46 protein-coding genes and 1 tRNA gene (1 of these 47 running past the window's edge) are annotated in these 57,671 nt (G+C 36.4%); 35 read left to right on the forward strand and 12 right to left on the reverse strand.

What is annotated here, in order from left to right:
- Positions 1-1,433 precede the first annotated feature (1,433 nt).
- The 4 genes from BW946_RS16550 to BW946_RS16565 form a co-directional block, all read right to left on the reverse strand.
- Positions 1,434-4,955, reverse strand: coding sequence for a PAS domain S-box protein (locus BW946_RS16550; protein WP_076597220.1), 3,522 nt, complete (start codon positions 4,953-4,955; stop codon positions 1,434-1,436).
- A gap of 2 nt (positions 4,956-4,957) precedes the next feature.
- Positions 4,958-6,103: an FIST signal transduction protein gene (locus BW946_RS16555; RefSeq protein ID WP_076597221.1), complete on the reverse strand. Its 1,146-nt coding sequence runs from the start codon at positions 6,101-6,103 to the stop codon at positions 4,958-4,960.
- A 761-nt stretch (positions 6,104-6,864) separates the two neighbouring features.
- Positions 6,865-11,487 (reverse strand): FG-GAP-like repeat-containing protein, encoded by a 4,623-nt coding sequence (locus BW946_RS16560; RefSeq protein WP_076597222.1) that lies wholly within the window; start codon positions 11,485-11,487, stop codon positions 6,865-6,867.
- Positions 11,488-12,016: 529 nt separating this feature from the next.
- Positions 12,017-12,090 (reverse strand) — tRNA-Arg (locus BW946_RS16565).
- Between the two features lie 59 nt (positions 12,091-12,149).
- On the opposite strand from BW946_RS16565, the gene BW946_RS16570 reads away from it, so the two are divergent.
- The 3 genes from BW946_RS16570 to BW946_RS16580 are packed head-to-tail and all read left to right on the forward strand — an operon-like array spanning position 12,150 to position 15,928.
- On the forward strand, positions 12,150-13,196 hold the full coding sequence (locus BW946_RS16570) for an ABC transporter substrate-binding protein (protein ID WP_076597223.1): 1,047 nt from the start codon (positions 12,150-12,152) through the stop codon (positions 13,194-13,196).
- Positions 13,197-13,239: 43 nt separating this feature from the next.
- Entirely contained in the window at positions 13,240-13,884 is a 645-nt protein-coding gene (mtgA, locus tag BW946_RS16575; RefSeq protein WP_034699571.1) for a monofunctional biosynthetic peptidoglycan transglycosylase, read from the forward strand.
- A gap of 13 nt (positions 13,885-13,897) precedes the next feature.
- Entirely contained in the window at positions 13,898-15,928 is a 2,031-nt protein-coding gene (locus BW946_RS16580) for a recombinase (RefSeq protein WP_076597224.1), read from the forward strand.
- A 72-nt stretch (positions 15,929-16,000) separates the two neighbouring features.
- On the opposite strand, the gene BW946_RS21470 is transcribed toward BW946_RS16580, so the two are convergent.
- From BW946_RS21470 to BW946_RS16600, 4 genes are all read right to left on the reverse strand, one after another.
- The gene (locus tag BW946_RS21470; RefSeq protein ID WP_170872094.1) at positions 16,001-16,168 is read right to left on the reverse strand and encodes a hypothetical protein; all 168 of its coding nucleotides are present in this window, start codon (positions 16,166-16,168) and stop codon (positions 16,001-16,003) included.
- A gap of 107 nt (positions 16,169-16,275) precedes the next feature.
- The gene (locus BW946_RS16590; protein WP_076597226.1) at positions 16,276-16,569 is read right to left on the reverse strand and encodes a hypothetical protein; all 294 of its coding nucleotides are present in this window, start codon (positions 16,567-16,569) and stop codon (positions 16,276-16,278) included.
- A gap of 165 nt (positions 16,570-16,734) precedes the next feature.
- Positions 16,735-17,814, reverse strand: coding sequence for a DNA replication/repair protein RecF (recF, locus tag BW946_RS16595; protein ID WP_076597227.1), 1,080 nt, complete (start codon positions 17,812-17,814; stop codon positions 16,735-16,737).
- A gap of 3 nt (positions 17,815-17,817) precedes the next feature.
- Positions 17,818-18,573: a UbiA prenyltransferase family protein gene (locus tag BW946_RS16600; RefSeq protein ID WP_076597228.1), complete on the reverse strand. Its 756-nt coding sequence runs from the start codon at positions 18,571-18,573 to the stop codon at positions 17,818-17,820.
- A gap of 18 nt (positions 18,574-18,591) precedes the next feature.
- On the opposite strand from BW946_RS16600, the gene BW946_RS16605 reads away from it, so the two are divergent.
- From BW946_RS16605 to BW946_RS16650, 10 genes are all read left to right on the forward strand, one after another.
- Positions 18,592-24,498 (forward strand): alpha-2-macroglobulin family protein, encoded by a 5,907-nt coding sequence (locus tag BW946_RS16605; RefSeq protein ID WP_076597229.1) that lies wholly within the window; start codon positions 18,592-18,594, stop codon positions 24,496-24,498.
- Positions 24,499-24,652: 154 nt separating this feature from the next.
- Positions 24,653-25,141 (forward strand): serine protease inhibitor ecotin, encoded by a 489-nt coding sequence (gene eco / locus BW946_RS16610; RefSeq protein WP_076597230.1) that lies wholly within the window; start codon positions 24,653-24,655, stop codon positions 25,139-25,141.
- A 753-nt stretch (positions 25,142-25,894) separates the two neighbouring features.
- On the forward strand, positions 25,895-27,313 hold the full coding sequence (locus BW946_RS16615) for a TolC family protein (protein ID WP_076597231.1): 1,419 nt from the start codon (positions 25,895-25,897) through the stop codon (positions 27,311-27,313).
- Between the two features lie 11 nt (positions 27,314-27,324).
- Entirely contained in the window at positions 27,325-28,281 is a 957-nt protein-coding gene (locus tag BW946_RS16620; protein ID WP_076597300.1) for an HlyD family secretion protein, read from the forward strand.
- A 66-nt stretch (positions 28,282-28,347) separates the two neighbouring features.
- The gene (locus BW946_RS16625; protein WP_076597232.1) at positions 28,348-29,556 is read left to right on the forward strand and encodes an ABC transporter permease; all 1,209 of its coding nucleotides are present in this window, start codon (positions 28,348-28,350) and stop codon (positions 29,554-29,556) included.
- Between the two features lie 164 nt (positions 29,557-29,720).
- A complete protein-coding gene (locus BW946_RS16630) occupies positions 29,721-30,176 on the forward strand; it encodes a DUF1569 domain-containing protein (protein ID WP_076597233.1) in 456 nt (151 codons plus the stop codon).
- A gap of 12 nt (positions 30,177-30,188) precedes the next feature.
- Positions 30,189-30,659, forward strand: coding sequence for a hypothetical protein (locus BW946_RS16635; RefSeq protein ID WP_076597234.1), 471 nt, complete (start codon positions 30,189-30,191; stop codon positions 30,657-30,659).
- A 47-nt stretch (positions 30,660-30,706) separates the two neighbouring features.
- Positions 30,707-31,078: a VOC family protein gene (locus BW946_RS16640; protein WP_076597235.1), complete on the forward strand. Its 372-nt coding sequence runs from the start codon at positions 30,707-30,709 to the stop codon at positions 31,076-31,078.
- Between the two features lie 16 nt (positions 31,079-31,094).
- Positions 31,095-31,643, forward strand: coding sequence for an SRPBCC family protein (locus tag BW946_RS16645; RefSeq protein ID WP_228402628.1), 549 nt, complete (start codon positions 31,095-31,097; stop codon positions 31,641-31,643).
- A gap of 35 nt (positions 31,644-31,678) precedes the next feature.
- A complete protein-coding gene (locus BW946_RS16650) occupies positions 31,679-32,128 on the forward strand; it encodes a VOC family protein (protein ID WP_076597237.1) in 450 nt (149 codons plus the stop codon).
- 74 nt (positions 32,129-32,202) lie between these two features.
- Here BW946_RS16650 and BW946_RS16655 read toward each other — a convergent pair whose 3' ends face one another.
- On the reverse strand, positions 32,203-32,610 hold the full coding sequence (locus BW946_RS16655; protein ID WP_076597238.1) for a T9SS type A sorting domain-containing protein: 408 nt from the start codon (positions 32,608-32,610) through the stop codon (positions 32,203-32,205).
- On the opposite strand from BW946_RS16655, the gene BW946_RS21820 reads away from it, so the two are divergent.
- The 16 genes from BW946_RS21820 (at position 32,594) to BW946_RS16740 (ending at position 45,787) form a co-directional block, all read left to right on the forward strand.
- Positions 32,594-32,716, forward strand: coding sequence for a hypothetical protein (locus tag BW946_RS21820; protein WP_262484572.1), 123 nt, complete (start codon positions 32,594-32,596; stop codon positions 32,714-32,716). The genes BW946_RS16655 and BW946_RS21820 overlap by 17 nt on opposite strands.
- Positions 32,717-33,359: 643 nt before the next feature.
- The gene (locus BW946_RS16665; RefSeq protein WP_076597240.1) at positions 33,360-33,686 is read left to right on the forward strand and encodes a hypothetical protein; all 327 of its coding nucleotides are present in this window, start codon (positions 33,360-33,362) and stop codon (positions 33,684-33,686) included.
- A gap of 18 nt (positions 33,687-33,704) precedes the next feature.
- A complete protein-coding gene (locus BW946_RS16670; RefSeq protein WP_083688899.1) occupies positions 33,705-34,337 on the forward strand; it encodes a hypothetical protein in 633 nt (210 codons plus the stop codon).
- A 21-nt stretch (positions 34,338-34,358) separates the two neighbouring features.
- On the forward strand, positions 34,359-35,135 hold the full coding sequence (locus BW946_RS16675; protein WP_076597241.1) for a sensor histidine kinase: 777 nt from the start codon (positions 34,359-34,361) through the stop codon (positions 35,133-35,135).
- Between the two features lie 11 nt (positions 35,136-35,146).
- A complete protein-coding gene (locus BW946_RS16680) occupies positions 35,147-35,836 on the forward strand; it encodes a response regulator transcription factor (RefSeq protein ID WP_076597242.1) in 690 nt (229 codons plus the stop codon).
- A 141-nt stretch (positions 35,837-35,977) separates the two neighbouring features.
- Positions 35,978-36,370 carry a DUF1398 domain-containing protein gene (locus BW946_RS16685; protein ID WP_076597243.1) on the forward strand — a complete coding sequence of 131 codons (393 nt, stop codon included), beginning with the start codon at positions 35,978-35,980 and terminating at the stop codon, positions 36,368-36,370.
- A gap of 132 nt (positions 36,371-36,502) precedes the next feature.
- On the forward strand, positions 36,503-37,180 hold the full coding sequence (locus tag BW946_RS16690; protein WP_076597244.1) for a DUF2490 domain-containing protein: 678 nt from the start codon (positions 36,503-36,505) through the stop codon (positions 37,178-37,180).
- 68 nt (positions 37,181-37,248) lie between these two features.
- Entirely contained in the window at positions 37,249-38,253 is a 1,005-nt protein-coding gene (locus BW946_RS16695) for a bestrophin family protein (RefSeq protein ID WP_076597245.1), read from the forward strand.
- A 147-nt stretch (positions 38,254-38,400) separates the two neighbouring features.
- A complete protein-coding gene (locus BW946_RS16700) occupies positions 38,401-40,014 on the forward strand; it encodes a Na+/H+ antiporter (protein WP_076597246.1) in 1,614 nt (537 codons plus the stop codon).
- A 324-nt stretch (positions 40,015-40,338) separates the two neighbouring features.
- Positions 40,339-40,764 carry an SRPBCC family protein gene (locus tag BW946_RS16705; protein ID WP_076597247.1) on the forward strand — a complete coding sequence of 142 codons (426 nt, stop codon included), beginning with the start codon at positions 40,339-40,341 and terminating at the stop codon, positions 40,762-40,764.
- 3 nt (positions 40,765-40,767) lie between these two features.
- Entirely contained in the window at positions 40,768-41,274 is a 507-nt protein-coding gene (locus BW946_RS16710; protein WP_076597248.1) for a GNAT family N-acetyltransferase, read from the forward strand.
- Positions 41,275-41,457: 183 nt separating this feature from the next.
- The gene (locus BW946_RS16720) at positions 41,458-42,480 is read left to right on the forward strand and encodes a glutaminyl-peptide cyclotransferase (protein WP_076597249.1); all 1,023 of its coding nucleotides are present in this window, start codon (positions 41,458-41,460) and stop codon (positions 42,478-42,480) included.
- Positions 42,481-42,582: 102 nt separating this feature from the next.
- Entirely contained in the window at positions 42,583-43,608 is a 1,026-nt protein-coding gene (locus tag BW946_RS16725) for a glutaminyl-peptide cyclotransferase (protein WP_076597250.1), read from the forward strand.
- A 144-nt stretch (positions 43,609-43,752) separates the two neighbouring features.
- Entirely contained in the window at positions 43,753-44,703 is a 951-nt protein-coding gene (locus tag BW946_RS16730; RefSeq protein ID WP_076597251.1) for a hypothetical protein, read from the forward strand.
- Between the two features lie 26 nt (positions 44,704-44,729).
- Positions 44,730-45,344, forward strand: a complete 615-nt coding sequence (locus BW946_RS16735) for a deoxynucleoside kinase (RefSeq protein ID WP_002977952.1) — start codon at positions 44,730-44,732, stop codon at positions 45,342-45,344.
- Positions 45,345-45,436: 92 nt separating this feature from the next.
- A complete protein-coding gene (locus BW946_RS16740; RefSeq protein WP_076597252.1) occupies positions 45,437-45,787 on the forward strand; it encodes an arsenate reductase family protein in 351 nt (116 codons plus the stop codon).
- A 62-nt stretch (positions 45,788-45,849) separates the two neighbouring features.
- Here the strand turns inward: BW946_RS16740 and BW946_RS16745 are convergent, their stop codons facing one another.
- Entirely contained in the window at positions 45,850-46,329 is a 480-nt protein-coding gene (locus tag BW946_RS16745) for a hypothetical protein (RefSeq protein ID WP_076597253.1), read from the reverse strand.
- 93 nt (positions 46,330-46,422) lie between these two features.
- Here BW946_RS16745 and BW946_RS16750 point away from each other — a divergent pair, with 93 nt between their 5' ends.
- Entirely contained in the window at positions 46,423-48,450 is a 2,028-nt protein-coding gene (locus BW946_RS16750) for a M43 family zinc metalloprotease (protein ID WP_076597254.1), read from the forward strand.
- A 231-nt stretch (positions 48,451-48,681) separates the two neighbouring features.
- On the opposite strand, the gene BW946_RS16755 is transcribed toward BW946_RS16750, so the two are convergent.
- Together BW946_RS16755 and BW946_RS16760 are read right to left on the reverse strand one after the other, a co-directional pair.
- Positions 48,682-48,987: a DUF493 family protein gene (locus BW946_RS16755; protein ID WP_047433612.1), complete on the reverse strand. Its 306-nt coding sequence runs from the start codon at positions 48,985-48,987 to the stop codon at positions 48,682-48,684.
- A gap of 40 nt (positions 48,988-49,027) precedes the next feature.
- On the reverse strand, positions 49,028-49,699 hold the full coding sequence (locus tag BW946_RS16760; protein WP_076597255.1) for a DUF4197 family protein: 672 nt from the start codon (positions 49,697-49,699) through the stop codon (positions 49,028-49,030).
- A 365-nt stretch (positions 49,700-50,064) separates the two neighbouring features.
- On the opposite strand from BW946_RS16760, the gene BW946_RS16765 reads away from it, so the two are divergent.
- From BW946_RS16765 to bglX, 5 genes are all read left to right on the forward strand, one after another.
- Complete coding sequence (locus tag BW946_RS16765) at positions 50,065-52,887, forward strand: SusC/RagA family TonB-linked outer membrane protein (RefSeq protein ID WP_076597256.1); 2,823 nt, start codon at positions 50,065-50,067, stop codon at positions 52,885-52,887.
- A gap of 11 nt (positions 52,888-52,898) precedes the next feature.
- Positions 52,899-54,323 (forward strand): RagB/SusD family nutrient uptake outer membrane protein, encoded by a 1,425-nt coding sequence (locus tag BW946_RS16770; RefSeq protein ID WP_076597257.1) that lies wholly within the window; start codon positions 52,899-52,901, stop codon positions 54,321-54,323.
- Between the two features lie 76 nt (positions 54,324-54,399).
- The gene (locus tag BW946_RS16775; RefSeq protein WP_076597258.1) at positions 54,400-55,791 is read left to right on the forward strand and encodes a glucoamylase family protein; all 1,392 of its coding nucleotides are present in this window, start codon (positions 54,400-54,402) and stop codon (positions 55,789-55,791) included.
- Positions 55,792-55,831: 40 nt separating this feature from the next.
- Positions 55,832-56,548 carry a carboxylesterase family protein gene (locus tag BW946_RS16780; RefSeq protein ID WP_076597259.1) on the forward strand — a complete coding sequence of 239 codons (717 nt, stop codon included), beginning with the start codon at positions 55,832-55,834 and terminating at the stop codon, positions 56,546-56,548.
- Between the two features lie 65 nt (positions 56,549-56,613).
- A protein-coding gene (gene bglX, locus BW946_RS16785; RefSeq protein ID WP_076597260.1) for a beta-glucosidase BglX crosses the window boundary here: on the forward strand, positions 56,614-57,671 show its 5' end (the start). 1,270 nt of this gene lie beyond the right edge of the window; only the first 1,058 of its 2,328 coding nucleotides appear in the window; its start codon is at positions 56,614-56,616; its stop codon lies off the right edge, out of view.

Below are 57,671 nucleotides of genomic sequence, written 5' to 3' on the forward strand. Positions count from 1 at the left end.
GTTCTCAACCAATTTATGCTTATTTTTGAAGAAAGGCTCAGATTATAAAATCCAAGCCCTGACTTTTTAACTTACACACTTTGTGGGATAGTGTCATTGCTAATTTTCTCGGATCTTTTTTTCCAAATAAGTTTAAACAACTTCTAAGTAAAAGATTTAGTATTTAAACTGTTTTTTGTTTTTATGAATATCAATATTTCCAGAAACGATTTGCTAAGCATTGTAATTAAACACAATTGACAACTGTTTTTAAAAAAACTGACATTCCTCTACAAACATACTATATTATGATGTTTCACCTCGATTTGTGGTTTGTATTACAGTAGATTTAATGAAACTGATTTTATTATGCAATATTTCTGTATTTATTAATGATTTTATTTGATTATTAATAAAAAATAGGATTATCGAGCTTCATATCTGTGAAAAATTACTAATAGAGGCGACCAAAGTAGCACATATTAATTAAATACTAACTTCTTGCCAATGTTTTGAACATGTAAACAAGTGAGAGCATTTTAATATTTTTGGTTAGCGAACGAGACAATTAATAGCAAGCATATTTTTGTAGAGATTCTCTAATCCTTTTGTTCGCTTCATTGGTTTCCCATTCTGAGTTGGCAGCTGCTTTAGTTTTGTTGACTTTCATAGGCCTCTTCTTGATCTTATCATTATTTTGAAGGAAAAAACATTTTACCTATTTCTGTGTTTGGTATTATATAAAAGAGAAGAGATTTAAACATGTTTATTTGCTATACTATGATTTTGCTTTTATCACTATTAATCATATAAATTCTGATCAATATATTCCAAAAGTGCCGAATTTTATTTTACAAAAAATTGATATTCCGGGTTTTGACAAATTATTAAACAATGAATTGCTTGAAAAACTAAAACAAATCGTTATCGGATAAGAATTAAAAACATTTATATCAAACGTAAACAGAAAGATTGCAGTTTAAGTTTAAAACTTCGGTTCGTAAAAGAAATTGAGACTGGGTAACCTATCATTAGCATTTGCTGCAAGAAATATGATATACAATACTCCTGGCTAAGAATTTTAAACAGTTTAAGATTGGCATACATCTCAAATCCTCCTGTTTTTGAAACTATTTTCAGCAAAGTATTCTGGTCTTTGTCCACCAGAATCAAGATAGGATTTTTCACTTTTCACATTACAGCGATCTTTTTATTGAGAACTTTTACATCCACAATTGAATTTACGAGTCATTTTTTCAGTTTTGTTTTGATGTCATTCTTTAATTCAGAACCGTTTTTCCAACCGCAGGCGTTGTTTCCAATCTTGAAATTTCGATATTGCCGGACTTGTCACCTCAATATCTTTATTAGTATTTTTTATTTAAAATACTGAAAATAAATATTTTAAATAAAAAAGCCAGATTCATAGATTAATTCCGTATTTTACAAATTCCTCAGTCCAGTTCGAGTTTCAATTGCTGAACAGCAGTTTCCAAAGTTTTCCTTATTTCCATAAAATGATGATAAAGGACAGGCAGCTCTTCTGTCATTTCCTTCGCATCGATCTCAAGCTTTTTAACGCTTTCGTCTAAAGAATAGATTCCGACACCTTGTATGCCCGGCTTGATTTTGTGGACGAGCCTTGCAATCTCTGCATTATCTTTGTTAATGAATGCGTTTTCAATCAACGGCATTGTTTCTTCGGTCTGCGTGATGAATATGGAAATCATTTTTTTTACGAAATCATTGTCTCCGCGGCTTAGTGCCTGAATATTTTTAAGATCATATACTATTTCGCTCATATCGGATGAATTAATGTTGGTTGTTTTTTCGCTTCTTGTATATTGGTAGATTATCTCGAGAAGATCTTCTTCATTGAAAGGTTTGGTGACATAGGCGTTCATTCCTGCTGAAATGCAGTTGTCAATTTCAGTTTTAAAAGCATTTGCGGTGAGGGCAATGATAGGGGTTGTACATCCCAGTTCATTCCTCAGGATCTTGGTGGTCTCTATTCCATCCAGCTCCGGCATCTGAATATCCATCAGTATAATATCAAATTCCTGCTTCGAAAGGATTTCTAATGCCATCCTTCCGTTGTCTGCCTTGGTAACCCGGCATCCGAAGTAGGTAAGCGATCGTTCTGCAACCAGCTGATTAAGCTCATTGTCTTCCACCAGAAGAACGCTGGTTTCTTTTACAGAAATATCCTCTGCCTGTTTGATATTTTTTGAAGGGCAATTTTCTTTACCTTTATCGAGATTTAAGAGTATCGTGATCTCTGTTCCTACATTTTTTTCGCTTTTGATCTGTATTTCTCCCTTCATAAGGCCAATCAGCTGCTTTGTAATTGCCATACCAAGCCCGGTACCTCCGTATTTTCTTGAGACCGAGCTGTCTTCCTGATTGAATTTTTTAAAAATATGCTTTATATAATCTTCAGTCATTCCGATCCCTGTGTCGGTAATACAGATAGAAACGTGCTGATAATTTTTAAAATCTTTGAGCACTTTACACGTTATGGTTATTTTTCCTTTATTCGTAAACTTCAGCGAATTACCAACTATATTGAATAAGATCTGCTCGATCTTCAAAGAGTCTCCCTTCAGTTCAGAAGAAAGATTTTCCGGGAATTGAGTCTCCAGTTTTATCTTTTTCTGCTTAGCTTTCGGGCTTAAGATTGTGATCACTTTCTTAATACTTTCTGCAAGAGAGAAGCTATGGTTGTCCAGGGTCATCTCACCGGATTCTATTTTGGAAATGTCCAGAATATTGTTGATAATGGAAAGAAGATGCTCCGAGGCATTATAGCTGTTGTCTACAAACTGCCTCTGAGTGTTGGTAAGTTCAAGTCTTTTCAGCTCCCGTAAAAAACCGATGATGGCATTCAGGGGTGTTCTGATCTCGTGGCTCATATTGGCCAGAAAAACTTCTTTTGCCTTTGAAGCTTCAAGCGCATTGGCCTTTTCCTGCATCAGGTCTTCTTCCAGTTTTTTCTGGTCTGTGATATCGAGATGGATTCCTATAGACCCGAGCTGATTGCCGTTGTCATCATAATTAGGTGCGCCGCTGATCGCCCACCATCTGATTTCACCTCGCTTGTTTTTTACAGGCATCTGATACACACTTGAAACCCCTTTTTTGCGCAATTGGATTTGCTCTTTGACAAACTCAAAATTATGGTCACCATGTAAAAATAAAAGCATAGGATTTTTGCCGATTAACTCATCTGCATCGTAGCCGGATACATTGCAAAAGCTCTGATTGGCATAACGAATGGTCTCGTTGTTGTCTACTTCCAGCAGCCCCAGATTCATATTGGCAATAATATTCCGGTATTTTTCCTCCTGTCTTTTCAAATGATCCTCCGCTTTTTTTCTTTCGGAAATGTCTTTTAGAAAATAACAATAATGTTTGTCACTATTCTGCACCACTTCAATAACTGACATTTCCACTGTTAGTTGTTCTCCGTTAGCTTTAATCACATTGCGCTCCAGTTGTTTGTTGAGCATAGATCTGAAAGGTATGTTTTCCGTTTTGGGAATAATCTTGTCATTGATCTGCTGACCTTCCATCTCTTTTTCGGTCCATCCGAAAGTTGATGCTGCACTTCTGTTCCAGAATGTAATCTTGCCTTTCTGGTCGGTGATAATAATAGCATTCATGGCGGAATCCATGATCATTCTGTGGCGTTCCTCACTTTGTTTCAGAAGATTTTGGGTGATGACACGTTCTGTTATATCATTATATTTCCAGAGATGCCCTTTGTAATGGTCATTAATAAAGATGGGGATATAATCTCTTTCGAGAAACCTGCCGTCTTTTGTTTCCAAAAGTTCATTGGTAACCAGCTCTCTCTTCTTAAGGATTTCATTAATTCTCTGCACAAAGTATGCTTCGTTTTTAAAGAGAGCTTTAGACTGCTCCGCAGAGTTAGTGCAGTCTGCGCCAATCATATCATCTGAAGAAACCGGGATATTGAACATCCTGCAGAACAGATTATTGGTGAAAACGATTTTTCTTTTTTCATCTTCCATTAATATTCCGAACTGTAGATTAGCCAGTAGTTTCTTCAAGATCTGCACAGTTTTCGATAGATCCCTTTCAAGAAAAATACGTTCTCTCACGTTCACAAGAACCTGTGTGAAGATGGTAAGAAGATTCTTTTCGGTATCGGATACCTGGTGATGATTCTTAACGAAATCAAAACCTACAAAGCCCAGACATTCATTTTGCAGCATTGCAGGAATGACCAGCAGGCTTTTGATATCCTGCTCCAGTAAAATGCCCTTAAGATCGCTTTCCGGCAATTCCTGAACATTGGGATAGTAGATGGTTTCTCCTTTTTTATTAATTTCCACCCATTCACTGATCATTTCCAAAGGCATATCCTGGAGATTTTCTATTTGCGGACTTACCCCTTCATTACAGTATTCAAAAATATTTGAGCAGGTACCTTTTGAAAAGTCGTATTTGAAAATATATGCCCTGTCTGCCTTTACAAATTCAGACATTTCCTGGAGGGACTTCTGAATGCTTTCCGACACTTTTTCGATCGGGATATTAATATATTCTGAAGAAATATCCATGAGAAGATGCTGGAAATCAAGCTGCTTATTAAGCTGTTCCTGTAGGAAAATTCTTTTTTTCAATAACTCTTTAACGTAAGATGACAATTCAGTAAGATCTTCAGAATCCTGATTTTCAACGGAGGGATCAAGAATTTTTATAAACTCATAAAGGCTGGAGATCGATTTCTGTTTGAGCTCGTTCTCATTTTTAAGATCCTGGTAGAGATCCAGGTATTCCTCCTCGCTTTGTTTGAATGCATGATTCATCAGTTCTTTATCCCTTTCAAAAGATTTATAAGACTGATTGACTGCGCGAATGAAATTTTTGAATTGCGGATGAGACTTACACTCTTCTGTAAGATGTTTGTTGATCTGTCTGTTGAGCAGATTGTGAAACTCGGGTTCCATAATTATTCTGTTTCATTTAATGTAGTAATGGTAATGGTCTGGTTGTGAAGTACACAGTCATCAAACGGCTTCAATGGAGAAATTTCTCCATAGGAATAAAAACCTGAGATCATTGTCTGCGGACCAAAGATGTCTCTCACTATTTCCACCTCCTCGCTGATGCGTTCGCCCAGAACCAGTTTCCTTCCCACACAACTGATGATGACAGCCATTTTGGGGCTGTGATTACGATTTATTTCAAGACATTCTTTTGCGGCGGCACTGGCAGCATCGGTTAATCTGTCCATATTAGCCTTCATAAATCTTACTTTGCCTCCTTCAGGTAGATCACCGGCGAAAATCATCATATTGTTTTTTTCATTGATGGACAGGATTGTTCTTACCACGTGAGTGTCATCTTCTGAAGACCTTATAGACAAAGGGAAGAGCAGGGCAGAGCCAGGCAGTTCTTCGGCATATTTTCCAAGATATTTTTTGTAAAGGTCCAGTGCATTTTTATGGTCTATCTCATACAGAATATTATTATATGATTGGGTAACGGTTCTTTCCAATCCAAAACTTTCCCAGCCTCCACAGGAAGAGTGGGATAATTCCAGATGATCACCGTAAAAGCCAATTGCCACTATTTTATTGGGCTTTGGTGTCTGGTTGAGACCTACGGATGTTTTTTCAAAACGATCTCCGTCTCCTGCCAATCCACCTGACACCAATACATGGGGTGGACGTATCTTGTTGATGCCTTCTACGAGCTGACTTCCATTGACCTTGCTTCCGTCGGACAGTACAAAGACCCATTTCAGATCTTCTTTGTCAAGGTTTTGCATCAATGCGCAGCCTGCGTCAAAACTGTTTTGGAAATCTTCAATATCGATCTGTGTACTTTTGATCTGTGATCTTGAAAAACCAATAGCGGTCAATGCAATCGTGTTATCATGTACTTCATTGGAAAATATTTCTCCGGAAGAAGAGGACAGCGCAATATCGGCATTGGGGAATTTCTTCTTTAAAAGCAAAAAGAAATCACTCTTCTCAATAATGGCCCTGGCACCATATCCAAGGATCAACTGAGCCTTATGATAGTCAAGGTTTTCATCATTCCTTTCAGTAATCCATTCTCCGTCTGAAAAAAGTAATTTGGCGACTTTCATAGTTATTATTTGTTTTTTTTTTAGTTTTTTAATTTTTTGGTTTCAGCATTGTTCATCAGGTTATAGATCGTTAATTTGCCTATATTAAGAATCTTTGCAGTCTTGATGACATCATTGTTATTTTTGATTAGAAAATGAAGAATAATTTCTGTTGTGTATTCCTTGAGTGTTTTTTGCTGATCAAGTAAGACTTCAGACTCCTTATCGGGGCTGTAAAAACATCATCATCAACTAAGAATATTTTGGTCATTGTGGTGTGTTAAAAATATACTCTTAAAAATAATAGTTTTTCTTCATATAATGACATTTTTTATTTTATTAAATATCAATAATGGTTTATTTTAGAATGTTTTTGAATTTTATGACCTTCCGATGTGTAATTCATTAAATCACAGTAGCGCAAGATCTTTTATGAATCAGTACTCTTTTCAAGAAATAAATATATTTTTCCGTATAATTTGCTTTATTCTGTCTGTCAAAAATGCAGGCGATTAAAAAGGAAAGGCTGTGTTTGCAGGAAGGAACTTAATTATTGAAATATTTTGATTGGCACTGTAAATCTATTAGGAAAATTACTACCCGGATAAATTTAATCTTCCTACCGGTGATGATCTACCTGAGAGGTAAAAAAACCATCCGAAATTTCGAATGGTTTGGTATTGAAGGGTTAAACTATTTTGGCCTAACTTTTTCGATGGTTTATATTTTCAACTCCCGTTCCTTTATGGTCCGATTTGATTAGGAAAACGAAAGAATCTGAATTATCTTTTAAATTTGACCAGCATTTTCCTTGTGTAGGATTTATTTTCCGAGTCGGTAACCTTCAGCAGATAATAGCCTTTAATTTCCAATGGAAGATCAATTCTCACTTCTTCTGACGGGCTGAAATTCTTTTCTAAAACGCGGACACCATTAAGATCGAAAACATCAGCCTTTACGATCTGTTTTCTTGTATATTCTGATCCTTTTCGGTGTTCCAGTCTTATAAAGGCGACATCATTTACCGGATTCGGATACAGCTGGACAACCGTAAGTTCTTCTTCTCTTGCTTTGGACTGGATTGTATTGGTTACGGTGTTGGTTCTCATTGTTTTTTCATCATCAAAGGCAATAACAGCGCTGTTAATAATTTTTGTTTCTTCAGCCAGGCCTTTTTTAGGAAGAACAGAGAATGTTACATATCCTTGGGATGCTTTTGAATCTTTTTCAGTAGGAGGCAGGAATACGTTTTCCCATTTGAAAGTAACCTTATTGCCAACAATTTCCGTCGAAATATTATCGTGGCTTGTAGAGACTATTTTGAAGGTATTCATATCGAGTTCCTGCGGCATTGTGTCAACAATCGATACATTTTGGGCAGCAAAATTCCCTACATTTTCAAATCTTATAGTATAGGTAAGCATTTGATCAGGCAGAATATAACCTTCTTCGCCGTAACCTTTAGGATAAACCAAAATATCGTTGGGGTCTATTGCGCCGTACACATTGTATTTTTGGATCAATGTATTGTCTTCCAGATTGCAGTCTGTGGAAGCATTTACAATTTCACCTTTGAATTCAAGTTCATCATTAATCAAAACTGATGCACCTGTACCTGTCATAAAGCTTATCACCTTGTTATTGAAAGGATTCAGCGCTCCCAAAGCCCAGGAATATCTTGTATAATTTTTAGCATTTACTACAAATGTTTCCTGTTGTGTAATAGGAGAGGAAGGACTCGAGATGCTTACTGTTGAAGGAACTACAAAATTCAGCACGCTGGAAGCAGAAACATTCCGAGACTGGTTGCTCACAACTATTTTAAATTGATTATTGGTATAACCTTTTCTGATGGCAGTTCCTCCCATATTGATTTTCAAATCTGTATTATTGCAGGCAGACGTTGCAGGAATGTATATTTGCTGTGAAGCCTGATAATTGGTCAGGTCAAATAGTTTAGACCCTGCATTCAGTCCGTTTTCTGCTAAGATCTGTAACTCTACATTATTTTGAGTGGTATAAAAGCTGAACGTTCCTGCATCATTCGAATATACTTTGGCGTTTGTGGGCACCACTTTTATGGCAGCTCTTGAGACAGTTGGCTCAGTGTCTTGTTTTACCCCGTCATTGTTGCTGTCAAAATATACGATCCCTTTTACTTTTAGCTGTTGAGGTTCAATGATTTCTAGGATCTGATTGACCGAAACATTATTTATTTTCTGGATAATTCCGCTTGCCCATTTCACCGTGATGCTATTAATTGCTGTGGCATTTCCTAAACCAAAATGCTGCGTATAACTGCTTTGTCCTCCAAAACCACTTTGGCTGTTCACCTCTCTCATCTGCGTTTTGGTTCCGGTTTCAACAAATATTTTTGTTCCGATGGCAGAGCCGTTGCTCTCAGTGGCTTTTAAATTAATTTCAATCCATTTATTGGTATTTCCGTTGTTGACAAAAATATGATTTTTCTGATTGGAATGCGTTGCCACTGCCAGGTCTAAATCTCCGTCATGATCATAATCGCTCCAGGCATGACCAAAAGAAAGCCCGAAGTTGTAGGTAATAGCTTCATCTCTGTTTTCGGTAAAATTTCCGTTTCCATCGTTAAAATAAAGAAACTTTCTGATCTTATCATTGGTGACAAATAGATCCAGATCTCCGTCATTGTCAATATCTGCAAAGCTGCATCCGTGAGAACTACCTCCCTGATTAACAACAGAATTGGTCACTTTCTGAAAATTTCCGTTTCCTAAATTTTTATACAGGAAATTGGTAGTTGTATTGGAATTGGTAACAAATAAATCTAAATCGCCGTCATTATCAATATCTCCCCAGCAGCTTCCCACGGATTTTCCCCCTTCCTGGTTGATGATATTGTTTTTCTTGGAAAAAGTACCGTTCCCATCGTTATGGAATAAAGAATTTTTACTGCCAATACCATTAGGCACAAACAGATCCATTAATCCATCCTGATCGTAATCTGCCCAGGTTGGTCCAAGAGAAGAGTTAGCTTCCAGTGGAATAGCATCTGTAGCTTCTTTTACAAAACTTCCCGTGTTGTTATTTCGGTGCAGTTCGTTGTATTTTGTTGGGAAATAATTACACATAAATACATCCGCTTTGTTATCATTATCATAATCCGCAAAGGCACCGCCGTGGTAATAAGAAACATCCTGGGTGAAAGATTTGGTATTGTCTGCTACCAAAGTTCCGTTATCATTTCTGTAGAATTTATTAGGGTTTCTTGTATTATTAAGAACCAGAAGGTCTTCATCCCCATCATTGTCCACATCTGCCCATGTACTGCTCATCGATACGCCATCCTCAGGTAAAGTCTGTCCGGCGGTAAAACCTCCTGTTTTATTATTCATAAAGATCAAATTAGGTGCGGTAAGTCCCATATCTGTCACATAAAGATCGTCGTATCCGTCATTATTGATGTCTACCCAGCTGATCGTCCAGGAGTTGGTTGTAAAATAATCAAATAATGGATTATCCAACCGGGAAAATATAAGCTTGGAGGTATTGGAGGTCTGTACAGAGACTGAATTGGCTATAGTAGATTGCTGCGTCTCTCCATTCACCTTTCCGGTAATAACGGTTTCTACGGTCGTATTAAGGGTAGTCCCTACCAATTCCCCATTATTGGCTCCCACGGTGGCCACCACTTTTGTTTCAACCTTATATGTGGAATTGGGTTGGAGGGTCGGCAAATTATTGTATGTTACCGTTGTTTTGTCATTGAGTTCTGTAACAGTCCCCTGTGTTTGGGATTGATTGGGATTGATCAATTTGGATTCGACCACTTTCAGCCCTTCCTGTACGATAACCTCAACTGAGGGTGTGGTTACTTCTCCGCTGGTTTTGATTTGAGAGATCACGGTCGCCTGTTCGGCAGGGATCAGTGTGTCATCACTAACAATGCTTGTCTGGGTGAAAGAATGTCCCAGTGAGCTTCCCGTATAACACATCCAGTTATCATTGAAATTGCTGTTCATCACGGCAATATCATTATTGCTTTGAACGATTAAATACGGTCTTTCCGATCCGGAAGGTGTTCCTGTCCCGTTATAAAATGCTTTCCATTCAGTTAGACTTATAGAGCAGTCGGCATACTTTTCAGGTGCAATGGTAAATGTTTTGCTGAATTTTGTTCCATTTGTTAAAGCATCTTTTACAGTTACGGTAGCGCCTGCCTTTGAGAACAAATACAGATGAGAAAAGGAACCATTGTACTTTGAACCCGTCAGCGGGTTGGTGACATTGATTTCATTTCCCGGAGGCGCAATATACGTTAGGAAGTTTTTCCCTGCTGTTGTTCCGCTTTCGGAAGAGACCATCGTTGCCATATCGGAGGTACCGGGAGAACCAGTTTCAAACCAGTTTCCTTCAAAAACAGACACTTTTTTCCCTGCTGAGCAGCTAATTCTGAAAACGGTGGGATAAGAAACATTCCCATTGGATTTTCCCACCCAGTCTCCCGCGGCCAATCGGTTAAGGGAGAAGGTTTTCACGGAGACCCAATTCCCGTTCACATAACGATCCAGATTTACCGTATTGGCGTTGTCCCAACTGACGATCCTGATTTCCTGCTCACCCGCCGCCTGGTAGGGAACAGTGAAATACATCAGCTCTCCGGAAGAACTTCCATTGGAGGTAGGAACATAGCCGCCACCGTCCCGTTCATTTCCGAATAAGGCACCATACTGCATGGTTACGGGCTTGTTAGCAATCAGCATATAGGTTTCTCCGGATATCATTGCATCCCTTCCTTCCGCAGAGTTATAAATTAAATCCTGGCCTACGTTTATCGTTTTGGAAAAGACCTTCACTGCATTTTCTGCATTGACATCGGTAAATCCCGTATTGGTTTTGGGCTGGGTAGAAATTTTATAAAAATCGATAACCGTATTATTTTGATACGCAAATACATTGATGTCTCTGTTAGAAGATGATATCATTGGAGCATATACAATAAATTTCTGTCCTATAGAACTCTTATCCACGCTCGGAATCCAGTCATGCTGCCAGTCACTGTTCGTGCTTTGGGAGGCATATACCAGTTTATTGGATTTTACGATAAAATAATCTCCGTCCCATTTTAAAACACCACCGGAAGCATACCGGGCATCATCATTGATACCGTTGTCCTTGATGTAGAGAACATAACTCTGTCCTGCTTTTAAGATCCCTGACTTGGAATCATCCGTATCTCCGTCCGCACCATCATCAATAATATTAAATTCAGTATCATCGTAGATGGCGGTCACAATCAGGCAGACATTTCTCTGCACTGCGTCATTATTCGGAGGAACGTAGATCTGAAAATAAGTGGAAGGTTCCCCTGTTGCGTAAAGATCATTTATCCCTAAAAAAAGAATAAATAAAAAGAATAAATTTTTCATAGCTGATAATTATTTAACATATTAAACGATAATCAACAGATATGCTTGAATTTTTAAAATACTGTATATCAAGTATTTATATGTGCGTGTTTCAAGGAAGAAAATTCCAAAATATAGACTTTTTTCATTTTTTGGAAAATCTATCTGAAATGCTATGTATAATCTATTTACTATTATAGATGTCATTACAAATGCTGATTCAGATTTGATCCGGACAAATTAAACGAACTCTTTAAAACGGAAATTTTTAAACTGGAATACAATCCAATTATCAAAGAGCTTATGAAAGAAATATTTTTAGATAACTATAAACAGTTCACTTGCGATATAGAATTTAAGAGAAAGTCAATTTCAAAAGAGATCAATTTACTTAATGAAAAGGTTGCTTTCCCCCAAAAGTAGAATTTGACGGAAAAAGTTTTCAAACACCTAAAATGAATATTGTTGCTCAATGTATCTGCCAGTATAACAACGGATTAGGAAATAAAAAACCGACATCGAAGAGTAAAATCTTCAAATGTCGGTCTTGTGACCTCGACAGGATTCAAACCTGTAACCTTCTGAGCCGTAATCAGATGCGCTATTCAGTTGCGCCACGAGGCCTTTTGTTATCTTCTTGATTAACGGTTGCAAATATACCACTTTTTTCCGTTCTTTGAAACATGAAACAGAAAATTTTACTTTTATTCACGGTCTTCTCGCTAATTGCCTGTAAAAGAGAATCAAAAATTTCGTCCTCAGACTGGACAAATATCTCAAACCGCACCCAATTTAAGGAACATGATGGTATCCTGGAACTGAAATCGGGGAATTTTACTTATAACTTTAAGCAAAATCAAACACCTTTCAAGAAAATAATCCTGTTGAATGCAAGTATGGCCGGCTATATTTCGGAGCTTGGAGCAGAAAATTTAATTATAGGAGTTTCCAGTCCGGAGTATATTTATTCAGAAAAAATTCAGAATCTGATTAAAGAAGGAAAAATTCAGAATGTAGGAAGCGAACAGAAATATGATGTGGAAAAAATTATCTCTATGAAACCGGATGCTATTTTTACCAATCATATTGCAAGTTTTGACAATACTTATGAGCTTTTAAAGAATAATGGTATTCAGGTGATATTTCTGGATGAATACATGGAACAGAAACCTTTGGAAAAAACAGCTTATATCAAAATTTTCGGAGAACTTTTAGGAAAAGAAAAAGAAGCAGAAGCTAAATATCAGGAAGTTGAAAAAAGTTACAGCGATCTGAAACAGCTTGCGTCAAAAGCAAAAGAAAAACCTGTTGTACTTGCCAATGAAATGTATGGAGATGTTTGGTATCTTCCGGGAGGAAATACTTCCGTGGCTCATTATATTTCGGATGCCAACGCCAATTATATCATGAAGGATAATAAAGATGAAAAAGCATTGACAATGAGCTTTGAGGAAGTTTATGCCAAAGCAGGAGGGGTTCAGTACTGGGTAAATGCAGGAAGTCATGCTTCGAAAAAAGAAATGCTGGGCATGAATCCTTTCTATGGGAAGCTGGATGTTTTCAATAAAGGGAAAATGTATACCATTGCGGGAAAAGAAAAACTGAAAGCCAATGATTTCTTCGAAAGCGGCGTAGTAAGAGCAGATTTGATCCTTAAAGATTACATTAAGATCTTCCATCCGGAACTTTTACCGGATTATCAGCTTACTTATATGAAAGAATTGCAGTAACTCGTACTATTTGCTTATTTTTGTCTTTCCTTTTTATCAAGTTATGTGGAAAAAAATTAAACAGCTTATCTTCATCATTCTTGTTTTGAATGTAGTTTTCATTATCTGGGGTAGATTCTTTAATCCGCCCATTACACTTACCCAGATAGGAGGGCTTTTTGAATATGGAAAACTGCATAGAGATTATATTTCCTATGATGAAATGGGAAGTAATGTGAAAAAGGCCGTAATAGCCTCGGAAGACCAGAAATTTTTTGATCATGACGGTTTCGATTATACAGCCATCGAAAAAGCCATGAAATATAATGAGAAAGGCAAAAAAATAAGAGGAGGAAGCACCATTTCCCAGCAAACAGCAAAGAATGTATTTCTATGGCAGGGCAGAAGCTGGGTGAGAAAGGGGCTTGAAGCTGTGTATACTTTCATCATCGAGAAAGTATGGACTAAGGATATTATCCTGGAGAGATACCTGAATTCCATAGAAATGGGGCAGGGAGTATTTGGTGTAGAGGCTGCTGCTCAATATTATTTTGGAAAATCATCCAAAGATTTAAGTACCTCAGATGCAGCCTGGATTGCTGCTGTATTGCCTAATCCAAAGAAGTATGATCCTAAAAACCCATCTCCATATCTAAGAAAGAAACATAATTGGATTATGAGACAGATGAGGAATGTGAGTTTGAAATAGTATCTTTGTCCTAATGAAATTCTTTAATTCCAGCACAAATTTTGAGTCAGTTCTTAAAAAATATTTTTCTTTTAAGAACGAAACTCTTTCTTTAGAACCCTTTGCGGAGTTTCTGGAGACTGTAAAAGAGGCGGACTTCACAGATGTGCTCAATTTCTTCAGAAGCAATCCTAATTTTGCGGACAACTTTAAGTATTATATCCATAATATTTTTAGAGAAAGACCTTTCAACCTTTCCCTGACGGAAGCGAATATTCTTTCAGAAAATGCCTTTTTCCCGGAACTTAAGAAAAGAATACTGAACAAGGTTCTTCCACCCGTTGAAAACGAAAACACGGTGTGGTACATGATCGATAACGTCAGTATGAGACCGAAAAAGGATTTGAAATACCTGCATAATCTTCCTGAAAATGAGATCAATGAATTTTTAAACATGTTGGGAGCTTCGGATTTTATTATCCGCCCTAACGTTAAAAAGGAACTTATTTTCTCAATGAACATCCTTTCCTGGAGGGTAACAGGAATGGCGATGGAAGTGGAAGTAGTAAGAATGGCACCTCAATACAGAAATTTAGACAATCCGTTTCTTGCTCTTCAGAATGAGCTGGAAACATTAGCGGATGATCTGGTAAAAGACCCTGAATTACAGCTGCATTCAAAAGACAGCAGATTTAAGCAGATCAAAATCTATGCAGAGCAATGCCAGGAGTTTGTAAGTATTGCTTTTAAAAATTCAGCCAAATATGGTATTTCAGGAAAGATTAATCAATCCCTGTTAAAAATTCGTCAGCAGACGGAAAGAATATATGAAATTGCTCAGTTATTGGTTATTGATACAGATGAAGATGTTCAGATAAAGTCTAAACAGTTGATTTTTAATATTCTGAATTATAAGTCTCACAAAAATAATATCTCAGACCTGATTAATGACAGCACGCGGCTGATTTCTCACCTTATTACCAATCACACTGCAGAAACTGGTACTCATTATATTACCTCTACCCGTAAGGAATATATGACCATGTTCTACAAAGCGAGTGGCGGTGGGATTATTGTAGGAGCACTTTGTGTTTTGAAAATGCTTTACGGATATATTCCCGGAAGTGATTTTTCACATGCCTTTTTGTATTCCATGAATTATGCAATGGGATTTGTGATGATTTATCTGATGGGCTTTACCCTTGCTACAAAACAGCCTGCAATGACAGCTGCCACGATGACAAAAGTATTATCCGAAGAAGGCAATGCCCAAAGAAACAACACGGAATTTGCCCATTTGGTCTCCAAATTATTCAGAAGTCAGTTTATTGCCTTTGTAGGGAATGTGTTGCTCGCTTTTCCGGTGGCTCTTGCCATTATTTACGGATTGGATGTGTTTTTCTCACAAAATCTTGCTGTAGAACGTTCTGATAAATTGTTAAAAGATCTTGATCCTTTTAAATCAAAAGCTATTCTTCACGCAAGTATTGCCGGATTCTACCTTTTTATTTCCGGGATCATTTCCGGGAATATCGGGAATAACTCTGTGTTTTATCAGATTCCGGAAAGAATTGCCAAAAACCTTTCCATCAGAAGCTTTTTCGGAAAAAAATTCGCAAAAGGACTTTCGAAATATTATGCTAAAAACTGGCCGGGAATCATTTCTAATTTCTGGTTTGGGGTTTTCCTTGGAGCAACTGCTCCGGTCGGAATGTTCTTCGGGCTGGATCTGGATATCAGGCACATTACCTTCGCAGCCGGTAACTTTGCCTTAGGGCTGTATGGAAAAGATTTTTCTGTAGATTCTTATACATTCTGGATGTCTTTTGTAACAGTATTTCTGATTGGTTTCTTCAACTTCCTGGTAAGTTTCAGTTTGTCAATGTTCCTGGCATTCAGGTCAAGAAAGATGAACTTTGGCCAGGTAAGTGAAATCTATAAAGAGATTTTCAGATATTTTACGAAACATCCGCTGAAATTCTTCCTTCCATTACAATCCGGACTGGATAAAAAAGCAGATGATCTCATGAGCAGTACGATTTCCAATAAATCAGAAGAAGATTAATGGTATTTAAATGGTATTTAAAATAAAAAATGCTACCCTCAGGTAGCATTTTTCTATCGTTATAAGTTACTTTTAAAGACAAATAGGAAGTAACGGACATTTTGTAGGTAAAGTTGTCCAGTAAACACATTCGTTCTCGTTAGCACAGCTTACGGCACAGCAGATTTCTCCGATACCACCTCCTTGTATTGTTCTTAAAGTTTTTCTTGTTAGTTTTTTTGATGCAATTGATTTTTTCATGGTAATAATATTTAATATTAAATCTTCACTAAAATACATAATATATTGCATGGAACAAAATAATTTCAATTTTAGTGAATTATTTTAACCATTCAACTGTTTTAATATTATAAAATCTGAAGGTCTTTAAATTTATCCGCTCCGAATTTATCCTGAAATTTCTTGAGATAGAAGCTCTTTCGCATCTTAAAATCATGTTTCAATAAAGGAGAATCAATTTTGATTACGATACATTCATTTTCTATATTGACACTTCTGATTTCTTTGAAAAGACTTTCATCAAGATATTCTTCAAGGAAGTCTTTGATGTCAAAAGCCACAAGTTTATCTTCAAAACCATAAATTCTGGCAAAAGATTTTACCAGCTCAGAGGATTGATATTCACGTTTTTTCTTCTTCATAGTCGTAGTGCGGGTTTCATAGTCGTGATTCGGTTTTTTGAGTTACGTGACTCGGGATATGTTTCGAATGATAAGTTAAGATAAAAAAATCTATAATTTGGAGAATCAGATTTAAATATTTTATGATTTTTAATTATAAATTTTGGTTTCAGAACCTTTTGATGGTTAAACCTCAAAAATTATACTCTCTTCATTGATTTTCTTTACCACATTTTCTGTACGTTCTCTATGAGTATCTGTGATAAAAATCTGTCCGAAACTTTCTTTATTAACCAGCTCAATCAATTGTGAAACCCTTGTATCATCAAGCTTATCAAAGATATCATCAAGCAACAGGATAGGAGTCTTTTTGGTGAGCTCTTTTACAAGACTCATCTGAGCCAGCTTTAAAGAGATCAGGAAAGATTTCTGCTGTCCCTGAGAACCGATTTTCTTGATTAATACATGATCCATTTCAAAAAGAAGATCATCTTTATGAATTCCTTTCGAAGTATAAGTAAGCATACGGTCTTTTTCAAGACTTTCCTTTAAAAGATTTTCAAAAGAATCCTCCAGCAGATGTGATTCGTAAATAACAGATACTGTTTCTTTTCCACCGGAAATAATCTGATAGAAATTCTGAACAATAGGATTGAGCTGTTCTACAAAATCTTTTCTTTTCTTAAATATTTTTGTTCCAAATCTGGTGATCGGGTCATCATAGATTTCCAGAGAATCTTTATCCCATGTTCTGTTTTTGGCAAAATATTTCAGTAAGGCATTTCGCTGCTGGATGGTTTTCTGATAATGAATAAGATCAAAAAGATATTCTGAATCCGTTTGAGAAATCATAGCATCCAGAAACTTACGCCTGCTTTCCCCGGAATCCGAAATAAGATTGGAATCATAGGGAGAAATCATAACACTTGGCAAATATCCGATATGATCTGCAAGCCTGTCATAGCTTTTATCATTCTTTTTGATGACCTTTTTAGCTTCTTTAGGCTGAGTGATTCTGATGATATCTTCATTGTCTTCATTCTGAATTTCAGCATCAATGGTAAAAAAGTCTTCCTCTTGTTTAATATTGTTGAGGTCAGTATTTCCTAAAAAGCTTTTTCCTACGGATAAATAATGCAGGGCATCCAGAATATTGGTCTTTCCCATACCGTTATTTCCCACAAAACAGTTGATTTGCGGGGAAAATTCAAATTTTTTCTCAGAGTGGTTTTTGAAATTGTAGAGGGAAAGCTTCTTGATAATCATTCGTCAAAAATACTCCATTATTACTAAAAATAAAAAAGGAAGTGCGGAACAAGTTTCCACTCCGAATGAGAAATAAGCATCATCTCTTTTATTATCAGAGAAATAGATGAGAATATAAGTTATAATGCTTGCCATAAAAAATGCGAAGGCATACTGAAATTCAAGATAGAAGATCCCAATGATAGTACTGATGAAAACAAGGGTGTAGGCAATGTATTTGGTGTTATCAATACCTATCAGCATAGGAAAGGTTTTTACCGTATCACTATTCATATCCCGGATATCAAAGGGAAGTACTAGAGCCGTAATAAAGAAAAAACTGATCAGAAAAATAGGTATACTGAATTCAGGAAGGGTAAGCCAGCAGTTGACCAATGCCCACACCAATCCTACGTAGAAAACTTTCAGTAAAGGGATTTTCCGGATATAAACATCAAGAAAAAAGCTATTATAAAGTAGTCCCAGCACAACAATAATAAACCATTTTAAAAGTCTTATTTCATTATGATTATGAATGATTAAAAAAGCGCAGACAATTCCTGCAATGGCATTCATGATCACTATTTTGAAAAAGTGTTTGGTGTATTGGTATTTAGTATACAGATAACCACTGAAATAAGTAATGAAAATTAGTGCAAAGGTAGGGAAACGGAATGTGTTTTGCTCTTTCATGAAAAATACTGCAAAAAGAGTTCCCATAAGGGAGACATAAAGCTGACTGTCTATGACGGTTTTTTTCAGTATTTTTAAAATGTTCATTTATCAAAATTAATATATATGAAAAGATTTTCCAAGATTTTTCTGCTTTTGCTTATAATGTTGAGCTTTTCAACGGTGTCCGCACAGAAATATTACGATACCCAATGGAAAAAAGTAGCTGAAAACAGTACAAAAGGAGCCTACAAATCTAATCTTCCCATTATTTTAGACATACAAAAACAAGCCATGAAAGAAAATAATGCCTTCGAGCTGATCCGTTCTCTGAAAGCGGAATTCAGTATTGTGAACCAGACAGTGGACGATGATCAGAATGATGATGCTTCCCGGTTTTTCAAAAAACTTAAAAATGCAGAAGGGAAAATAAACGGAGAGGGAAAACTTATATTTAAAGTTCTGCTTAATGGTTTTTTCATGGATTATTACAACCAGAATGCATGGAAAATAAACGGAAGAACCAATATCAACTCGCAGGACGTTTCACAGATTGAAACCTGGAGTAAGCTGGATTTTAAAAATTATCTGACTAAAAACTATCAGGAACTTGATCAGGAGAAGCCTGAAATGAAAAAGATTTCCCTGGAAAAGTATAAGAATATCTTTTCAGAAGCTGGAGATATCGCTTATTTCCCGACATTATCAGATTGGTATGGCGTAAAGAAAATAGGATTTTTATCTGAAAACAATATTTTCACCAAAAATGAACTGGCTGCCAACCGTACAACAATTAATGCAATTTATGATGAACTGATCGGGCAGAATACAGGAAATTCCAGGCTGTATTTCATGAGAGAAAAGATCACGGAAAACTGTAGCTTCAATCATTGTAAGGATAAACTTCAGCAGCTTCAGATTCTTTTGAAATCTAATGTAGAAGGAGATTATAAAGTAATGATCATGGGAGATGTCATGGATGAGCTTACTAATCAGAAGAAGTCTAAAGAAGCTCTTGCATTGGCTGCACAAGCTAAAAGTGAATATCCAAAATCTCTTTTTCTGGAGAATATTAAAAGCAAAGAAGTCCAGATTGTCAATCCTTATCTGAATTTAAAATATGAATCTCAGACTCAGAATAATCTGCCCATTCATTTTGTTGCACAATATAAGAATGTATCAGAATTTACCCTGAATATTTATGAAGTAAAAGATGATTTTACGTCACTGCTTCAATACGTTCAGAACTCTTATTCCAATACTTTCGGAAATCTAAAAAAGAATCTGGTAAGAAAGGAAAAATTTCAGCTTCCGGATCCCAAAGATTATCAGAGCCATACAAGTTCTCTGGAAGTGAAGCCACTTCCTTCAGGAGTATATGTGGCAGAATTTACCGTTGCAGGAGCAGATATGAAAGATACTGACTCCAGACAGAATTTTTACTTTCTGGTTTCCGGGAACAGAATAATTTATCAGTCCAAAACAGACAGAAAGCCTCTTTCTGACGAACTGAAATTGGTTAATAGTGAGAATGGTAAGCCTTTAGCCAATGAAGGTCTTCGATTTTATGAATTTGTTTCCAATAAAACTCTAACTAAAATTGAGGGAACAACCAGTGCCAGCGGAGTATTTAAGCTTCCTGCTACAGACAGCAAAGAATATTACAGAACTTTCCTGATCCAACAGCCTAAAACAAATGATTTCCAGATCATGCAGGTGTATGGAAACAGAGGCTATGCTGATGATTATAATCCAAATAAACAAACGCGTTCAACCGCTCAGATTTTTGTAGACAGAGGAATTTACCGTCCCGGGCAGACTGTTTATTTCAAAGTGATCAATACCAGAATCAACAAGGAGGTGGAAGCTGTTCTTTCAGGATTAAAACAAAAAATCACTTTATTGAATACCAATAGTGAAGAGGTTTCTTCACAGGAATTTACTACCAATGAATTTGGTTCTTATCATGGAAGTTTTATTCTTCCAAAAGGAAAACTGAACGGAAACTTTTATCTGAGAATAGAAGGAGAAAGCACAGGATATAAAAATTTCAGGGTAGAAGAATACAAAAGACCAAAGTTTGAAGTAACCTTTGACCCTGTTAAAGAGGAGTACAAATACGGTCAGACTATAGAACTGAAAGGAAAAGCTGTCATGTTCTCCGGTGTTCCGCTGAGCAATAGCACAGTGAATTATGAAATCAAAAAACAGAATATCAGATGGAGGTATTTCAGCTGGTATCCGCAGAATGATGATAATGAAAATTCAATTCTTGGCGAAGCAAAAACCAACGAGAAAGGAGAATTTACAATTCGTTTAGAACTTAAAAAAGATGAAAAGCTGGAAGGAATACAGATTGATAATTATGCCATCAATGCCTCTGTGACAGACATCAATGGAGAAACGCAGTCCGCAGATACCCAATTAAAAGTAGCGTCAGTTTCTCATTACATTCAGGCAGAAAATATCACTAATATTTTTACTGACGAAAACGTGAAATTGAAGGTGGAAACCAAAAATTATAATGATCAGAATCTTAAGAAACCTTATCAGGTTAAACTATCCAAACTGAAGGCTCCGGAAAGAATTTTCAGAGATAATTTCAAATCTGATGTTCAGAACCTTCCGAAATATTCAAAAGAAGAATTCATCAGCAAATTCCCACATGATCTTTTTGATAAAAATGACGAAATTAAAAACTGGAAAACTGAGAAAGTATTAGTTGAAAGACAACAGCAGCCATCCGCTGACAATGCTCAGCTTTCAACGAATCTTGATTTAGGAAAACTGGAAACAGGAGATTATGAACTTGAACTTTTCAATAGGGAAGGAAAAGATACCATCAAAACTTCACAGTATTTCAGTGTTTGGGATAAAACAGCTTTAAAACCCACTCAGAAAACATTTCTTACAGTGATCGCTCCAAAAGAAGAATTATCAAGAGGAGAAAAAGCAAAAGTTTATGTTTACTCAGCAGTTCCTGATGCATTGGTGAATGTTTTTGTTCAGGACGGCTCCGGAAAAACGATTTCAGAAGTTCGTCAGATGAAAAACGGAATATTAGAATATACGGCTGAAATTCCTAAAGATAAAAGTGTTTCAGAGCTGAATCTTCAGTTTCAGCTGGTAGCATTTAATGATGTCAATACAGAATCTGTTTCTTTAAAAATAAAAGACACAGAAAAACCTTTAAAAATTGAAACCGTAACCTTCAGAGATAAGTTGGAGCCGAATGCTAAAGAAAAATGGACGGTAAAAGTAACCGGAAATGATAAGGAAAAGATCAATGCTGAGGTATTGGCGAATATGTACGATATGTCTTTAGATCAGTTTGCTACCAATAGCTATAGCTGGACAAAATTATACACTCCATTTGTAATTATTACCTCTTATGGAATCAGAAATTACCTGCAGCAGCAAAACTATCAGAAGAGATTGAGATATTTCGAAGACAGATATATAAATGTTCCTCAGTTTAACTGGTTTGATAGTGATTTTAATCACTATGTACTAAAAGGAAAAGCTTCAGGAGCAATGGTTAGCAATGCAGTAATGCCGGCTCCTTCTGCGGTTGCAAAAGAAGCTGCAATTGAAGAAGTAGTCGTTACTGGATACACAAAGAAATCTAATAAGCACTATGATCAAGCCTCAGCTGCAAGAGTAAGAGCACAGGACGCGAATGGAGGTGAAGGTTCGGATGGAAAGGACCTTGAAAAAATTCCTGTACGCCAAAATCTAAATGAAACTGCCTTCTTCTATCCGGATCTGAAAACCGATGCCGAAGGAAATGTAAGTTTTGAATTCACTTCTCCGGAAGCACTGACAAAATGGAAACTGATGTTCCTTGCCCACACCAAAGATGCAAGAGCAGCTACGTTGGAAAAAGAAGTGGTAACGCAGAAAGAATTCTCTGTAACGCCTAACTATCCGAGATTCCTGAGAGAAGGAGATGAACTCAACCTACAGTCGAAACTATCCAACCTTACCGATAAAAAACTTAATGGTTCTGCCGAATTACAGATTCTGGATGCCTTTACCAATGAAAATATTTCTTCGAAATTCGGAATCACTTCAGGAGTACAAAATTTTAACCTGAATGAAAACGGAAGCAGCGCACTGACATGGAAATTGAAAGCTCCGGACAATGTTTCTTCGATCATTTTTAAAGTGGTGGCCAAAGCAGGAGCTTATTCTGACGGAGAACAACAGGCGGTGGCCGTACTACCTAACAGAATGCTTGTGACTGATGCCGTTCCGGTTTTTGTGAAAGAAGGCGAAACCAAAACATTTGTACTGGATAACCTTAAAAATAATACATCCACAACAGCTTCTAATGTTTCGAATACATTAGAACTGACAACCAATCCGATCTGGGAGATCATGTTTGCCCTTCCAAGCCTTAAAAATGATCAGAATAATTCTGCCGATGTAATCTTTAATAAATGGTTTGCTGATGTTTTAGCTTCAGAAATATTCAAAGCCAATCCGAAAATGAAAACGGTTTTTGAAGAATATCAGAACAAAGGATTATTACATTCAAACCTTGAAAAAAATCAGGAACTGAAACAGCTGTTGCTGGAAGAAACGCCTTGGGTGCTGGAAAGCAAAAATGAAGGAGAGCAGATGCAGAAACTGGCATTGCTGTTTGATGTCAATACGATGAAAAACTCCATTAATCAGGATTGGGACGATTTCAAAAAACTACAGAATCCTGATGGTGGATTCTCCTGGTATCCTGGTTACCCAAGCTCTTACGGAACATCATTGTATATCCTTAAAAATTTAGGAAAAATCAATTCCTGGTTAAAAGATAATGTGAAAGACTATCAAAGTACAGATCAAAAAGTGCTTGTAGCTCAATTGATTCAGTATGTAGACAATGAGGTTGCCAAATATTATGATGTGAAAAAAGACAATGTCTGGAACAACTGGGCAATGGATTATCTTGATACCAGAAACTATTGGGAACAGCAATATCCATTGAAAGGAAAAGGGGCTACATTGAAAACGTTGGTAAAACAAAAAGCAAAAACAGCGAAAATCACCGATTTTACATTCTTCGGACTTCACCGCGCCGCATTATTAATGAACGATTATGGTCTGAAAGAGGTGTCTGCAAAGTTGATGACCTATCTTAAAGAAACTTCTACAGATACCAAAACACAAGGGGTTTACTGGAAACAAAATCTGAATGACTGGGGATGGTTTGGTTCAAAAGTGGTTAACCATGCCGGAGCACTGGAAGCTTTCAATACGTTAAAATCTAACGACCAAAACTTTATTGAAGACATGAAAATCTGGCTGGTAACCCAAAAAGAAGTGAACTCGTGGGGAAGCTCAAGAGGAACTGCTGAGGTGATCTTTACCATTTTGAATTCAGGAAAATCATGGACCGGAGCAGAAAGTGATAAAGCTACTATTGTTTGGGGTGGAAAAGAAGTCGCACCGCAGACGCAGGCAGCAGGCTATGTAAAATCAACTGTGAAACCAGAGACCGTAGATAAAAACTTAGCTACTGTAACCGTTATAAAACCCGGCCCGGGAATTGTTCAGGGAGGATTGTTCTGGCAGTATTACGAAGATATCGATAAAATCAAATCTTCTGAAAGCTATATTTCTGTAACGAAAGAACTGTATAAAAAAGTGAAAACCGTAAACGGTGAAGAGCTGCAGAAAATTTCAACTGAAACACCGTTGAAAGTAGGAGATAAAATTACCGTTAGAATGATTCTTAACACAGACAGAGCGATGGAGTTTATTCATATCAGAGATATGCGTGCAGCAGGATTTGAGCCTGTAGATGTATTATCCGGGTATCAGTGGAAAAATAATCTGGGATACTATCAGTCTGCCAAAGATGCTTCTACCAATTTCTATATTCAGTATATGCCGAAAGGAAAATATGTATTTGAGTATGATGTAGTAGCCAATGCATCCGGTACATTCTCCAATGGAATTACAACCATGCAGAATTATTACGCACCCCAGATGAATGCTCACACAAAGGGAAGTAATGTGACAATTTCAGAGTAATGGATATACAACAAGAACTCTAGTAACTTTTACTGCTGTTTTTTGTTTCCGGATTTTCAGTAAAAATAGAATTAATTCTAAAATTCAAACATTCGTTTAATTGTGGAATGGTTTTTGGAATTAATATAGTAGCAATTAAAAAAATTATTAAAAGATGAAATTTTCTAAAACTTTAATAACAGGATTAGTATTAATGGCTGGAATAAATGCTTTCGCACAAAAGAAAGCAGAAAAGTTTGAAAAACTACAAATTGAAATGTTCCCAAAAGCAAAAGAAGGATATAAACAAGTATATATTCAGCTTCCCGTAGCAAAAAATGAAAACGACTTAAAAGTTGAGCTTTTTGTGGGGGCTGAAAAAATGTTAGACTGTAACAACTATTTCTTAATGGGAGAAATGAAAACACAGGATCTTCAAGGATGGGGATACAACTATTATGAAGTAGAATCTAACGGCGAAACAGCAGGAACACTGATGGGTTGTCTGGATAAAAAACCGACTAAAAAATTCGTCACGCTAAAACCTGAAATCGTAAGATACAACAGTAAACTTCCATTGGTATTCTATGTACCGAAAGATATCGAAGTTCGTTACAGAATCCTGCGTCCTGATGCTGCCATGAAAAAAGCAGTTCAAAAATAAATCAGCTTATTATAATCATACAGAAAACTCCTCACAGCATGTGGGGAGTTTTCGTTTTTTTCAGGGTAAAATAATTCGTCATTTCTTTGCTAAGTGAAACGCCCTTGCGAACGAATTCAAATCTATCAACAATGCTTTTGCGAACACTGCGTTGTATTTTAGGTTTTGGCTAAAGCCAATTGAAGTTTAATTTTTTTCCAAACGGACTAAAGTCCGTTCCTATTGAACATGATCTCTCGCAGTAAAGATTGTTTTTTCAAAGTTTATTTACTCCGCTTATCGTTCCGCAGAAATCCAGCTTTTAAAATTTATAAAGAGAATAAGTCCAATTTTATTCAATAGAAATGGGCTTTAGCCCATTTAATTAAAAGATTTAAGCCCCTTTGGCTTTAGCCTAAACTTACACTCAGTTTGACAGAGAGCAGATTATATATTTTCAAAGTTTATCCACTCGTTTGTCTTTCTTCGGGAGTCATCTTCCAAAATTCAAACTTAGTTTTTCAAATAAAACCTTGTTTTACTCCTTTTATTTCCTCAGAAAAATACAATAAAAAGAGTATGAAAAAAGCAGAGCTAATTATTTTTTTTAAATTTTTTAAGTTTTAATTAACATTTAAACGCTTTGGGCAAAACTTTATTTTGCAGGGTTTTAAATCTAAACAAATTTTAAACTTAGTTTAAATTCACTGTATTGTAGAATTATCTTTAAAGATTTTAACAATTTTTGCATTATATTTGTTGTAAACATAAACCATGAAAAACAATTTATTGATTTTTACGTTTAGTTTTTTTGCTTTCCCCGCTTTTGGCTGGGCACAGTCTGCGCCGGATTTTAAAGAACTTCTGGACAGTGCGATGGTTCGGGACTCGAACCTTAAAATGCAGATTACCCAAAACAAACTTACCGATCTTGATGAACATAAACTGAAAGATATCTTTCTTCCAACACTGGAATTGAGTGGCCAGGCAGGTTATCTCAACGGAACAGCAAGACTGACGTCACCCGAATTTAATCTTGCTCCCTTCATCAATATTCCCGAAGGGACTTTCAATAATAACTTCAACGTATCAGGTTTTTCCGGTATTGCCAAGGCAGATGCCAAAATGCTTCTGTATTCAGGAGGAAAGGTGAAATACATGAAAAAAGCCGTGGAGGAAAAGAAAAAGTCTGAAGATATCCTTCTGGAGAAAACAAAAGATGAGGTGATTACCACTATTTCTAAAGCGTATGATCAGCTCGCACTGATTCATCAGTCTAAAAAGGTTCTCGATGAAAGTAAAAAAAGGCTTGATATCAACAGAAAAACAGCCGATAAAGCCCTTGGTTATGGTTTGATAACACCTTATGACCATAAGAAAATTGAGCTGGCCCAGGCTACTTTAGATGCCAAAATGGTAGAATATGAAGGGAAAAAAGAATTGCTTCTTACCCAGCTTTATATTTTAACCGGAATCAACAGAGAAAGGCTCAGAATGATTGATCCTGTATTATCTCCGGTGGAATTGCTGGCTGCAGAAAAAGGGATAGAGCAAAGAGCCGAAATTCGTGCTCTGGAACATGGAATCAGTGCTGCAGACTATAAAATAAAAGCAGAAAGAACATGGATGATTCCTAAAGTACAGCTGATGGCTTCTGCCTATTATTTCGGATTGTACGGAAACAGAATAAAATCCTCAGAAAATGTTATTCCAGCTGTTCCCATTCTTGGATATGAAGGGAAAAAACTGGATTGGAGACCCAATAATATCAATGTATTTCCATTGATTACTGCAGGGGTTGGTTTTAAATGGGAAATTTTTGACGGGAAAGAAGGAAAACATGCAGAAGAAACCGCCAAAGTAGGAAAAGAAGTATTACAGAATCAGAAAGAAGATGCTTTGAAAAAACTGACATTGAATCTTGCCAATAATCAAACCAATTATGATATTGCTTCTGCACAGATTACGCTGAAAGCTAAGGAAAAAGAGCTGGCAAAAAATGCACTCGTGCAGGCAGAAAAAGAATTTAGATACGGAATGAGTAAATCTTCACAGCTTATTGATGCCGAAAATGATCTTGAAGTTGCAGAACTGGAATATCAGAATGCCATTTTCAACCAGAGAAGAGCGGGAATAGAACTGATGAGGTCTACCCAGGAACTGGATATCACCAAATTTTATTTAATCCCTTAAAAATTTAAATGATGCATAAAAATATATCTATACTCTTCGCTGCTCTGTTTTTATTGGGGAGCTGTGACAAAAAGAATGAAAAAATCAAAGAACCGGAAGGGAAAACCAAAAAGGATGTGATCTCTTTTGCCCCTAAAGTTACCGGAAGGATTCTGAAAATATATGTTTCTGAAGGTCAGACCGTAAAAAAAGGAGATACGCTTGCTCAGCTTGATGTTCCGGAAGTTTCTGCAAAAATTGCACAGGCACAAGGTGCAGTAAGCGCTGCGACGGCTCAGGAACAAATGGCCAAAAACGGAGCTACTGCCGATCAGATGAGGCAGCTTCAGGCCAAATATAAAGGACTCAAGGAACAGTATGAATTTGCTCAGAAATCTTATAAAAGAGCCAATAATATGTTCCGAGACAGCTTAATGTCTCCACAGGCTCATGACGAAATTTACGCAAAATTGCAAGGCGCAAAAGCTCAATACGATGCTGTAGTTGCAGAACTGGATGATGTAAAAAGAGGAACCCGTTTCGAAAAAGTAGAAATGGCAGCCGGTCAGGCCTCACAGGCCAAAGGAGCTTTGCAGGAAGCTAATGTAGCGTATTCCGAAAGATATATTATTGCTACCAATGATATGGAGATTGAAACCATCAGTTTAAACACCGGCGAGCTTGCAACCGCTGGTTTTGCACTGTTCAACGGGTATATTCCGGAAAGTACTTATTTCAGATTTACCATTCCGGAAAGCGCTATTTCAAAATACAAAAAAGGGCAGGAGGTCACCATGCAGGTAGTTTACAACAAAGAAAACCTGACAGGAACTATCGTGTATATCAAACAGCTGACAAAATATGCGGATATCACTACAGCTTACCCTGACTACCAGTTACAGGATGCGATCTACGAGATCAAAGTAAAACCCAAAGACATGAATAAGGCTAAAAGTATTTTAGTCAATGCCAATGTAATCCTGAAATAAATTGAAAAGAACAGATGAAGCTTCTCTAAAGTTTCATTTCGTTCTTCCACCTATAAAAATATACAGATGAAAGAATTTTTCCGTCTTTTGAAACGTGAGTTCAAACTTTTTATCGGCAATTCTACCTTAAGGACGGTGTTCTTTTTGGCACCGGTTTTCTATGCAACGTTGCTGGGGTTTGTCTATAAAAGCGGAAAAGTTGAAAATACTCCAGTTCTTGTTATCGACAGGGATAATACACCTTTATCCAATCAATTGACAGAAATGCTGGATGATAATAAAAGCATTAAAATTATCAGATATCTGCAGGAACCTCTCAGTATCAAAGATGAGGTGATCAGACATGAGGCTGCTGCTGTAGTTATTATTCCCTCAAGATTTGAAGGAGATATGCTGCAGAAAAAATATCCTGAATTGAATGTGTATATCAATACAGGAAATGTTTTAACGGCCAATTTTGCTTCCAAAGCACTTCAGCTTACCATTGGTACATTTTCTGCGGGAGCTTCCATCAAAGCCCTTCAGAAAGCTGGAATGCCTGCTGCAAAAGCAGCTACACAATATGAACCTTTCAAAGCCAATTATATAACGCTATTCAATACTACCGGAAATTATCTCATTTTCATGTGGCCGGCGATGCTGGCTGTGGTATTACAACAGGTAATTTTATTGGCAATGGCGGTAAGTTTTGCTGCCGAATTTGAAAGAGGGTCTTTTGTAAAAGAATATCTCAAAATGAAAAGATGGGCTTTCCCAACCATGCTGATAAAAGTGATTCCAATCTGGGTGTTTTCTATTCTTATTGTAGGTATTTATTACTTTATGCATATGATCTTCAGGGTTCCGATGCCGGAAGGAATTTTTAATTTTATTCTTTTGACTGCCGTTTTTGTAGGATCAGTTTCATTTTTGGGCGTATTTATCAGTATTCTGATTCCGGACGCTTTGAAGGCAACACAGATTCTTATGGTTATTGCTTCACCAGCTTTCATCATCAGTGGTTTTACATGGCCTTTGAGTGCAATGCCTGCTTTTGTTCAGTTTATCGCGAATATCATTCCGTTAACTCCCTTTTTACAGGCTTTCAAAATTTTATTGATTCAAAAAGGTTCAGTAGAACTTACGTTTCCTTACCTGAAACACCTAAGCATCCTCTTAGCAATATATGCTATTATCGGGTGGATTGCTTTAAAAATCAAACTCTGGTTTATTTTCAAAAAATCTGCACCACAGGAAACTGCGGTGGAGAATACTTCTCAGGAAGAGATTGAATAGTTTTTGGCTGCTGGCTGCTTATTATTTAGCTGCAGGATCCCCTCTCTGCGTAATACGTAAACCTACAACCCTAATGCCTGAACTCGCAGCTTTCAATTTTTTCAGTCAACAATACAATCAAACAAAAAAACTGATATATTTGTTCATAGTAAAATAGAAATTATATGGAAAATGTATTTGATGCAAAAGATGCTCAAAACTATATTGATAGAATAAATAAGTTAGTGGAAGACACCCATGGTTTGTGGGGCAAAATGACAGTAGACCAGATGTTGGCGCACTGTTGTATTACCTATGAAATGATCTACGAGCCGGAAAAACACAAAAAGCCCGGAGCTATTGCAAAATTTATACTAAAAACTTTCGTAAAACCTAAAGTAGTGGGCGAAAAAGCATATCCAAAAGATTCTCCTACCGCTCCACAATTTTTGATTACCACCAGAAAGAATTTTCATGAAGAAAAAACAAGACTGATCGGGTTTATTCAAAAGACACAGCAGTTGGGGGCAGATGCGTTCGACGGTAAAGAATCTTTTTCTTTTGGTAAATTAAATGCTCAGGAGTGGAATAATATGTTTGCCAAGCACCTGAACCATCACCTGGCACAATTTGGCGTTTAAAAATCACACAATATGAAAAAAATTGTATTGCTTCTCATTCTGACTGCCAATGTTGTATTGGGTCAGATGCCGGATATTTCCAATACATGGCTGAACAATAGTAAACCTTACATAGGAACTATTGGAAACAAAGGCCAGGAACTGAAACTGAAAATCAATATTTCTGAACAGAATAAAAAGAATGATCAGGAATATTTTGTTTCAGGATACTCTCTTGTGGATACCAATTATGCAAAATTTGAAGGAAAAATTACCATTTCAAAATATAAAGATTCCAGAAAACAGGGAACAGTATACGGAGAATATGTGCTGGCGGAAGAGAATAAAGGAAAACATTCCGGAATTTTTAAAGGAAAGTTTATCTATCACTTTAGCTGGAACAGGAAAACAGAGAAAATTGAAGAGCAGCACATTGAACTTACAGGTGATTGGAAAAGTTATGACGAAACCCTAGAATTTAAGACCCATCTGAAAAATCAGTAACACGAACTCATACTCAAAAAACACCTAAATAAAAACTCACTACTATTATGAAACTAGGCGCATTTTCAATCAGTTTAAGCGTAAAAGATCTTCAGAAATCCAAAGACTTTTATGAGAAGCTTGGATTTACAACCATGGCAGGAACAGAAGCACAAAACTATCTGATCATGAAAAACGGATCTACACTGATAGGCCTTTTTCAGGCGATGTTTGATGGAAATATGCTTACCTTTAATCCCGGATGGGACGAAAATGCACAGAATCTCGAATCTTTTGACGATGTGCGTGAAATCCAGAAAAGATTAAAGGAAAGTGGAGTAGAAATCGGAAAAGAAGCTGATGAAACCACCTCCGGACCGGAACATATCTATCTTAAAGACCCTGATGGAAACATGATTCTTATAGATCAGCACAGATAATAATTAAAACACACGTATGATGAGAATATTTAGAAGAATTATTTTACTTTTAGCTACATTATTAATCTTTTTGTTGGTTTGGGCTGCTTTTATTTCGGGAGACTGTAAATATGAAAAGTCGGTTTCTATCAATGCACCGGTAGAAAAAGTATGGCAAAATACCAATACCCTCAACGCAATGGATCAATGGAGTCCATGGAATGACCTTGATCCGGGGATGAAAAAAGACTGGACCGGAACAAATGGACAGCCTGGAGAAAAAGTTTGCTGGGACAGTAAAAATAAAAATGCAGGAAAAGGCTGTCAGGAATTGAAAAAAGTAGATGAAGCAGGTAAAAGAATCGATACGGAAATCAAATTTCTTACGCCATACGAAAGTGAAGCAAATGCTTATGTAGTACTAGTTCCGGAAGGAAACGGAACAAAGGCAACATGGGGATTTACCTCAGAGATACCTTATCCGTTTACCTTGATAAAGCTGTTTGTGAATATGGAGAATGCTATTGGAAAAGATTACCAGAAAGGGCTTTCAAGATTAAAAGCACTATCCGAAAAACCACAATAAAAAAGCTAAACTTAAAAAAACAAATCAATACAATTATGGCAACAGTAAACGTTTACCTGACATTCAACGGAAACTGCAGAGAAGCATTTGATTTTTATAAATCTGTTTTCGGAGGAGAATATCCTTACATAGGAACATTTGGGGAAATGCCTCCATTAGAGGGAAAAGAAACACCTGAGGAAGACAAAAACAAAATTATGCACGTTTCACTTCCGATCTCTAAAGAAACGATTTTGATGGGAAGTGATACAGGAGGAGAATGGTCTTCCAACTTCAAGGCAGGAAACAACTTCTCAATTTCTGTGAATGCTGAATCTAAAGAAGAAGCAGACAAATTATTCGGTGGTCTTTCTGCAGGAGGACAGGTAACAATGCCTATGGAAGATACTTTCTGGGGCGCTTATTTCGGAATGTTTAGTGATAAGTTCGGAATCAACTGGATGGTAAATTATGATGATCCTGCTAAAATGCAGCAGCACCCATAAAATTGATCTTTGTATTCAAAATATTGGAAAAACCGGCAGGCCTTGTCGGCTTTTTTATTTATTAGCTGTATTTTTTATTTCTTTTTAATGATTTTGTCGCTTCCTGATTCTGTTGTGATGTGGTACATTCCGTCAGGCAGCTCACTAATATCAAACTTGTTTTCACTTTTTTTGGCATCTGTTGACCTTACAAGCTTTCCAGACTGGTCATATAACGAAACTTTGTTATTTTTCTTCAGATTATCCAAATAGAAGACACCGGAAGTTGGATTAGGATAAATATTGATCTTGTCTTTGACAGTGTTTTCTGAAGTACCCGGTGTGGAAATTTTTGTCCATGTAAATGCATCCAGGCACATATAGACATATCCTCCGGTAGATTGCAGCTGAAGCTCATCAATGATAGTATTGCTGTTATTCTGATTGTTTAAAGTAGTAAGATCAATCAGGGTAAATCCGTTGTTAATGTCTGTTGTTCCCATTTTTGCATTGAATGTCGTATTAAAACCGGAGGCTTTTGTAATGGTAAACTTTGTAACTCCTCCTGATTTTCCTGTAATGATAAGCGTTCCTGATGAGGTAGACTGATTTAAAGCAGTATTGCTTAAGAATACCCAAAACTTTGATACAGTGAATGCAGAACTTCTTTTAACACTGAAAGAAGGAGAGCTGATATTGGTTGTTCCTGTGTTGTCAATATAGATAATGTCATGGGCTGCTCCGTTCCAGCCGGTGTTCGGATAACTGCTTTGAATTCTAAAAGTTCCGGCCTGTGAAACAATACTGAATGTATATCCTCTACCGGTAAAGCTTGTGCTGCCGCCAGTTGAAGTTTCAAAAATTACGGTAGTTTCTGGGCACTGAATGCTGAAATATTTCTTAATAAAGCAAAAATTACAAAAGAGATAATTTTTTTCATGATACAGATTTTTAATATTAACAGAAGGTCATACGCTTCCTGTATTGTTGATCTACTCACGAGATTTTCCTGTAAATGATACCACAAAATAACTTAGAAATACAAACTGATAACAGCGTATTAAATGCTGAATTGAAAAATGCGTAGAAATACGCAGTTTGGATATTTATTATTGTAATAATTTTGAAAAATGAATATTATGTTAATTGAAATCAATTTATTTCACGGTATGGTTATTTTTTTTATAACTTGTAATGTGTAGATACGGTCACTTTATTCAAACCTATTATATAATTTAAAACAAGAAAAACTATGGAACTACCTAAACATGCAGTCTTATTGGAAGATGCTAAAAAATGGATCAGCAATTGGCAGAATACAAAAATTATCGATGGAACATCTATCCGGGCTCATCTTATCCCGGCAAAGGATATCTATGATATTTTCATTAAAGACAAAGGATTTGAAAGATATCGAGGATACAATGCCATTACCGATGAAGGCGAATTTAAATTTCTGATGGTAGGAGTGGATGCATATGATAATGATATTGTAGATTATGATAAGGGAGATTATGTTTATGATATGACCACACCTTGTCCAAGCGTATGCTCCACTGCAAAATGGTGGAATCTGTAATCCGAAAACTAGAGATCATTGGATCACTGGATAGAAATATTGTCGTTAATTGGAAAAGGCATTCTGCTGATTAATCTGGCAGTATACTGTATAGGCTTTTCCGGAAGAGGAAGAGCCTGTATATTCTTCATCAGCTATTTGGCATGGATATTACTATGTGAAATTGTTTTCTATGTATTGAATTCACAGAAGATTAATAATCTGTTTTTCTCACATTATTATCTGATAGGGCAGTTTTTGTTACTGGGATTATTTTTTCATGAAATTTTAACGGAAAAATACCAGAAAAAAACAGCACGTACACTTTTAATCATCATTCCTGTAGTTCTTGTTATACAGTATATATTATATCCCGAAAAGTATTATGTTTTTAATCTGTTCGAAATATTTGTCACTTCTTATTCTATTATCATTCTGGCATTATTTCATTTATATAATATACTGGATACCAAAAAGAAATACAATTATATAAGCCTGGGACTTTTACTTTACCTGATAAGCAGTACCGTAATATTTTTGTCCGGAAACCTCTATACGGTGATGAACAGAAAACTGCATAAAGAGATTTGGGTATTCAATGTTGTTATGTTTATTGTGTACCAGATTTTTATTCTGATTGAATATCTTTCTTCCCGTAAAAAAAATGTGTAATTACTGTTATGATCTTACAAAATGAATGAGAATACAATTATTTCCACTATCGTTTATACCTTTCTGGCATTTACCTTACTGGCGGTTACCCTGATCATATTTTATTATTTTTCGAATAAGAAAATAACAAGAAACCTTATTCAGAAAAAAGAGCTGGAGGTGAGATATGAGAAAGATCTTACCCACGCCATTATCAGTGCTCAGGAAAAAGAGAGACTGCGGATTGCCCAGGATCTGCATGATGATATCAGCTCAAAACTCAGTGTGGTTTCTTTGAATATCCATCTTCTGGATTTTGATAATTTAACCAGAGAAGAATACAATGATCTGAAAAATAAAATCATACATCTGGTCAACAAAACTGCAGAAAGTGCCAGGCAGATCTCACATGATCTCCTTCCCCCAATTTTGGAAAAATTCGGACTCCATGCGGCAATAGATGCATTGTGCTCAGAAATAAACCTGTCCAAAACCCTGCAGGTTACTTATTCCAATAGTCTGTACTTTGCAAAAGCAGAGGAAGAAAAAAATTTGCATATCTTTAGAATACTTCAGGAGCTCATTAACAATTCCATAAAACACGGGGAAAGTACACATATCGATATAGAATTTTTGGGAAAAGACGGTAAAAATACCTGTATCTATAAAGATGATGGTAAAGGATTTAATTTGAATGAAAATACTTTGAAAGAAGGATTAGGCTTAAGAAATATCAGAAGCCGGGTAGAACTAATCAGTGGAACACTAAAAATTGAAAGTGAAAATAATAAAGGAATCGCTGTAGAATTTACATTTTAAATCATTATAAGATGGAGAATAACATAATTCGTGTAATAATTGTAGACGATGAAGCACTCTTTCGCCAGGGAATTTCATTGTTGATACAGAGAGAAAAAGATATTGAACTGGTAAGTGATTTCAGTAATGGCAAAGAGCTGCTGGACGAGCTTGTAACCCTTGAAAAACTGCCTGATATTATCCTGATGGATCTCAATATGCCGGAAATTAACGGAGTAGAAGCAACCAAACAAATCCATATCAAATATCCTCAGATCAGGATTATTGCATTAACGAGCTATAATACAAAAGCATTTATCGTCAATATGATACAGTCAGGAGCCTGCTCTTTTCTTAAAAAAAACTCAAGCCCTGCAGAATTGCTCACCGCAATAAGGGAAGTACACAGCAAAGGCTTCTTTTATAATAATGAGGTAATGGAAGCGCTCCATCAAAACCTTATAGAACCTAAAAAGAAAGTTTCCAGTATTTTTGATGCCAATCATATCTCCAAAAGAGAAAAAGAAGTATTGGAACTCATCTGCAAACAATACAATACTTCTGAGATTGCTGATCAGCTTTTTATAAGCTCCAGAACCGTTGAGGGCCACCGCAACAGCCTTCTGCTGAAAACAGGAGCCAAAAATACTGCGGGTTTAGTGGTATATGCCATAGAAAGTAAAATTGCAGATATGAACTATTTAAAAGACAGGTTTGAATAAACATTCATGCAGATGTTTTATTAAAAATTAAATGAAATTTATATTTTCTGATTAAATTAGCAGTTGTTTTGAAAAGCAGAATCCCAGAAGGGTGTTTATGAAAAACAATAATTTACAGTAACAAACAGAAAATACAAAAGAATGAAATTTACAATTGAAAACATTAAAGCAGAACATCAGAAAGTAAAAAGCGGAGCCGATTTTCCCCAATATATTCAGGCTATAAAAGCATTGGGGGTTTCTCATTACAAAACATATGTCTCAGATGGAAATACCAGGTACTTTAATAATGAAAACCAATCTGTACAGACCGGCAGCAAATATGATGAGCTTCCCATTTCCAAAACTTTAAACCTTGAAAATTTTAAAACCAGGCTAAAATTACATCAACAAGGAGGAACAGACTACATGACTTTCTGTAAAGACTGTGCCGAAAACGGAATCAATGGCTGGACAATGGATCTGAATGAAATGACCTGTAATTATTTTGACCAGAATGAAAGTTTTGTCCTGACAGAACAGGTTCCGGGATAATGTTTTACAAAAAAAACGGATGCAGACCATTGCATCCGTACTTCTTTAAAGTAACTTATAAAATATTGTTTGCTGTTATTGATTTAAAATATTAATTTTGTTAAAAACGATAGATAATAGTAATTGATAAACATGAGAAAGATTTTTACGAAGTTGGCATTCACAGTATTAGGTTTGGGATCTATTTTGACATTTGCTCAAAAAAACGATCTGGGAGCATGGTATATGTATTTTGGAAACAACAAAATCAGCAAGAAGCTGAACTGGCACAATGAAATTCAGTACCGTAATTTTGATGCTCTTGGAGATCTTGAACAGTTACTGATCCGTACAGGAGTTGGGTATGATCTCACTGAAAATAACAACAATGTTTTATTGGGATACGGTTTCATTCTCAGCCAGCCTTATGTAAACGGTGAAAAAAAAGAAAATATTGAACACCGAATTTTCCAGCAGTTTATCACCAAACAGAAATTCGGACGTTTCTATCTTCAGCATCGTTACCGTTTGGAAGAACGTTTTCTTCAAGATGATTTCAGAATGAGATTCCGTTATATGCTAGGATTGAATATACCGATTACTCAAAAAGAGATGCTTCCTAAAACCCTCTATGCATCAGTATATAATGAAATTTTTCTGCACTTCAACAGTCCGGTTTTCGACAGAAACAGAGTCTATGGAGCCTTAGGATATGTCATCAATAAAAATATGAGAATTGAAGCAGGGTATATGAACCAGATTCAGGAGAACAGAAACCGAGGACAGATTCAGATTGGTTTTTATAATAATATTCCGTTTACCAAAAACTAATAAAACTGCTGCTGAATGCTCTTGAAAAATCATTTGAAAATATATTAAACACTAAAAAATAAACACTTATGCATTCAGGAAAAAGATTCGGAGCCCGCGAGTTCATTATCTGGACCAGACGGAGCATTTACGCTTTGGTTATATTATCGGCAATCCCTACAGTCCTCTACTTTTTGGGCTTGAGGTTTCTTTCCGTTCCATGGCAGCCGATTGCCATTATGGGAACAGCAGTTGCCTTTATTGTTGGATTTAAAAACAATGCCAGCTACAGCAGACTCTGGGAAGCAAGACAGATCTACGGAGCTATTATTAATGACAGCCGTAGTTTTGGATATATCCTGAGAGATGCACTTCTTTCCAAAGACTCTGATAAAGTAAAAGAAATGTTTCTTCGTCATTATGCATGGCTTACCGCATTGAGATTTCAGCTTCGTGAACCGAGAGCATGGGAAAACATGGGATCAGATCAGTTTGATGAATATGCTAAAAAATATGATATTCCGGAGAGATTGGTCACATTGGATGAAGAATTGAAAAAATATCTTTCTGAACATGAACTTCAGTACATCATAAGCAAAAAAAACAGAGCTACCCAATTGATGGCCAGACAGAGTAAAGTTTTATCTGAAGCCTACGAAAAGGGAGAAATCAATGATTTTCAATGGACACAGATCAACCAGCAATTGGTGAAGTTTACAGATAATCAGGGAAAAGCTGAAAGAATTAAAAACTTTCCTTATCCGAGAAATTTCTCTTCCATCACAACCTATCTTTTGCTTTTATTCATTGTTTTCGTGCCTTTCGGATTATTGAAAGAGTTTGATAAATTAGGTGAAGGAACATCGTTAGAAGGCTTAACTTTATGGTTTAATATCCCATTTTCTTTACTCGTGACATGGTGTTTTCATACACTGGACAGTGTGGGAGAGGCCTCGGTAAATCCCTTTGAAGGAAGTCCCAATGACGTTCCTATCACTCAGATCAGCCGTACCATTGAAATCGATATGAGGGATATGCTGGATGAATCTGATCTTCCGCCAGCCATCACTCCGAAGAATAATATCGTACTTTAATTCTTTCCGTCTTTATAATGTATGAGGACGGCTGTAAAGAAAAAGTCTAAACGTCGGATGAAATTAAACCTTATAGGTTTTTAAAACCTATAAGGTTTGGATAAATCCAAATAAAAATATGTAACACTTAAAAACAACTAACTCAAAATGATTCACAGCTATGTTATTATATCCATTGCAGTACTGCTGTCTGTGATGATATTGGTAATGATTGGCCAGAAATTAAAAGTAGCTTACCCTATTTTTCTTGTTATTGCAGGATTATTAATAAGTTTTGTACCAGGAATGCCGCGTATTGAAATAGAGCCTGATCTTGTTTTTCTTATTTTCCTTCCGCCTATTTTGTTTGAGGCAGCCTGGTTTACTTCATGGCAGGATTTTCATAAATGGAGAAAACAGATTCTTTCTATGGCTTTCGGATTGGTATTTTTAACATCCATTGTTGTGGCTTATCTTTCATCTTCCATTATTCCCGGACTTACTTTGGCAATGGGATTTTTATTGGGAGGCGTCAATTCTCCACCGGATGCGGTAGCTGCCACTTCTGTACTGAAGCATATGAAAATTCCTAAGAAAATTACCAGTATCCTGGAAGGAGAGAGCTTAATCAATGATGCGTCCAGTTTAATTGTGTTTAAATTTGCCCTGGCAGCCGTTATTTCAGGACAGTTTATCTGGAGAGATGCCATTCAGGATTTCTTTATGATGGCCGTCGGTGGTATTGCAGTAGGAGTTGCTGTGGGCTTTCTGTTTGGTGCATTGCTTAAGGTTATTCCTACCAATTCCAATATCGATACCATTATTACCCTTATCGTCCCTTACATTATGTATGTGGGAGCGGAGCATTTTCATTTTTCAGGAGTACTGGCAGTGGTGGGCGGAGGTTTGCTGATGTCATATAATTCACATTGTTATTTAAGCCATACCTCAAGAATTCAGTCGGGGAATGTGTGGAGTGTGCTGATATTCCTGATGAATACCATCATTTTCATTCTGATTGGTCTTGAACTTCCGATTGTAGTGGAAGGAATGAAAGAATACACCATTTCAGAAGGTATTTTCTACAGTGTAGTGATTGGCGGAGCTATCATTGGAACAAGAATTCTATACAGCTATGCATTGATGTACTTCCCAAGAGTCTGCTCTAAAGAATTAAGATTAAAAGTTCCAAAACCAGACTGGCGGGAGCCGTTTATCATCAGTTTTGCAGCCATGAGAGGAGTGGTTTCACTGGCAGCAGCCCTATCAATCCCTGCTTTTTTACCCAACGGAGAAGTATTCCCACACAGAAATATTATTTTGTTTGTAACTTTTGTGATCATATTGATCACTCTGGTAGGACAAGGTCTATTGTTGAGTCCGATCTTGAAATTATTGAATATTCAGGATGCCGGAAGTGAACTGCCGGAAGAAAAGCAGGAGGTAATTCTTATGCGCAAACTGAAAGAAACAGCATTGCATAAACTGGATAATGACTTTTCTGAATTAGCCGTAACCAATAGCCTGGTGCGTCATCAAAAGCACAAATTGGAAAATGAAATGATGCTGATGGCAGACAAAGTCCAATGCATGGCTTCCACAGGAGATTATGTAACAGCGATCAATGAAAATAAAGATGTCTTACGCCAAATCATTCAGGCACAGAGAAACGAACTGCACAGAATGAAAAGAGAGAAAATCTTTGATGATCACGTCATGAGAACCATTGAAATGCAGCTGGATTTTGATGAAGCCAAAATCACAGGTTTTTCACATGGGTAATTAAAAATAAAAACCATAAAAGTCACAGAAGAGTATACTGGAATAAGCTTAAATTGTGGAAGATCACAAAATGAAAATCCTTAGATTTTCAGAACTTAAGTGAACTTCTCATTAATGGAAATTTAAAGTTTTAAATTATTACTGTCCGATAAAAAGTAGAAATACATTGACAACATCATATTTACGACCTGTTAATTATATTTATATTTTAACTTAATCGGACAGGAATGTTTTGAAATAATTTAGAAGATAAAAACTTTTGCGGCTTTTGAGGTTAAATAGTAGGGATAAAATATGTACATTTAAACATATTAAATCCATAATATGAACACACCCATCACTGTTCAGTGTACCATAAATGCTCCGGTTGAAAAAGTCTGGAAAGCATTAACCGATAAAAATGAAATGAAATCCTGGTATTTTGATATCCAGGATTTTGTATTGGAAACAGTTAAGGAATTCAATTTCTATGAACCAGGAGGAGCCGATAAATATCATCATCACGGGGAGGTTTTAGAAATAATCCCCAATCAGAAATTAAAGCACACATGGTCTTATCCTGATTTTTCAGCCCTGAAGACCGTTGTAACCTGGGAATTGCAGCCAGAAAATGAACATACGGTAGTAAAGCTAACCCATGAAGATATGGAAAACTTTAAAAATTTGGGCGAAGGTTTTTCACGAGAGAACTTTACAGAAGGCTGGAACACCATTTTGGGACAGAGCTTAAAAGAATATTTAGAAAAATAGACAATGATTACATTACAGCCCTTTACCATACATGATGCTCCACAACTGATTTCAAAAATAAAAGACGAAAGAATGCTTCTTCAGTTTGCCGGACCCGCATATCGTTTTCCTCTCACAGAAGAACAGCTGGAAACAGATTTGTCTGATGAAAAAAGAACGCTGTTTAAAATTAAAGATCAGACCGGAAGTACAATAGGTCATGCTCAGATTTTCTTAAAAGAAAAAACTTTCCTGCTGGGAAGAATTCTGATCTGGGATGAAAATAACAGGGGAAAAGGCTATGGAAAGAAGGTTATGCAGGAGCTTTTGAAATATGGCTTCAGTCATTTTGATAAAGAAACTGCCGAACTGAATGTCTACGACTGGAATACCGGAGCTATTGAATGTTACAGAAAAGTAGGGTTTGCTTTTGATCCCGATGTTAAAAACGAAGCCATGATCGATAAGGAAATATGGGTTTCCCTGAATATGAAAATCCACAGAAATACTTTTAACGTACAGAAATCATGAAACAGTTTACAGTTTACGGCAGACTGGTTTTAAGGCTCTTTTTATTCCACTGTAGATAAAGTGAATGAGAGAATTTGCTATCTATGATAACAATGGTTACATATTACAATTTGGTGAACCCGCAGATAATATTGGCAATACGGAATAAAATTTGCTATTTTTGGAGAAATATTTAGAAATTCAATGAAAAAAAATATTATAGCGGGTTTCGCAGCGATTTTATTATTGGCGTCTTGTAATAAGGATAAAGAGATTCTTAATACATTAAACACTTATAATACTTCAATGGAGGCGAAGGGTTACCATTTCGGAGATAAGCTTGAGCTTCCGAAAGAAGTAACGGAAAATGCAGAAAGCGTAACGATCAGCTTTGGAGATAAAGAAACAACAGATTTAACAATTGATCCCAAATTTTTCACACTAGGAGACAATGCTGTTACATTCAATATTAAAACAAAAGGAGGAGAAGTCCTTAATCAGGATGCAACGATCAACGTGTTTGCAAAAAATCCGGAAAAAAATATTCCTTATCAGATTGTAGCCGAATATCCTCACGATCCTAAAAACTTTGTACAGGGTTTCCAGATTGAAGGAAATACGATTTATGAAAGTGACGGGCAGAACGGATCTTCACAGATTTTAAAATATACGCTGGGAACGACCACTCCGTTGGCTTCTACAAAACAGGCTCAGGAAGATTTTTCTGAAGGAAGTACCATCGTTGGAGATAAAGTGTATCAGCTTACATGGCAGAGCAAAAAAGGATATGTCTATGATAAAAGTTCGTTAAAGCTGCTTTCAGAATTTGCTTATCCAAATGTATTAGGTGAAGGTTGGGGATTAACGTATGACGGGAAAAATCTGATTGCTTCTGACGGAAGTAAGCTTTTATATTTCCTTGATGTAAACGATCCTTCAAAACTGATTAAATATATTGCCGTTGCAGGAAGTTCTCAGGCATATGATCAGCTGAACGAGCTGGAATACCACAACGGATTTATCTATGCGAACGTATGGCAGAAGCCGGTCATTTTAAAAATCAATCCTGCTAACGGAGAAGTAGTGGGAACTTTTGATTTTACAGAAATCGCAAAACAGAATACCAAAGGAAGTGATGATGTCCTGAACGGAATTGCTTTCAAAGGGGACAATATGCTGGTAACAGGAAAGAACTGGTCAAAGATTTACGAAGTTCAGATCAAATAATCTGATTCTATTGATAAAAAACAAAAATAGCGTTCCTCCGGGAGCGTTATTTTCGTTTTGAGGATTAAATTTTAGTACTTTTGACAAATGATTAATACCTTTATGAAGCGAAACATTACTATTGGTTTTGCGGCAGTTCTATTCTTGGCTTCTTGCAGTAATAAAGAAAAAATGCTTGATTCTCTGGCAGATTATAACAATGCAAAGGAAGCAAAAGGATATCATTTCGGGGATAAACTTGACCTTCCGAAACAGGTGACGGAAAATGCAGAAAGCATTAAAATTAGCTTTGGAGATAAAGAAACCGCAGACTTAAGGATTGATCCCGAATTTTTCACACTTGGAGATAATAAAGTGGTCTTTGTAATTAAGACTAACAGCGGAGAAGTCCTGAATCAGGATGCTACCATCAATGTATTTACAAAAACTCCTGAGCAGAATATTCCCTATACAATAGTTGCCGATTACCCTCATGATCCTAAAAATTTTATTGAAGGCTTTGTGGTAGAGGGAAATACGGTGTATGAAAGTGACGGAATGAAGGGAGCTTCCCAGCTTATAAAATATACATTAGGATCAGCTGTTCCCAAAATTGTTGCAAAGCAGCCTGCTGAGATTTTTTCTGAAGGTTGTGCCATTGTGGGAGATAAGGTTTATCAGCTGACGTATCAGAATAAAATCGGTTTTATTTATGATAAAAACACTTTGAAAAAGATTTCTGAATTTCCATTGCCTGATGCAATAGGAGAAGGGTGGGGGCTTTCCTATGATGGAAAGAATCTGATCGCTACAGATGGTTCAAAGAATCTTTATTTTCTGGATGTTAATAATCCTTCAAAAGTAATAAAAACGATTGCGGTTGGCGGTAATTCTACAATTTACAATCAGCTCAATGAACTTGAATACCACAGCGGATTTATCTATGCGAATGTTTGGCATCAACCTGTCATTCTAAAAATTAATCCCGCAAACGGAGAAGTCATAGGTAAACTTGATTTTACACAGTTGACCAAAGAAAATGATAAAGGAGAGAGCGAGCATGTGTTAAACGGAATTGCTTTTAAAGGTGATCATATGCTGGTTACCGGGAAAAACTGGGAGAAAATTTATGAAGTTACTTTTCAATAAATTCATTATATCTTTTGTAGAGCGGTCTTTTTGCAGCAACAGGATGGTCTCAGTTTTGATTAACAGTAAAGAAGATTCTCTAAGACTTAATCATCTTTTGGATAAAGTTATTTTTCAGTAAATTGACCCCATTAAAAAAACAGAGTGAAGTTTTTAAACATACTATTTTTTTTCCTTTTCTGTATGGCTTCGGCACAGAATATTATTCCTTTAGATACTTTGAAACTTAAGGAAGCTAAAGATATGCTTGCTGACGATTATGGGAATCTGTATATCTATAAGAACAAAGATTTCAGCTTTACCAAATATGATTCTTTAGGGAAACAGATCGGAAAGATGATGCTTACTGTTCCATACAAAGTACAGACCGTACAAAATCCTCTGAATGTACCGTTGTTTTCTGAAAATGCTCAGGAAATGAAATTTATAGACCAGAATATGAATGAGATTCAAAGATTGGATTTTAAGCAGAAATTTGGTTTTATCAGGATGGCTTATGCTGAAGATCTCCAGCAGCTGTGGCTTTTGGATGACAGTACAAAGCGTTTGATACAGTATAATTTCAGAAATGATACAACCATCAACTCATATCCTTTTGATATCAGTTTTGAAGATCTGATGGATATGCTGGTCTATGAAAATAAGGTCTATATTTTAACCAGAAAACATATCAGGATTTACAGCCTGAAGTTTGAAATACTTTTTGAGGCCCCGCTGGAAAACGGAAAACGGTTTCGAAGAGAAAATGATATGATCCTGGTTGTTGCCGGTAATTTCGTTTCACAATATGTGCCTGAAAAAGGAATATCCACTGTTTTTGAAGACCAGGAAGCGCAAATTGTGGATAAAAACATCCTCTCTTATTTTGCAATCAAAGGGAACAAACTCTATCTTTACAGCTTTGAAAAAGTAAAGAAAGCGCAACAGCAAAAACAGCTTGAAGCTCAGCCGGAATCTCTGCAGACACCTACAGAAAAACCAGAAGAGAAACCTGATGAGAATACAGTAGAGAAACCTTCAGACAATACCTTACAGAAATTGATTGAAGATATTTCTCAGGTTCAGACTGAAGCTGTTGAAAAACTTATCAACTAATCAGTAAATACAAGGAAAAGAATATTATGCATATTGCAGTTACAGGAAACATCGGAGCCGGAAAAACAACTTTGACAACGATGCTTTCCAAGCATTACGGATGGGATGCACAATTTGAAGATGTAGATCATAACCCTTATCTGGAGGATTTTTATTCAGACATGAGCAAGTGGAGTTTTGCACTGCAGGTGTATTTCCTGGGCAGCAGATTCCGTCAGGTAAAAGAGATCAGAGAAAGCGGAAAAAATATTATTCAGGATCGCACCATCTATGAAGATGCCCATATTTTTGCAGAAAACCTGAATGATATGAATCTTCTTTCAGACAGAGATTTCAATAACTACTCATCGGTATTTGATCTGATGAAGTCTTTTGTATCAGCTCCAGATCTTTTAATCTATTTAAAATCAGATGTTCCTAACCTGGTTAAAAAAATTTACAAAAGAGGCCGTGAATATGAAGCATCTATCAGCATTGAATATCTGTCAAAGCTGAATCAGAAATATGAAAAATGGATTTCCAATTACACCGAAGGAAAACTTCTGATCGTAGAAGTGGATGATCTTGACTTCGTTGAAAAACCGGAAGATTTCGGATTTATTCTGGAGAAAATTGAAGCAGAACTTCACGGATTGTTTTAACATATTTTTATCAGAACATTAAGACATACTCAGGGTAATTCTTTTTAAATTTGTTTAGGATCAGGTTTAATTTTTTAATAATTAAATATATCATGGTAGTTAAAGTTTTACATAATGGAAACTGTTCAAAGTCAAATGCCGTATTGGAGTATCTTGACGAAAACGGAGTGCCTTTTGAGATCATTAATATTGTTGAAGATCCTTTAAGTCCTCTTGAAATAAGAACAGTGTTGAAAAAACTCAACCAAAGTGTTTTTCATATTATTCGTAAGACAGATAAGCTGTATATTGAGAATTATGCCGATAAAAACTATTCGGAAGAAGAATGGATAAAAATTCTTTCTGAGAATCCATCTCTTATACAAAGGCCCATTCTGGTAAAAGGTTCCGTAGCAATGCTGGGAAGACCTATTGAAAATGTAAAGTTCTTTATTGAAAAGTAAAGAATGCATCATAAAAAAATCCGCTCTTTAAAAATAAAGAGCGGATTTTTTGTTTTAATTCTTTATTTGAGAGGTTTCTTTTGCTTTTCCTTTGGGTTTTGTAAAGTATTGTATAATGCTTCCAGTTCTTTCGGTGGAATGCCAGAATCAAAAGTAGCGGAAGTATAAGTAATTCCATTGGATGTGATAATAATAGTAGCAGCTAATGCCCTGTCGGTATATCTGCCGGTTGTGGGAGACTGAAGATTCGATATTTTAGATAGATCCAGAGTCTCTGCCTGTCTGGAAATGTTCTCCCATTCAGAAAGAGACATAGCCGTTTGGGTTGAATCTCCATTTAATCTAGCGGTAATAAGGTTGGGTGTATACACAACACTTCGATTGGTTCCCCGGGTTCTTTCTGTTAATTCGATTTTTTCGATTTTTTGCTGTTTTATGATTTTAGTTGAATTTTTACTATTAACGTTATTTTTGTTTTGATTAATACAACTGATTATTGATAATATTGTAATGATATTAATTATGATAAATTGTGGTTTCATTGAATTATGTTTGTTTTATTTGGTAATTTATTGAACTGTAGTCTGTTTATGGTGGTTTTTTTTGTATGTTTGCTAAAATACAAAAATATAATAATGAATAACTCTATTATTTCGAAATCTTCTCTAGCAGTCCTATTCTTTATGGGAATTGGATTTTCAAATGCACAGATTAGAGAAGAAACAAAGTCTCCCAAAAGACTTACAGAGCAAAAGCTGGATCCTAATGGGATTGAAAAATGCGGAACACTTGAATACGAAGCAAACCTGAAAAGAAAATTTCCTGAGAGACTTACAACAGAACAGTTTGAAAAATGGCTTGCCCCTTTAATTGAAAAAGCCAAGGCTAATAAATCCCAGAATGGAACTGTTATTACAATTCCAGTCGTAGTTCATGTTATTCACAGCGGTCAGGATGTGGGAATTGCTCCTAATATCACAGATGCTCAGGTGATGTCTCAGATTACAGTAATGACTAATGATTTCAGAAAAAAGATTAACACTCCGGGATATAATACCAATCCTGTAGGTGCAGATACTGAAATACAGTTTGTGCTGGCAAAGGTAGACCCTAACGGAAATCCAACCAATGGAATTGACAGGGTAAATCTTTGCAAAGACTATTGGGCAAATGGGGCTCCTCAATATGGATATCAGAATTTTATCAATGATGTTGTAAAAACCGGTACGATCTGGGATCCTACAAAATATATGAATATGTGGAGTGTAGACTTTGCAGATAATGGATTGTTGGGATTTGCTCAGTTTCCGTCTGGCTCCGGTCTTCAGGGACTTGGTGCGAATGGAGGCCTTGCCACTACAGACGGGGTAGTTGCAGGATATTCTACTTTTGGAAGTATGGATTATAATGACGGTACATTTTTAATGCAGGCTGGCTATGACAGAGGAAGAACAATGACCCATGAAGTAGGACATTTCCTGGGGCTTAGACATATCTGGGGAGATGGAGCGTGTGGTAATGACTATTGTGCAGATACTCCAACAGCACATGAGGAAAATTATGTGTGTGATCCTTCTATCGCAAGTTGTGATAATCCTGCGGTTTTTGAAATGGTGCAGAATTATATGGATTATACAAATGATACTTGTATGAATATTTATACTACTGATCAGAAAACCAGAGTAAGGGCAGTGATGGACAATTCTCCAAGAAGAATGGAACTTAAAGCATCAAATACAGATTTGCCTATTCCTTTGTTTGTTAATGATGCGGAGATAAAATTTGACGGTGGGTGCTCAATAGGAGTCGTTAATTGTGGAGAAGGAGTGCTTCGTCTGCTTATCACCAACAGAGGTACGAGTAATTTGACATCAGCTGTTATTTCATATTCAATAAATGGAGGAACTGCTCAAACTTATAATTGGACAGGTAATTTGGCTCAAGATAAATCTGGGGTGATTAATATCCCTGTAAATGGTTCTGTAGCATCTTCTCCCGTTTCCTTCTCCCTCACATCTGTAAATGGAGCAGCAGATCAGAGAAGCACCAATAATTCTACAAGCGGTAATTATGTAAAGCCAGTTCCCCCTCAATATTTTTCAACCACTACTGTTACCTTTAAGTTGCAGAGAGACAAGTATGGCCAGGAAACGAGATGGAACCTTAAAAACAGTGCGGGACAAATTGTAAAAGAAGGCAAATATAGTAATACTCAGCTAGGACAGCCTACTCCGGCTCTTATCACTCAAGTATGGACCTTACCACAGGATTGTTATGCATTTACAATGTCTGATGACTTTGGTGATGGATTGGAAAATGGATATGTAGACCTTACTACAAGTACCGGACAGACCATATTTCATCTAGAAAATGAATTTGTTTATGAGACTAAAACATTTACCACACGTGAATCGTTAGGAACCGGGGAGGTTAATAAGAACAATAAATTTGGCGTATATCCTAATCCGGTTAATGATATTCTTAACATTACTGGGCTTTCTGGAGAATCTCAATTTGAAATTCATAATGCTGTAGGACAAATTGTTAAGAAAGGAAAAATTAGTGATAATCAGATTCGTGTGGCAGACCTTGTAAAAGGAGTGTATGTTATCACGATACAGAATGCTAAAACCTCAGAAAGTATTAAATTCGTTAAGAAATAATTATACAGAATATATCATTTTAACATAGATGATCCGCCTCTGAATGGGGCGGACTTTTTTTAACTGTAAAGGAATAAAATAAGAAAAGATATTCAGAGTAAAGAATACAATTTCCATAGTATAACTTGTAATTATAAATTCGGATAAAAAGCTACAATGTAGTGGAGGGAAATTTGGAGAATATCAGTACAATAAAAACCGCTTCATGACATCATGAAACGGCTTTTGTTTTTACAATAGAATAACGCCTTCTATTTTTGCTACTTCTTTATAAATATTCACTACCTGATTGGCATCCAAAACAAATGCATTAATGTTGCAGGCTGTGTATTTTCCATTTTTGCTTTCGCGGTTTCCCAGTGTAAATTTAATACCATCAAAAACCCTGTAAATTTCAGTAAGTTTTGCCTGGTCTGTAGGAATAATAAATTTAAATAAATAATCCTCCGGAAAATCGTGATGATCTTCCAGTTTTTCCCTTAAAGACTGATAAAAATCTTCAGGGCTTGCGTGTTGATTTCCTTGTAATATATCCATCTGCAATTGTTAATATAATATAAATATAACGAAATTTTTCCTATTTTCCAAACGGTCCCAGGAGAGACTTGGAGTTCTGATGCTCATAATCTTCAATGATATTGAATAATCCATTGACCAGCTGTTCGGAAGCCAGCTTGCTCAATCCTCCTGAATTGACAGTATTGCTGTTTCCACCTAAGAGGCTGCCCAGAAAATTACTTCCGGATAAAGCTGTATTGATGGTTTTTACAATTCCATATTCATTCAGCTTTTCATCTACCTTAGGAGCAATAGCTGCAATAAGCTGCTGGGATGTTTTTTCCTTCAGAATCTGTGTAGCAGTGGTGCCCTGCATAATTCTCGTTACATCCTGGGCATTCAGGCTGTTTACAGCATCCTGTAAAATAGGTTTTGAAGTATTTACGGTGTAAGCTGCTGCCTGTGCTATATAATCTCTTTCTTTGGCAACCAGTGAAGGTGCTATTTTTTCAAGTGTAGAATTGATATCTCTCAGTTCTTTAGGAAGTGCTTTATCTACCATATTATTCTGCAGAAATGCTTCTTTGTTCCCATAGATACCCATTCCTTTATCAATACCATTGAGCAGGATTCTCTTTATAATGGAAAGCCCCATGTCGGAAGTGGCTAATGAGGTGCAGGATTGCACACTGGTGGTAATAAATGCACCGGTTCCCACGATAAGAGCGGCTGCAATGATATATTTTTTCATTGATCTTTTTTGTTATCTGTTTTGTAAGTTGCTTTCTCAAAAACTGCACCAAAGGTAATTACTATTCTCAATTTAACAAAATATTAAATTGACTGTTGTATTTGGTGAATTTTTAGGATAAAAGTGTTAATTTATTATTAATGAAATGATTTAAAATCGATTATTATTTTAAGTATAAATTGATAAAATTTTAAATTTTATCAGTTTTCATCTAAAGAAAGTCGGTAATTTTTAAATGTTTAAGATAATTTAACATTGTTCGATATTTTTTATATTTTTGGCTAATGTCTTTTTTTGAGATTTTAAATAACTCCACTATTTAGAGACATAAAAAAATGAATTTATTTGAATAAAATTGAAACTATATGAAACAAAGTAATTTAAAGTATTCATGTCTCATTGCTGTTCTGTACTTCGGTATGAATGTCAATGCTCAGACTACTCCCAAAGATACTGCCGCCAAAGAGCAGAAGATCGAGGAAGTAGTTTTGATCGGATATGGATCTCAGAAAAAAGAAAACGTTACGGGAAGTATCGGAATTGTTTCTGCAAAGGATCTTGCTGATAAACCGAATTCAAACCCTATGAGTTCTGTTCAGGGAAAAATTGCAGGTGTGAATATTACCAATGCAGGAGCTCCTGGAGGCTCGCCGAGAGTGGATATTCGAGGTATTGGATCTTTAACAGGACAAACTGTTTTTATTGTTGATGGAACAATTACAGATGATATATCTTTCCTTAATCCACAAGATATTGAGTCCATGAGTGTTTTGAAAGATCCTTCCAGTTTAGCAATTTTTGGAGCAAGAGCGTCTAACGGAGCTGTAATTATTAAAACAAAAACGGGAAGAGGTAAGAAGCCTGTTTTTAATCTTAATTCTTATTTGGGAATCAAAAAAGTGACTAATATTCCGGAAATGGCGAATGCGGATCAATATATTGAACTATATAATGAAAAACTAAGAAATGAAGGAAATACTGATCCGACAAAATTTTTAAGCAGAGCCAATTATCCTGCAGATACGAAATGGTTTGACGAGATTTTTAGAACCAGTATCATTAACGCAAATGATTTTTCGGCCTCAGGAAGCATCGGAAAATTAAACTATTATGGAAGTATTGGAAACTTACAGGATGAAGGAAATTTAGCTGCAGGAAGAGGAATAAACTCAGGAAGTGGGTTTAACAGAATGAATACCAAGTTAAATTTATCATATAAAATAACTGATAATCTTACCATTGGTAATAATTTTACATTTTCAAAAATCCGTAGTGATGTAGCTCAGAATCCTTTACTGGATGCTTATACTGCGCCTCCTATATTTTCTACAATGAACCCTGCAACTGATGACTATCAGTTTTTCAACGGATATTCGATACCAAACCCAAGAGCGAAATTGGATATGTTTCGTTCTCAAATAAGAGAAGAAAGACTTTTGAATAATATTTTTGCAGAATATAAATTCTTAAAAGATTTTACTGTAAGAATCAGCTATACAACGGACAATACTAATAAAAATAAGTATGAATATACCCCAAGACTTAATTATGTTCCGGTATCAGATCAAAAAGATCCGGTTCTAGTGACAAGAGATTCCAGAAATAGGAATTATGTTTGGGACAATACGTTAACCTGGAAGAAAAATTTTGGAGATCATAATTTAGAGATTTTGGGAGGTTTCTCCAGAACGAGAAATTCTTATTCTGAAACATATGCATCTGCTCAGAAAGTGTATTATGACGGAACAAATGAATCTTTAAATATACTTAATGGCACTGATCTGGTGATTTATACTGATGACAGACCTAAACTGGATCTTAATCAGGACCAATACCGTATAGAATCACTTTTTGCCAGATTGAATTACGACTATAAAGGAAAATATCTTTTAAACGCTTCTGTTCGTAGAGATGGATCTTCACAGATTTCTACCGAGAGATTTAAGATTTTCCCGGCAGTAAGTGCAGGATGGGTAATATCAAAAGAAGATTTTATGAGTGGACAAAATTTGTTTAATCTTTTAAAGCTTAGGGCGAGCTATGGTAAACTTGGGAATCCTAATGTGAAAAGAAAGTTTACTCTGAACAGAACAATTATTGATGGAGGCGCATATTACGGAAATACTGGTTACCCTGCAGCAACAATCGACCAGATTATCGACCCTTCTATTGGATGGGAAACCACTTCAGGGGGAGATGTAGGTTTAGAAATGGCATTATTTAATAACAAGTTAAAAATTGATGCTAATTATTTTAATAAGGACTCAAAAGATGTTGTATATGGAATTTTCCAGGGTACTGTTTCCGGTGCAAGCAACTGGAGAGATTATGTAACAAATGCTTACTCTTTTAATAACAAAGGATTTGAAGTTGCTGTAAACTATAATACAAAAATTAATGAAAATATTACTTTTGGAATTTATGGTAACTATACAGGGTTGAAAAATAAAATTACTTCAGTGTATGGCGGTTCATATTTAGAAGCAGGAGCTAGTTTATTCGGAAATTCTGTTATCAGATTACAGGAAGGGCAGGCCGTAGGGTCTTATTATGGATATCAGGTTGTAGGAGTATTCCAAAATGCTGATGAAGTAGCAGCCTCAGCTACACAGAATGGAGCAAAACCCGGAGCATTTAAATTTGCTGATTTAGATGGAAATGGTATTATTGATACAAGGGATAAAACATTCCTGGGAAGTCCTATTCCAAAAGGATCTTATGGGTTTGGAGTGAATATGAATATTTATGACTTTGACTTCGCTATTGATTTCCAGGGAGTATTTGGTAATAAAATCTATAACTATAACCGCGAACAGCGTTATGGAAATGAAAACTGGGATTTAGATTTCTACAATAACAGATGGCATGGTGCGGGTACATCAAATTCATACTCTATGGTTACAAACGATCAGGCAATTATTTTACCAAGCAGTTTTTATGTAGAGGATGGAAGTTATATCAGAATCAGAAATATCCAGGTTGGATATAATTTACCAAAAACATTTGCCAAATCTATGTCTATTACTAAATTAAGATTATATGTAAGTGCTCAGAATCCATGGACAAGCTTTAAGTATAATGGCTTCTCCCCTGAAATCTTGAATTCAGATAGAGTACAAATGGGAGTGGATCAGAACATTTACCCTATCTCTGCAATCTACACATTTGGTATGAATTTAACATTTTAATTAGAAAAGTAATGAAAAAAATATTTTTATCAATTGCAATGGTTTCTCTTTTAACCAGCTGCAATAACTATTTGGATATCAAAGAGGAAGGGGAAGTAGAAGCAACATCATTTTTCCAGACTCAGGATGATGCCATGCAGGCAACTAATGCTATTTATAACTTTTTAAGAAGCTGGGAAAATTCAGCATTTCCTTACCAGTTTATTTATGGTGTTCCGGCAGATGATGTTGTAAAAGGATCCAATCCGGGAGATGGGTCTTTTATCAATGTGTATGATAATTTTACATTTACGGTAAGTGATGATGGTGTAAGAAGTTATTGGATCGGTCAGTGGCAGGCAATAAACAGAGCGAATCAGGTTATTACTAACGTTCCAAAGATAAATATGGACTCCACGCTTAAAAACAGACTTGTTGCAGAAGCAAAAATGTTGAGAGCCTATTTTTATTTTAATTTGGTAAGAATTTATGGTGGTGTGCCAATATTTGATGGAGTACAGACCAATTACAATATCCCAAGGAATTCTGTAACCGAGGTTTACAATTTTATTATATCTGATCTTACCAGTGCTGCAGAAATTCTCCCTCAAGCTTATCCAGCTACAGATCTGGGAAGAGTTACTAAGGGAGCTGCATTAGGACTATTGTCGAAAGTTTATCTTTACAAGAAAGACTGGCAAAAGGCTTATGATACTTCAAATCAGTTGATAGGAATGGGATATGATCTAGATCCTGATTTCAATCATGTATTCAGAATCGCCGGAGAGTTTGGAAAAGAATCTGTATTTGAAGTTAACTGTGATTGTGCGCCTCAGCTTAATCCAAATGCGGGAAGTCAGTATGCAGAAGTTCAGGGGGTAAGAAACCAATTCGGATGGGGATTCTTTACACCTTCTCAGGCATTGGAAAACGCATTTGAACCTGGTGATATAAGAAAAGAACTTACCATTCTTAGAAATGGAGAAACTACGCCCGAAGGTGATTTGATTGCAATGGGAGATCCAAATTCTGTAACCACATTTAACCAAAAAGTATATCTTCCTAAAGCTTTAAACAATAGCGCTTGTGCTTACGGATCAAAACAAAATATCAGAATTTTAAGATTTGCAGAAATTCTTTTAATCAATGCAGAAGCAGCTAACGAACTGGGTAATACTGCTACAGCCACAGCTAATCTTAACAAGGTAAGAACAAGAGCTCAATTGGCAGGAACTACAGCTACAACACAGACTGCACTTAGAAAAGCAATCTGGCATGAGCGTAGAGTAGAGCTTGCTATGGAAGGTGATCGTTTCGTAGACCTTGTAAGAACTGGCGAGGCAGCTGCCGTACTTGCTCCTTACGGATTCAAAGCAGGGAAGAATGAGTTATTCCCAATTCCTTTGGATGCAATGAACCAAAGTAACGGAGCTTTTGTCCAAAATCCAGGCTATTAAAAATAAACCATAAACATTAGAGGAGAATGAAAGTTCTCCTCTTCTTTTAGTAAGAAACCCTATAAAAAGAGATCTCATGAAAAGGAACGTATTATCGATAGCTATCACTTCTTTATTTTTTGTGTATTCCTGTAAAAATGCTCCAATGGCCAAACAGGAAGGTGGAAAAACTGAAGCCGTAAAAAGCAATGTCACGGATGAACAATTGATGGACAGAGTACAGAAAGATGTTTTAAAGTATTTCTGGGATTACGCAGAACCTAACTCCATGTTGGGAAGAGAACGCTACCATGAAGACAATATTTATCCGGATAATGATAAGCACGTGATCACTACTGGAGGCTCAGGATTTGGGCTGGCAACTATTCTGGTAGGAGTAGAAAGAGGATTTGTTCCGAGAAAAGAAGCGGTAAAAAGACTTACACATATCATGGATTTCCTGGCTAAGGCAGACCGGCACAAAGGAGCCTGGTCACATTGGATCAATGGGGAAACCGGAAAAACAGTTCCTTTCGGGAAAAAAGATAATGGCGGTGATCTTGTAGAAACCGCATTCCTTACTTCAGGAATACTGATGATCCGTGAATACTTTAAAAACGGAAATGCAGAAGAAAAAGCCCTTGCTGCAAAATGTGATGGGTTATGGAAAGGAATCCAATGGAACTGGTATACCAAAGGAGGTGAGAAAGTCCTTTACTGGCACTGGTCACCGGATTACCAGTGGGAAATGAATTTTCCTCTTGAAGGATATAATGAATGTCTGATCACTTATATTTTAGCCGCATCTTCACCTACTTATTCCATTGATGCCGAAACCTATTATAAAGGGTGGACCAGAAATGGAACTTACCTTACAGATAAAACAAAATACGGATTACCTCTGTATGTAAAACACAACTATGCCGAGGAATACGGCGGCCCGCTTTTCTGGGCACAATATTCATATATCGGGCTTGATCCGACAGGATTATCGGATAAGTTGGTGAAAAACTATATTGATATCAATAAAAATCAAACCCTTATCGACTATAAATACTGTGTTGAAAATCCCAAGCAGTGGAAAGGTTACGGACCCAACTATTGGGGATTGACTGCCGGTTACACAAGAAATGAGGATGGAAGCACAGGATATACCGCTCATATGCCTGGCAATGATAATGGAGTAATTACTCCTACAGCTGCATTGAGCAGTTTCCCATACACACCAAAAGAATCAACGGCTTTTCTGAGATTTATATATACTCAAAAACCTGAATTCATAGGTTCTGCAGGTCCTTATGATGCTACCTCTGTCAATTATAACAATTGGTTTACCCCAAGATATCTGGCAATAGATCAGGGAACTATAGCTCCTATGATTGAAAATTACAGATCAGGATTTCTTTGGAAGTTATTTATGAATGCCCCGGAAATTCAGCAGGGATTAAAAAAACTAAGCTTCCAGTCAGCCAAATACGGAATAAAATAATTCAATAGGAACAGGCTTTAATCAAAACTTAAATAACAATATGAAACTAAAACTGAAACATATCCCTCTTTTACTGCTGCCGTTTTCATTACAACTGAATGCGCAGGAAATAAAAGCGGAACTCAATAAAGAAATTAAAAGACAGGAGAAAATGTCTTATATTCTGGATTACCCTTTAAATACAAAAGGAAATGTACCATTAATAGTTTTCCTTCATGGCTCAGGAGAACGGGGAACTAATCTGGATATGGTAAAAGCACACAGTCCGTTTACCTATAAAAATCTGATCAAAGAACCTGTAGCCATTCTGGCACCTCAATGTCCGCAAGGAACATGGTGGGATACGGTTACCGTATATAATCTGATCAAAGAAATTCAGAAAAAATATACAATTGATGCTTCCCGCATTTATCTTACAGGACTTTCTATGGGAGGCTGGGGAACTTTGAAACTGGCCATGGAACATCCGGAAATGTTTGCTGCAGTAGCTTCAGTCTGTGCGCCGACAGATCAGGTAATGACCGCCAATATTCATCAGTTTAAAGATTTGAATATGAAAATATTTCATGGCGGAATGGATGATATCGTACTGCCTGCCAATGCTTTTAATTTTTATCAGAAGCTGCATCCTGTAAACCCTACGGCAGAACTGGTTATCTTCCCGAATGATAATCATAACTCATGGGATTCTACCTATTCCAATCCTGCTTTGTATGAATGGATGCTCTCAAAAAAGAAAAGTAATGACACCCAATGATTGAAAAGTAAAACCATCAAATTAAAGCAAAAAATATAAAAACAATAATTTAAGAAGATAGATTTATGAAAAAGTTAATTGTAATCGCCACCTTAGCATTGGCTCCTGTATTTTCCGCTCAGGAAATGATAACGAAGCCCGTTCAGTCTTATCAGACAGCTCAGTATCAGGCTAAAAAGAAAGCATTTGTGGATAATCTTTTATCTAAAATGACATTGGATGAAAAAATTGGCCAGATGAACCTTCCCACTTCCGGAGATTTCACTACAGGACAGGCACAGAGTTCTGATATTGGAAAAAAAGTAGAGCAGGGATTAGTAGGCGGATTATTCAATATAAAAGGAGCAGATAAAATAAAAGCTGTTCAGAAAGTAGCTGTAGAAAAAAGCCGTCTGAAAATTCCTATGATTTTCGGGATGGATGTGATCCACGGCTATGAAACTACTTTCCCGATTCCATTAGGATTGGCTGCGTCATGGGATATGAATCTTATCCAGCAGTCTGCAAGAGTAGCAGCCAGAGAAGCAGCTTCGGACGGAATCAACTGGACATTCTCTCCCATGGTGGATATTTCCCGCGAACCAAGATGGGGAAGAGTATCAGAAGGTTCTGGTGAAGATCCTTATTTGGGAAGTGAAATTTCTAAAAACATGGTGTATGGTTATCAGGGGAAAGACCTTGCTAACGGAACCAATATCTTAGCCTGCGTAAAACACTTTGCATTATACGGAGCCGGAGAAGCAGGAAGAGATTATAATACGGTTGACATGAGCCATGTAAGAATGTTTAATGAGTATTTTCCTCCTTACAAAGCAGCAGTGGATGCCGGTGTTGCTTCAGTAATGGCTTCTTTCAATGAAGTGGATGGAGTACCGGCAACAGGAAACAGATGGCTTCAGACGGAAGTATTAAGAAATCTATGGAAATTCAAAGGCTTCGTCGTAACAGACTATACCGGTATCAATGAAATGGTAGACCATGGTATGGGAGATCTTCAGCAGGTTTCTGCCTTGGCTTTAAAAGCCGGAGTTGATATGGATATGGTGGGAGAAGGTTTTTTAACAACTCTAAAAAAATCTCTTGAAGAAGGAAAAGTGACACAGGCTGAAATTGATATGGCGGC

Origin of the sequence: Chryseobacterium sp. RU33C, from assembly GCF_900156015.1 — a bacterium.
Classification (GTDB): domain Bacteria; phylum Bacteroidota; class Bacteroidia; order Flavobacteriales; family Weeksellaceae; genus Chryseobacterium; species Chryseobacterium candidae.

Bases quoted from the DNA above. Each gene is read 5' to 3' on its own strand.
- BW946_RS16550 (WP_076597220.1), bottom strand. From the start codon at position 4,955: ATGGAACCCGAGTTTCACAATCTGCTCAACAGACAGATCAACAAACAT.
- BW946_RS16555 (WP_076597221.1), bottom strand. From the start codon at position 6,103: ATGAAAGTCGCCAAATTACTTTTTTCAGACGGAGAATGGATTACTGAA.
- BW946_RS16560 (WP_076597222.1), bottom strand. From the start codon at position 11,487: ATGAAAAATTTATTCTTTTTATTTATTCTTTTTTTAGGGATAAATGAT.
- BW946_RS16570 (WP_076597223.1), top strand. From the start codon at position 12,150: ATGAAACAGAAAATTTTACTTTTATTCACGGTCTTCTCGCTAATTGCC.
- mtgA (WP_034699571.1), top strand. From the start codon at position 13,240: ATGTGGAAAAAAATTAAACAGCTTATCTTCATCATTCTTGTTTTGAAT.
- BW946_RS16580 (WP_076597224.1), top strand. From the start codon at position 13,898: ATGAAATTCTTTAATTCCAGCACAAATTTTGAGTCAGTTCTTAAAAAA.
- BW946_RS21470 (WP_170872094.1), bottom strand. From the start codon at position 16,168: ATGAAAAAATCAATTGCATCAAAAAAACTAACAAGAAAAACTTTAAGA.
- BW946_RS16590 (WP_076597226.1), bottom strand. From the start codon at position 16,569: ATGAAGAAGAAAAAACGTGAATATCAATCCTCTGAGCTGGTAAAATCT.
- recF (WP_076597227.1), bottom strand. From the start codon at position 17,814: ATGATTATCAAGAAGCTTTCCCTCTACAATTTCAAAAACCACTCTGAG.
- BW946_RS16600 (WP_076597228.1), bottom strand. From the start codon at position 18,573: ATGAACATTTTAAAAATACTGAAAAAAACCGTCATAGACAGTCAGCTT.
- BW946_RS16605 (WP_076597229.1), top strand. From the start codon at position 18,592: ATGAAAAGATTTTCCAAGATTTTTCTGCTTTTGCTTATAATGTTGAGC.
- eco (WP_076597230.1), top strand. From the start codon at position 24,653: ATGAAATTTTCTAAAACTTTAATAACAGGATTAGTATTAATGGCTGGA.
- BW946_RS16615 (WP_076597231.1), top strand. From the start codon at position 25,895: ATGAAAAACAATTTATTGATTTTTACGTTTAGTTTTTTTGCTTTCCCC.
- BW946_RS16620 (WP_076597300.1), top strand. From the start codon at position 27,325: ATGCATAAAAATATATCTATACTCTTCGCTGCTCTGTTTTTATTGGGG.
- BW946_RS16625 (WP_076597232.1), top strand. From the start codon at position 28,348: ATGAAAGAATTTTTCCGTCTTTTGAAACGTGAGTTCAAACTTTTTATC.
- BW946_RS16630 (WP_076597233.1), top strand. From the start codon at position 29,721: ATGGAAAATGTATTTGATGCAAAAGATGCTCAAAACTATATTGATAGA.
- BW946_RS16635 (WP_076597234.1), top strand. From the start codon at position 30,189: ATGAAAAAAATTGTATTGCTTCTCATTCTGACTGCCAATGTTGTATTG.
- BW946_RS16640 (WP_076597235.1), top strand. From the start codon at position 30,707: ATGAAACTAGGCGCATTTTCAATCAGTTTAAGCGTAAAAGATCTTCAG.
- BW946_RS16645 (WP_228402628.1), top strand. From the start codon at position 31,095: ATGATGAGAATATTTAGAAGAATTATTTTACTTTTAGCTACATTATTA.
- BW946_RS16650 (WP_076597237.1), top strand. From the start codon at position 31,679: ATGGCAACAGTAAACGTTTACCTGACATTCAACGGAAACTGCAGAGAA.
- BW946_RS21820 (WP_262484572.1), top strand. From the start codon at position 32,594: ATGTCTGTTGTTCCCATTTTTGCATTGAATGTCGTATTAAAACCGGAG.
- BW946_RS16655 (WP_076597238.1), bottom strand. From the start codon at position 32,610: ATGGGAACAACAGACATTAACAACGGATTTACCCTGATTGATCTTACT.
- BW946_RS16665 (WP_076597240.1), top strand. From the start codon at position 33,360: ATGGAACTACCTAAACATGCAGTCTTATTGGAAGATGCTAAAAAATGG.
- BW946_RS16675 (WP_076597241.1), top strand. From the start codon at position 34,359: ATGAATGAGAATACAATTATTTCCACTATCGTTTATACCTTTCTGGCA.
- BW946_RS16680 (WP_076597242.1), top strand. From the start codon at position 35,147: ATGGAGAATAACATAATTCGTGTAATAATTGTAGACGATGAAGCACTC.
- BW946_RS16685 (WP_076597243.1), top strand. From the start codon at position 35,978: ATGAAATTTACAATTGAAAACATTAAAGCAGAACATCAGAAAGTAAAA.
- BW946_RS16690 (WP_076597244.1), top strand. From the start codon at position 36,503: ATGAGAAAGATTTTTACGAAGTTGGCATTCACAGTATTAGGTTTGGGA.
- BW946_RS16695 (WP_076597245.1), top strand. From the start codon at position 37,249: ATGCATTCAGGAAAAAGATTCGGAGCCCGCGAGTTCATTATCTGGACC.
- BW946_RS16700 (WP_076597246.1), top strand. From the start codon at position 38,401: ATGATTCACAGCTATGTTATTATATCCATTGCAGTACTGCTGTCTGTG.
- BW946_RS16705 (WP_076597247.1), top strand. From the start codon at position 40,339: ATGAACACACCCATCACTGTTCAGTGTACCATAAATGCTCCGGTTGAA.
- BW946_RS16710 (WP_076597248.1), top strand. From the start codon at position 40,768: ATGATTACATTACAGCCCTTTACCATACATGATGCTCCACAACTGATT.
- BW946_RS16720 (WP_076597249.1), top strand. From the start codon at position 41,458: ATGAAAAAAAATATTATAGCGGGTTTCGCAGCGATTTTATTATTGGCG.
- BW946_RS16725 (WP_076597250.1), top strand. From the start codon at position 42,583: ATGAAGCGAAACATTACTATTGGTTTTGCGGCAGTTCTATTCTTGGCT.
- BW946_RS16735 (WP_002977952.1), top strand. From the start codon at position 44,730: ATGCATATTGCAGTTACAGGAAACATCGGAGCCGGAAAAACAACTTTG.
- BW946_RS16740 (WP_076597252.1), top strand. From the start codon at position 45,437: ATGGTAGTTAAAGTTTTACATAATGGAAACTGTTCAAAGTCAAATGCC.
- BW946_RS16745 (WP_076597253.1), bottom strand. From the start codon at position 46,329: ATGAAACCACAATTTATCATAATTAATATCATTACAATATTATCAATA.
- BW946_RS16750 (WP_076597254.1), top strand. From the start codon at position 46,423: ATGAATAACTCTATTATTTCGAAATCTTCTCTAGCAGTCCTATTCTTT.
- BW946_RS16755 (WP_047433612.1), bottom strand. From the start codon at position 48,987: ATGGATATATTACAAGGAAATCAACACGCAAGCCCTGAAGATTTTTAT.
- BW946_RS16760 (WP_076597255.1), bottom strand. From the start codon at position 49,699: ATGAAAAAATATATCATTGCAGCCGCTCTTATCGTGGGAACCGGTGCA.
- BW946_RS16765 (WP_076597256.1), top strand. From the start codon at position 50,065: ATGAAACAAAGTAATTTAAAGTATTCATGTCTCATTGCTGTTCTGTAC.
- BW946_RS16770 (WP_076597257.1), top strand. From the start codon at position 52,899: ATGAAAAAAATATTTTTATCAATTGCAATGGTTTCTCTTTTAACCAGC.
- BW946_RS16775 (WP_076597258.1), top strand. From the start codon at position 54,400: ATGAAAAGGAACGTATTATCGATAGCTATCACTTCTTTATTTTTTGTG.
- BW946_RS16780 (WP_076597259.1), top strand. From the start codon at position 55,832: ATGAAACTAAAACTGAAACATATCCCTCTTTTACTGCTGCCGTTTTCA.